Source organism: Agrococcus sp. Marseille-Q4369, assembly GCF_018308945.1.
Lineage (GTDB): Bacteria > Actinomycetota > Actinomycetes > Actinomycetales > Microbacteriaceae > Agrococcus.
Genome location: NZ_CP070501.1, coordinates 2671810 through 2727967 on the forward strand (window position 1 = coordinate 2671810; position 56158 = coordinate 2727967).

Sequence of the window (56158 nt, forward strand, 5' to 3'; positions counted from 1 at the left end):
GAGCCGCTCCTCGAGGGGCTCGAGGATGCGCTCGGGCACGTCGGCGAGGAACGCGAGCGTGAGATGCATGCGGTCCGGCCGCGTCCAGCGCAGCCCTTCGCGCACGTCGAGGAACTCGGCGAGATCCTCCCGCACGTCCTCGGGCGGCACGACCGCCGCGAACATCCGCCGACCCATCCGCCCACCGTAGGGCGCTCGGCAGAGCATCGCGTGTGCGCCGATCGGCCCCTTCAGCGGGGAGCGAGCTGCTCGCGCATCACCACGCGCGGGAACCCGCTCGAGACGGCGCCTGCGAGCACCGCGTGCGAGATGCCGCGCCCGCGGTGCCCCGGCCGCACGCGGATGCACAAGATCGACCAGACCGGCTGCTCGTCGACGTGCGGGATCTTCCGCGAGCGCTCGAACGGCAGCTGCGCGCGCGGCGCGACGGCGGCCCAGCCGACGACCTCGTCGCCGTCGTAGCCGAGCACGCCCGGCGCGATGGGCTCTCGCGTGAGCCGCTCGACGTACGCGCCGCGCTCGACGCCGTGCAGCGACGTGTTCGTCTTCGCGTCGATGCGGTGGCTGAGGCACCAGCAGACGGATGCGTCGGGCCGCTTCGGGCCGATGATGGCGGCGAGATCGTCGAAGCGGTCGTGCGTCGCGGGGTGCACGATGATCCCGCTCGTCTCCGCCCTGGCCGCGCGCGCGGCGCTCACGACCGGTGCTCCGGCGGCGCGAGCTCGTCGAGGCTCGCGAGCCGCTCCGCAGCGCGCTCCGCGCGCTCGGCCTCGGTCAGCTCCCACCACGCCGTGCCGCGCTCGCCGAGGCCCTCCTTCGCGAGCTGCACGCGATCGCGCGCGCGCCGCTCGCTCGCGTCATCCGGCCCGCTCCGCACCGCGGAGCGGGCGCGCCCGAGGTGCGAGCGCAGCCGCGTCGCGACCTCGGCGTCGAGCGACGGATCCTCAGCCCGCCACCGCCGCCCGTCGACGACGATCCAGCGGCCGTCGTCGGTGCGCTCCGGCGCCGTCACCGCCGACCGCGCCGCGAGCTCGAGCGATGCTCGATCGGGATGTGGCGAGGCTTCGTCGGCACCGGATCGAGCCCGACGCGCACGGTGAGCACGCCGTCCTCGTAGACGGCGGTGATGTCGTCGTCGTTCGCCCCCTGCGGCAGGCGCACCGCGCGGGCGAGCGCGCCATAGCGGAACTCCGAGCGCTGCTTTTCGCGCTTGTCGGGATGCCGCTCGGCGTGGATCGTCAGCGTGCCGTGCGCGACGCTCACGTCGATGTCGCGCTCGGGGTCGAGCCCCGGCAGCTCGGCATGCACGATGAACTCGTCGTCGTGCACGAGCTCCTCGACGCGGATGCCCGGGAGGGGCCCGCGGCCATCCCACCCGCCCAGCAGGGCGAACGCATCCACCCACTCCGTGAACGGCGGGAACACCGGGTACTTGCGCGCGGCTTCCGTGCTCATGGCTGCTCCCTCCGTCGCGTCGGTCGCGTGCCTCGTGTCTACTCCGCTTCTGTCGCGGTCTCAATGGGGGCGGATGCGGCGGGTCACGCCACGGTGGCGCCTCGAGGTGCGCGCGTGGTTCGATCGAGCCATGAGCGACAGCGAATCCCGAGTGGTGAGTGCGAGCCGCGTGATCGCTGCCCCCGCCGACGTCATCTTCGAGGAGATCGCCGACCCGTCGCGGCAGCCCGCGTGGGACGGCAACGACAACCTCGGGTCGGCCGCCGAGGGGCAGCGGGTGCGCGCCGTGGGCGAGGTGTTCTCGATGACGCTCGGCAGCGGCGCGGTGCGCGAGAACCACGTGGTCGAGTTCGAGGAGGGCCGCCGCATCGCGTGGAAGCCCGCCGAGGAGGGCAAGCCGCCGATCGGGCAGCTGTGGCGATGGGAGCTCGAGCCTGCCGACGGCGGCACGCGCGTCACCCACACCTACGACTGGACGCAGCTGCACGACGAGTCGCGCCTCGACCGCGCGCGGCGCACGCGCGAGGAGCAGCTGCTCGCCTCGATCGATCGCCTGCAGGCGCTGCTCGAGGGTTGACCTCCGGGCGACCCCGCCCGCTGCCCTTCGATGCGGTGTGCGCCCAGCGCGGCGCTTGCCGAGTTCTCCACAGCCCCCTCGATCCTCGAACAGAGGTTCGAGCCGCTCGGTAGAATCGGGGGACAGCGACGGCGTCGGTGCTGTCGTGTTGGAGGGTCGTGATGGACGGGCAGCAGCGGCAGGGCAGGTCGCCCGAGGCTGCTGGTCTGCGCGAGCGGCTGGCCGCGGTGCAGGCGGATGTCGAGGAGATCCTGGCCGCGTTCGATGGTCTGGGCGATGTCGAGCGGTGGGATGCGTTCGCTGCCGTCGGGGAGCTGGCCCGGCTGGCCGATGGGGCGCTGGTGCGGATGGCGGGGGTGGTGGAGCGGTCGGTGCCGGCGATGGATGCGCCGAACCAGGCGCGCACGTTCGGGTACCACTCGACGAGGACCGCGCTGCGGCACGAGGCGGGAGTCTCGGCCTCGCGGGCGAAGGCGATCCTGCAGCTCGCCCGCGTCTCGACCCCGCGGGTGGGTCCGACCGGACTGCCGCTCGAGCCGCTCTACCCGCACGTCGCGGGCGCGCTGGAGGACGGGTCGATCGCGATCGACCAGGGCCGGGTGATCGTGGAGGTGCTGGAGTCCGCTGGCGGCCGCGCCGACCCCGACGCGCGGCTGGCCGCGGAGGAGGATCTCGTGGGTGCGGCGGTGGGGGAGCAGCGTCCGGGCGAGCGCGGCTACGACGACGCGGTCCCGACCCCGCCGGAGCTGCTGGCGGTCACGGCGCGGCAGTGGCTCTCGGCGCTCGACCCGGACGGGGCGGAGCCGCGGGAGGAGGCGCAGGTCGCCGAGCGGGAGTTCACGCTCGCGCAGTGCGCGGACGGGGTCTTCCGCGGCCGGGTGGCGTTCCCGCCGGTGGAGGGGGCGGAGGTGATGGCGGTGCTGGCCGCCTACGACTCGCCGCGCACCGGGGACGGGTTCGAGAACCCCGACGCGCCGGCCGATGATGAGCGAACCGACGCGCAGCGGCACGCGGACGTGCTGGTGGGCCTGTTCCGCGCCCACGCCCGCTCCGGCGAGCCGCCCCGGCCCGGCGGCGACGCGCCGACGCTGCTGGTCGCGATCACCCAGGCGGAGCTCGACAAGCACGCCGAGGGGCGGCCGGCGACGTGCGACATCGTCGAGACCGGCGAGACCGTCCCGGCAGGCCTCGCGGCCCGGATCGTGTGCGACGGGTTCGTGCAGGCCGCGCTCGTCGACGGCGACGGCCACGTCCTCAAGCTCGGCCGCCGCAAGCGGCTGTTCTCCCTCTGGCAGCGGATCGCGATCATGCTCCGCGACCGCCACTGCCAAGGCCCCGACTGCCGCATCCCCGCCACCTGGGGCGACGTGCACCACGTCATGCGCTGGGCCGACGGCGGCCCGACCGACACCGACAACGGCATCCTGCTATGCCCCACGTGCCATCGCGAGGTCCACAGCGGCAGACTCCGCATCGACAAGATCGGCACGCGCTGGCGCGTCACCCGCATCCTCCTGCCACCCATCCGCAGACCCAGACGACCCAAGCGCGGCCCCATCTCGACGCGGCTCGGCGCAGCCGTCACGCGATTCAGCGGGTCATCCGAGCGGATCCGGGGCTCGACCTAGTAGGATGGTGGACGGCGACAGCGCCGGTCACCGCCGGAGCCGCGAAGCGGCCCCGCCCGTGCACCGCAGCCGCAGCCGCCGGCTCGATGAGTCACGCACCGATCTGTCGGTGCTCGTCGAAGCCCGTCAATCCGGGGCCCGCACCGCCGGCCCCGCCTCGAACGGAGGACACGTGGCAGACGCCGCAACCATCGATGCGACCGAGACGGACGCATCCCCAGACCTCGACGCGCTGGTCGTCGACGAGGCGGCCGCCGAGCGGCCCGCCACCCGAGAGCGCGACGCGCTCATCCCGCAGCTCGCCCGCGCCGTGCGGCAGGTCGAGGCGGGCGTCAAGCGCGGCTCCGCCTCGCGCTCGACGCGCGTGAAGCTGCAGGTCGTCGCGATGCTCGCGCGCGAGGAGCGCGCCCGCGTGCGCGCCGACAAGAACCTCACCGACGCGCAGCGCGCCGAGGACCTCAAGCGCCTCGACGGCATCGCCGTCATCCTCGCGAAGGCCGCGAGCCGCGAGCCCACGCTGCTGCCGCTGCTCGGCGACGGGGCCCCGATCACCGACGCCGTGCGCGAGCGCAAGCGCGAGATGCTGCAGGCGGCGGGCATCGAGGAGGCTCCCGAGCCGCAGTCGGCTCCCGAGCCCGAGAGCACCGAGCCGCAGGCGCCGCAAGTCGTGCCGCCGTCGGTGCGCCGCGTGGCGCTCGCCAACCCCTTCCTCGAGCCCGACCTCACGCACGTGCGGCGCAAGCCCGAGCGCGACCGCCTCGCGGGCTTCGACCTGCTCTCGCCGCTCTACCTCTCGTTCGAGGTCGCGGCCGACGGCCGACCGGCGTGCATGCCGCTGCCCGAGCCGAAGCGGCACATCGCACCGGGCGGCAAGGAGCTCATGCACCACCAGGCCGAGCTCGTGCAGGCCGCTCGCGACGGGCACCGCACGTTCCTGCTCGCCGACGAGCCGGGCCTCGGCAAGACGGCGCAAGCGCTGCTCGCGGCTCAGGCTGCCGACGCGTTCCCCCTCCTCGTCGTCGCGCCGAGCGTCGTGAAGATCAACTGGGCGCGCGAGACGGAGCGCTGGCTGCCCGGCCGCCGCGCCGCGGTGCTGCAGGGCGACGGCGACACGCTCGACGCGTTCGCCGACGTCGTCATCGTCAACTACGAGGTGCTCGACCGCCACATCGGCTGGCTCGAGACGTTCGGCTTCCGCGGCATGGTCGTGGACGAGGCGCACTTCATCAAGAACACGCGCTCGAAGCGATCGCGCCACGTGCTGCAGATCGCCGCGGCCCTGCGCGAGCGCATCGGCAACCCGCTGCTCATGGCGCTCACCGGCACCCCGCTCATCAACGACATCGAGGACTTCGGGGCCATCTGGCGCTTCCTCGGCTGGATCGACCACAAGGAGCCGAACGCCGAGCTCACCGACGACCTCGAGGAGATCGGGCTCACGCCGATGGACCGGGCGTTCTATCCGGCCGCCCGGCGCGCCGTGATCGACATGGGCATCGTGCGGCGACGCAAGATCGACGTCGCCTCCGACATCCCCGCCCGTCGCATCGCCGACATCCCCGTCGAGCTCGACGAGGCATCCGTGCGCTCCATCCGCACCGCCGAGCGCGAGCTCGTCGAGCGCATGCTGCGCCGCTACGACGCCGCGATGGAGCAGCGCTCCGTCGACGCGCGCGACGACAGCCGGGTCGACGACGAGCTCGTGCGGCGCATCGCCCGCAGCGAGGTCGAGTCGCAAGAGGGCGGCTCGGGCGAGAACGTCTTCGCGCTCGCGCGCCGCATCGGCCGCGCGAAGGCGCCGCTCGCCGCTGATTACGCGGCACAGCTCGCGCACTCGGTCGGCAAGGTCGTCTTCTTCGCGAAGCACATCGACGTGCTCGACACCGCCGAGCAGACGCTCGCGAAGGCCGGCATCAAGACCGTCTCGATCCGCGGCGACCAGTCGCCCACGCAGCGGCAGGCCGCGATCGACGCGTTCACGAACGACGAGTCGGTGCAGGTCATCGTCTGCTCGCTCATGGCTGCGGGCGTCGGCGTCAACCTGCAGGCCGCGGCCGACATGGTGCTCGCCGAGCTCTCGTGGACCGACGCCGAGCAGACGCAGGCGATCGACCGCATCCACCGCATCGGCCAGTCGATGCCGGTGACCGTGTGGCGCATCCTCGCGGCGCAGACGATCGACACGCGCATCGCCGAGCTGCTCGACACGAAGGCGGGCATGGTCGGTCGTGCGATCGACGGCGCCGTCGGCGACGAGCCGACGAGCACCGACCTGCGCCTCGAGGCGGTCGCGGGCATGCTGCACGACGCGGTCGCCGCGCGCATCGGGCGCTGACCGGAGGGTGGTCGACGCGATCTTCAGCGAGCCGCGCCTCGCGGCCGTCTACGACGCGCTCGACCCCGACCGCTCCGACCTCGAGGTCTACGAGCGGATCGTCGTCGACGAGCTCGGCGCCCGATCGGTGCTCGACATCGGCTGCGGCACCGGCACCTTCGCGCTCATGCTCGCCGCGAGGGGGCTCGCGGTGACGGGCGTCGACCCCGCGAGCGCGTCGATCGACGTCGCACGGGCGAAGCCGGGGGCGGATGCGGTGCGCTGGCTCGAAGGGACGCTCGACGCCGTCGAGGCGGATGCGTCGACGGGCTCGGGCTTCGACGTCGCGACGATGACGGCGAACGTCGCGCAGGTGTTCGTCGACGAGCGCGACTGGGCCTCGACCCTCGGCGCTGCGCGGCGGCTGCTGCGGCCGGGCGGGACGCTCGTGCTCGAGTCGCGCCTGCGGTTCCGCTCGCGGGAGGCGATCGAGTCGTCGCTCGAGACCGCTGGCTTCGAGTGCCCCGACGTGCGCGATGCGCCCGACCGCCCGGGCCGCGAGTGGGTCTTCCTCGCGCGCCGCGCCGACTGACACCGCCGCAGGGGCGACTCAGCGAGCGGGCTGGTCCTCGAGGCTCAGCTCGCGGGCGCGCTCGAGCGCCTGCAGGAAGACCTCCGGCGGCTGTGCACCCGAGAGCGCGAGGCGCATGTCGAAGACGAAGAACGGCACGCCGTTCACGCCGATCTCCCTCGCCTGCTGGATGTCGGCGCGCACCGCCGGCAGGTGGCGCTCGTCGGCGAGCGCCGCCCGGATCTCCTCCGCGTCGAGCCCCGCGGCGGTGCCGATCCCGACGAGCGCCTCGACGTCGCCGATGTCGATGCCGCGCTCGAAGTGGGCCGACAGCAGGCCGTCCTTCACCGCATCCGCCGTCTTCGCGTCCTTCGCCTTCGCCAGGTGCAGCAGCTGGTGCGCACGCAGGCTGTTGGCGACGACGAGCGCGTCGAAGTCGTACTGCAGGCCCTCGCCGGCGGCCTGCTCGGCGACGTGCCCGATCATCTGCCGCACCTGCTCGACCGGCATGCCCTTCACGCGCGAGAGGTACTCGACCTCGCCGCCGTCGTAGCGCTCGGGGAGCGTCGGGTCGAGCTGGTACGAGTGCGACGTGACCTCGACCTCGTCGCCGTGCTCCCAGGCGCCGAGCGCCCGCTCGAACCGCCGCTTGCCGATGAAGCACCACGGGCACGCCACGTCTGACCAGATGTCTACCTGCATGCTCGGGTCAACGCCCGTCCCGCCCGGCTATTCCGCGCGGACCTACGCGGGCAGCTCGTCGATGAGCGCGTCGGCCTCCGGGTCGTCCCAGTCGTCGAGGTCGTAGTCGTCGTCATCGTCGTCCGCGGCGGCGGTCGTCGCGACCGGGTCGTCCTCGACCGCGGCGTCATCGTCGCCGAGCCACGCGTCGGCGGCCGCCTCGAGGTCGTCATCCTCGTCGTCGTCGAGGTCGTCGTCGTCGCGCTCGTCGTCCTCCGCGAGCTCGTCGCGCAGCCACTGCGCGAGCTCGCCGTCGGCCTCCGCGTCGACCATCTCCTCGACGCTCTCCTCGTCGAGCGGCAGGATCGCCGCGACCCGGTCGCCGTCGCGCGCGACGATCGTGTCGGGCTCGCCGTCCTCACCGGGCACTCGCTCGACCGACTCGTGCCAGCCCGCGAGGATGTCCTCGACGTGCGCCGCGAGCCGTTCGCGGTCCTCGTGCCACTCGTTCATCGCGCCTCCTCCGGCTCGTCCTGCCGATGCGTGGGCCTCCCAGTCTGCACCCGGCGCAAGCGACGCGCCTGCAGGAAGTAGTCGATCCCCGCGACGAGGTGCAGCCCGACGCCGACGAGCATGAGCGTCATGCCGAGCGCCGTCACCGCCGGCAGCACGGTGTGCCCGAGCAGCACGACGACGATCGCGGTCAGCAGCACCGCCGTGCGCACCTTCCCGAGCCACGAGACGTGGATGCTGCCGTCGCGCGCGGCCTTGCCGGCGGAGACGACCGACAGCACGTCGACGACGAAGATGACGACGAGGATCCACCAGTCGACCGCGCCGCCGATCGCGAGCGCGAGCGTCACCCCGACGATGCCGATGCGGTCGGCGATCGGGTCCATGACCTCGCCGAGCCGCGACGTCTGGTCGAGCACGCGCGCGAGCACGCCGTCGATCCAGTCGGTCGCCGCCCACACCGCGAGCAGCACGACCGGCAGCCACGACCCCGGCGCGCCGTCGATGATGAGCCAGCAGACCGGCACGAGCAGCAGCAGCCGGGCGACGGTGAAGACGTTCGGCACCGTGAGCACGCGCGTGAAGTACGGGTCGGCCGGATCGCGGTCACGAGCCGAGACGAGGCGCATGCCCTCTTGATAGCACAGCGCCCCCGGCCCGGTCAGGTCGCGCGTGCGTCCCACCGGCGGGTCGCGAAGCCCACCGCGATGCCCACGAGCGCGCCGACGACCGACTCGACGAGCGATGAACGAGCCGAGCTCGACCGCGGCGATCAGGACGCGCGCGGCGGTCGACGACGAGAGGAACGTGCGTCGGAACTCTGCGCTCGCGCGGGTCGAGCGGGACATCCCCTTGACCGTCGTCTCGGCCGTGGCTACCGTGAACGCCGTTCGCGCGTCGCGCGCGCGGATGATGCGGAGCGGTCATGGCAGTGCAGATGGTCTTCCCCAACTACTCGGTCGCCGATGTGCGCGTCGCGACCGCCTTCTACGAGGCGCTCGGGTTCACGAGGAACCCCGACTTCAGCGACGAGACGACGAGCTGCATGGTCGTCAGCGAGCAGGTCTCGATCATGCTGCTCGAGGAGCGCCGCTTCGACGAGTTCCTCGTCGGCGACCAGCGGCGTGCGGAGCGGGGCTCGCTCGAGAACCTGCTCGCGATGCTGCTCGGCAGCCGCGACGAGGTCGACGCGTTCGGTGCCGCGGGCACGGCTGCAGGGGGTAGGCTCTCCAAGCCCATCGAGGAGAGCGAGGGGGGCATGTACGGCGGTCAGCTCACCGACCCCGACGGCCACATCATCGACTTCTTCCACATGGAGGCGCCGGCGGCCTGACTCGCCGCGGCAGCCGCCCACCCTTCTGATCGCAGCGATGCGGATCCGCCGATCGTGCGGGTCCGCGCGATGCCGCCCGAGAGAGCACATGCCGACCGACACCCAGTCCACTCCCGCCCGGGCCGACGCATCCACCAGGCTCCCCGCCGGCGGCGCGATCGTCATCGCGACGCTGCTCGTCTCGGCGTTCGTCGTCATCCTCAACGAGACGGCGATGAACGTCGCCATCTCGACGCTCGTCGCCGACCCCGTGCTCGGCATCGACGAGCGCGCGGCGCAGTGGCTCACGACCGCGTTCCTGCTCACGATGGCGATCGTCATCCCGACGACCGGCTGGCTCATGGCGCGCTTCAGCACGCGCTCGCTCTACCTCGTCGCGATGGGCGCGTTCGTCGTCGGCACGCTCCTCGCGGGCGTCGCGCCGTCGTTCCCGCTGCTGCTGCTCGGCCGCGTCGTGCAGGCATCCGGCACCGCCGTGGTGTTCCCGCTCCTCATGACGACGGTCATGCGCCTCGTGCCGCCCGCGCGCCGAGGCGCCTTCATGGGCACGATCTCCCTCGTCATGTCGGTCGCACCCGCGCTCGGCCCGACCGTCTCGGGCGCGATCCTGCAGTTCGCGTCGTGGCGCTGGATCTTCCTCGGCGTCGCGCCGCTCGCGATCGCGATGCTCCTCACGGGCGCCCGCACGCTCCGCGGGGGCGACGTGCAGCAGCCACCGCGGCTCGACGTCGTCTCGATCCCGCTCGCGGGGCTCGGGTTCGGCGGCCTCGTCTACGGGCTCTCGCTCATCGGCGCGGAGGGGCTGCCCGCGTGGCAGCTGCCCACGGCGCTCGCGATCGGCGCGCTCGGCCTCGTCGCGTTCGTGCTGCGGCAGGTGCGGCTCCAGCGCACCGACGACGCGCTGCTCGACCTGCGCACGTTCCGGCACCCGCTGTTCACGGCCGCCGTGACCGTCATGATGATCGCGATGGCGGCGATGTTCGGCACGCTCATCCTGCTGCCGCTCATCCTGCAGGACTCGCTCGGCCTCGAGCCGCTGCAGGTCGGGCTCATCACGCTCCCGGGTGCGCTCCTCACGGGTCTGCTCGGACCGGTCGTCGGTCGGCTCTACGACCGGTGGGGGCCGCGCCCGCTCGTGATCCCCGGCGCGCTCGTCGTGCTCGCGGCGCTCGTGCTCTACACGCAGCTCGCCACGACGACGCCGTGGTGGATGGTGCTCCTCATGCAGATGGTGCTGAGCCTCGGCTTCGCGCTCACCTTCCCGCCGCTGTTCACGGTGTCGCTCGGCGCGCTCCCGAAGCACCTGTACGGCCACGGCTCGGCGGTGCTCAGCACCGTGCAGCAGGTCGCCGGCGCCGCCGGCACGGCCGCGTTCGTCACCATCATGGCGACGCGGCAGGCGCAGCTCGTCGAGACGGGCGTGCCTTCGGGCGACGCGCTGCTCGACGGCGCTCGCATCGCGTTCATGGGCGCGGCGGCGCTCTGGGTGCTCGGAGTCATCGCGACGCTGCGCCTGCGGAAGCCCGCCGACGACGTGCCCGACGAGCCCGAGCACCGAGAGGTGGCAGAGGAGCCCGCCGCAGGTGCGGCCGGCTCGCCCGGGGCTAGGCCTGCGCCCGCGGCGCCTGCCCCATGACGCGCACCGCCTCGGCGGCGTGCTCGTTCGTGACCTGCACGCCGTAGCGGGCGGCCTGCAGGGCGCGGATCGAGGAGAAGTCGCGCTTCCCGCCCGTCATCGCGTGCTGCACGACGCCGGCGATCATGCCGAACGCGGCGCCCATGAGCACGGCCCAGATGACCCATGCCCACGAGTTCACGATGATGAGCCCGAAGAGCAGACCGACGAAGAGGCCGAACCACGCGCCGCCGAGCGCGCCGGAGAGGGCGGCCCGGCCGTAGGTCATGCGGCCGAGCACCTGCTCGACCGTCGTGAGCCCCGTGCCGATGATGCGCACGTGCTCGACGGGGAACCTCGCGTCGCTCAGCCGGTCGACGAGCGCTTGCGCCTCCTCGTACGTGTCGAACTCGGCGATCGTCGTGGACGGCGGGGTCGGCGCGGTCCGATCCGGCATCGCGCGGTCGGGCATCGGGCCCTGGATGTTCGACATGGTGCCTCCTCCCGGCCCGGGACGGGCCCTCCGACGCATCATCGCACCCGATCCTGGACGATCGCGGGACGGCCGATAGGTTCTCCTCGTGGATGACATCCTCCGCTTCGCGGGCAGCTACTGGTGGCTGATCTTCATCGTCGGCCCGATCGTCGGCGGCTGGATCGGGGCCGCCGCGAAGTACAGCGAGCGGCGCCGACGCGACCGCATCGAGCTCGAGCGCATCCGCCGTGCCCCGGTCCAGGCCGTGCCGCCCGCGCCGGAGCAGGGCAAGGGCAAGGGCAAGGGCGCGACCGACGACCGGCTGGAGCGGGAGGACCGCGACCGGCAGATCCAGCGGATCATCGCCGACCACGCCGAGGCCGATCGGCGCTGGCTCGACTTCGAGCTCGACGTCGCGAAGCTCATCGACTACCCGCTCATGACCGACATGCGCGAGCCGCTCACGCAGACCTTCCACCGCGCCAAGCGCGTCGCGGACGGGCTCAAGCCGAGCGAGCCGGAGGAGCTGCGCCCGCCGGGCGCGCTCGAGCGCTACCGCGAAGCGGTGCGCGACTTCGAGGTCGCGTTCGAGGCGGCGCTGCGCGAGGCGAAGCGGCGCGCGCAGTCGGGCTTCACCGACGCCGAGCGCGGCCGCCTGCAGTCGGCGCAGCGGCTCATGGCGCTCGCCGAGAACGAGGCGTCGACGGCCGCGGAGCGCCAGTCGGCCTATCGGCAGGCGCGGCGCGAGCTCGACGGGCTCATCGCGCTGCCGGAGGCGACGACGCACGACATCGAGCGCAGGATCGCGGGGGAGCTGCTGCCGTAGCCGGCCCTCAGCGCCGATCCTCCGGCGCCGGCGCGTGCAGGGCCGACCCGCCCGGGGCGGGCTCGAACCCCGAGATCGCCGCCACCGCATCCGCCACCGAGTCGACGAGGGCGATGCCCGCCTCGCCCGGCTTGCCGCGCATGACCGCCTGCAGGAGCGGCCACGCGGGCATCGTCTCGGTCCAGTAGCGCTCGCCGAGCAGCACGAGCGGCGCCCACGCGCCGTCCTCGGCGTAGGAGTTCTCGCACGCGTCCTGGAAGATCTCCTGGACCGTGCCGCCCGCGCCGGGCAGCACGACGATGCCGGCGCTCGCGACGCGCAGCAGGATCGACTCGCGCACCGAGTTCTGGAAGTACTTCGCGATCGCGGTGGCGAACGAGTTGGGCGGCTCGTGCCCGTAGTGCCACGTCGGGACGCCGAGCGAGACGCCGTCGCCGATGCGGGCTGCGACCCGCCGAGCCGAGGCGATCCACTCGGGGATCGCGCCGTGGAAGGCGGGCGCCGCGGCGAGCTCGTCGATCGCCGCGTCGAGCTGGTCGGGCGAGAGCGCGACCGCCCGAGCGCCGAGGTTCGCCGCCTCCATCGCGCCAGGTCCGCCGCCCGTCGCGACGACGCGGCCGGCGCGCGCGAGCCCGTGGCCGAGGTGCGCCGCCTGCCGGTACGCATCCGAGTCGCGCGTGAGGGCGTGACCGCCCATGACGCCGACGATGCGCTTGCCGCGCACCCAGTCGGCGAGCGCGTCGTCGATCGAGTGGTCGTGCAGCGCCGCCGCGAGCGTGTCGGCGATGTCGTGCTGCCGGGTGCGCGACCACGCGTAGACGCGCGCGTCGAAGGTCGCGGGGTAGCCCTCGTCGAAGCCCTGCACGAGGTCGTCGGGGGAGTAGAGCGTCGAGCGGTAGGCGTTGAAGGGCGTGTCGGGCACGTCGTCGAAGACCAGCGCGCCCTCGGCGACGAGCCGCTCCCTCGCGCCCGGCGGCAGCTCGCAGCCGAGCAGCAGCGCACCCGCGCCGTCGAGCCGCTCGAGCGCATCGCCGCGCTCGGTCAGGTCGACGTCCTGCAGGCGCCAGTCCTCCATGCTCGTCGCGCGGCGCGCGAAATGGTCGAACGCGGCGAGCGACGAGATGTCGATGCGCCGCCCGTGCTGCGGGCGCTCGTCGAAGTCGGGCACGCCCGGGAGCCTACCCAGCGCGGAGCGCGGCCCCCTGGGTGCGGTCGGGGGAGTCGCTCCCGGCCACCTCGATGCGGCTGCCGCCGCCCGGCACGGGCACGACGCGGATGCGCCACGGGATGCGCTCCTGCATCTGCTGCACGTGGCTGATGACGCCGACGCTGCGGCCGCCCGCGCGCAGCCCGTCGAGCGTCGAGAGCGCCGCCTCGAGCGAGTCCTGGTCGAGCGAGCCGAACCCCTCGTCGACGAAGAGCGTCTCGAGCGAGATGCCGCCCGCCTCGGCCTGCACGACGTCGGCGAGGCCGAGCGCGAGCGCGAGCGACGCGAGGAACGTCTCGCCGCCCGAGAGCGACTTCGTCGTGCGCGCCCGCCCGGTGTGCGCGTCGAGCACCTGGATGCCGAGGCCGCTCGCCTTGCCGCGATAGGCGGTGCCCTCGTCGTGCAGGAGCGCGAAGCGCCCCTCGGTCATCGCGCCGAGCCGCAGGTTCGCCGCCTCGATGATCGTGCCGAGCCGCGCGGCGAGCACGTAGGTCTCGATGTCCTGCCGCAGTTCGTTGCGGCCGTCGAGCGCGTCGGCGAGGGCGCGCACGGTCGCGGCGTGCTCGGCGCCGTCGGCGAGCGAGCGGATGGCCTCCCGCGCGTCGTCGAGGTCGGTCGCGGCGTGATCGAGCCGGGTCTGGGCCGTCGCCTCCGCGCGAGCGGCGAGGGCGGACGCCGCCTCGGCCTCGGCGAGCGCGGCATCGAGCGGCGCGACGTCGTCGGCCGACTCGGGCAGCCCCTGCAGCTCGGGCTGCGCGAGCACGCCGCGCGCACTCGCGAGCTCGTCGTCGTGCGCTCGGATGCGCTCGCGGAGCTCGAGCCGCTCGGCGGGCTCGAGCCGCATGGCCGCGAGCGCCTCGCGGTCGGGCAGGCCGAGTCGCTCGAGCGCGGCGCGCCCTTCGGCGGCGGCCTCGGCCTGCTCGGCTCCGGCCCGCGCGCGCTCGGCGTCGGCCTCGAGCCACTGCTCGAGCGCGTCGCGGCGCGTCGAGGCGGACTGCAGCATCGACCGCCCGTCGGGGTGGCCGCCGAGCGCCTCCCGGACCCTCGCGAGCGCGTCGGCGAGTCGGGTCGCGGCCGAGGCGGCGGCGGCGCGCCGCTCGCCGACCACGCGATCGAGCTCGGCGATGCGCGCGTCGAGCTCGCGCGAGCGATCGTCGTGCTGCTCGATCTCGCCGCCGAGCCGCTCCCGCTCGGCGGCGGCGTCGAGGCACGCGCGCTGCGCGTCGCGCGCCGCCTCGAGGGCCGCGGCGAGCGCAACGCGATCCGCGATGCCGGCGACCGCCTCGAGCGACGCACGCTCGCGCTCGACTGCGGCGAGCGCCTCGTTCGCCGCCGAGGCGGCCGCGAGGGCAGCTTCGCTCGCCGCGAGCGCGTCGGCGACGTCGTCGGCGGTGACGATGTCGCCGCCCGGCGCGTGCGGGCTCGGGTGCTCGATCGCGCCGCACACGGGGCACGGCTCACCGGCGACGAGCGCGCCGGCGAGCTCTCCCGCCATCCCGGCGACGCGCGCCGCCTGGAGGCGCTGGAGCGCGTCGGCAGCGGCGTGCTGGGCGGCCGCGGTGCGGCCGGCCGCCGCCGACGCCTCGCGCTCGCGCTCGCGCAGCCGATCGGCGCGGTCGCGGGCCTCGAGCCGAGCCTCGGCCGCCTCGACGGCGGCGCGCGCCGGCTCGGCGCCCGCGGCGCGCGTCGAGGCGTCCTCCCTCGCCCGCACGAGCGCGTCGCGCGCCTCGGGCTGCCCGGCGCGCTCGCGCCTCGCCGCCTCGACCGCCTCCTCGGCGGTGCGCGCGTCGCGCTCGGCATCCGCGGCGGCCCGCTCGAGCTGGGGCAGCTCGCGCTCGAAGCGCGACGTCTCGCTCGCGCGGGCGACATCGTCGAGCGCGGCCTCGCGCTCGCGCTCGACCGCTGCGCGCTCGGGCTCGAGGGCCTCGGGCAGCACCGCGGTCGCCGCCTCGAGCGCAGCGCGCGTCCAGCGGTCGACCTCGGCCGCGGCGTCGGCGGCGCGATCGGCGTCGGCGAGCCGCTCGCGATCCGCCGCGACGGCGTCCTCCGCCGCCCGGAGCGCGGCGAGGGCGGCGAGCGCACCGTCGCGGCGCGCGACGCGATCGGCGAGCGCGCGGGCGGCGTCGCGCGCGGCGCGCGCTTCGCGCTCCGCCTCCGCGGCGGCCATCGCTGCCGCAGCGGCGTCGCGGAGCCGCTCCGTCAGGACGTCCTCGAGCGCGGCGAGGGAACGCTCGTCGGCGGCCCCGCCGTCGAGCGCGCTCGCGGCCGCCGCGCCACCGTCGTCGTCGGCCGGGCCGATGAGCGCGCGGACGCGCGCCACCCGGTCGTCCCGCCGCTGCTCGAGCTCTGCGCGCCGAGCGCCGACGGCCTTCGCGTCGGCGAGCGCGAGCTCGCGGAGCCGCCGCATGCTGCCCGTGCCGAAGAGCCGCTCGAGCAGTGCCTTGCGCTCGTCGCTCGAGGCGCCGAGGAACTCGGCGAAGCCGCCTTGCGCGAGGAGCGTCACCTGCAGGAACTCGTCCTTCGTGAGCCCCACGAGGCGCGCGACCTCGTGCCCGACCTCCTTCGCGGTCGTCGCGATCGCGTCCCAGCCCGACGGCGTGCGCTCGAGCAGCGTCGCTCGGGCCTTCTCGCGCGTCGTGCCGCTGCCTCGCTGCTTCGGGCGCTCGTGCTCGGGCGAGCGGCGCACGCGCAGCAGCCGGCCGCCGAGCTGCACGTCGAGCTCGACCCACGTCGCCTCGTCGGGGCCGGCGAGGTCGCTGCGGAGGTGCGCCCGCTCGTCGTAGCGGGGAGCGGAGCCGTAGAGGGCGAAGCACACCGCGTCGAGGATGGTCGACTTGCCCGCGCCCGTCGGCCCCGCGATGAGGTAGACGCCGTCGGCCTCGAACGAGGCGAAGTCGATCTCGAAGCGCCCGCGGTAGGGGCCGAAGCCCGCGAGCTCGAGCCGCAGGAGCCTCACCGCGCCGACTCCTCGGCTGCGGCGCGCTCGAGCAGCTCGCGCACGAGCGCCGCCTCCGCCTCGCTCGCCGCAGCGCCGGCGCGCACGTGGGCGAGGAAGTCGTCGACGACCTCGGATTCGCTGCGCCGCGCGAGCCGCTCGCGCAGCTGCTGCGCGGGCGTCGTGCCGCCGCCGATCCACGTGACCTCCGCCGCGTGCGGCCACCGCTCCTGCAGCCGGCGCATCGCGTCGAGGGGTCGCACGCGATCGGTGAGTCGCACGCGCAACCAGTCGTCCGCCGTGCCGTCGAGGGAGGCATCCGCGAGGAGCGAGGCGAGCTCGCCCTCCACGGTCGTGAGCGCCCGCGGCACCGGCAGGCTCACCCACTCGGCGCTCGCGAGCCCCTCGGCGCCGAGCTCGACGAGCCAGCCGCCGCGCTCGGGCGAGCGCTCGCGGAACGAGTAGTGCAGCGGCGCGCCCGAGTAGCGCACCGAGGGCGAGAGCTCCTGCCGCGAGTGCAGGTGACCGAGCGCGACGTAGTCGACGCCGTCGAAGACGGACGCGGGCACGACGTCGAGGCCGCCGGCCGTGATGTCGCGCGGCGCGTCGTCGAGCCGCACTGCCTCGTCGAGTCGCACCGCGTCGTCGGCGACGCCGGCCGCGAAGCAGTGCGCGAGCACGACCGAGCGCGCCGGGACGTCGAGGAGCGACGCGCGCACCGCATCCATCGCCCATCGCATCGCGTCGGCCTGCGTCGCGATGCCCGTCTCCGGCAGCGCAGCCCGGAGCGCGACCGGCTCGAGGTAGGGCACGGCGAAGACGTGCACGGGGCCGTGCTCGTCGGCGAGCTCGATGCGCCACGACGCGGGCTCGAGCGCCGCGGTGCTGAGGTGCAGCCCGCCCGCGCGCGCGAAGGCCGCGTTCGCGCCGAGCCTCGCGGGGGAGTCGTGGTTGCCGCTCGAGAGCACGATCTCGGCACCCGCGTCGCGGATCGCGGCGAGCGCGCGCGAGAGCGCCTCGACGTGCCGGCCGGCCGGCATGGCCGAGTCGAAGACGTCGCCAGCGACGAGCACGACGTCGACCTCGCGCTCGCGCACGATCCCCGCGAGCGCGCCGAGCGCGTCCTCGAGCGCCTCGAGCGTGTCGGCGCCGTGGAACGTGCGGCCGACGTGCCAGTCGGAGGTGTGCAGGAGGCGCATTCTCCCACGGTAGATCGAGCGACCCACGTGCGGCGGAGGCCCGCCGCGCCGGTAGGGTTGATGCAAGCCCCTGCCCGACCTCGAGAGGGACTCCACCACGTGCTGCTGACTGTGACGACGCTCGCCGTCCTCGGCGTCGTCTCCAGCGCGCTCAGCGGCCGCATGGGACGATTCGTCTTCCTGCTGCCCGCCGCGGCGAGCCTCGTCGCGGCGGTGTGGTTCGCGCTGCAGGCGCCGCTCGTGGCCGCGGGGCGGGTGCTGCAGGAGCGGATCGAGTGGATGCCGTCCCTCGGCATCGCGGTCGACCTGCGGCTCGGTGCGCTCCAGTGGCTGCTCTCGATGGTCGTGCTCGGCGTCGGCGGGCTCATCTTCGTCTACTGCGCGTGGTACTTCGACTCCGAGACCCTCGCGGCCCGCACGGTCGGCCTGCTGACGGCGTTCGCCGCCTCGATGCTCCTCCTCGTGCTCTCCGACGATCTCATCGTGCTGACCGTCGGCTGGGAGCTCACGACGCTGTTCAGCTACCTCCTCGTCGGGCTCAACCACCGCTCGGCGAGCAACCGGCGGGCGGCGCAGACGGCGCTCATCGTCACGACGGTCGGCGGGCTCACGATGCTCGTCGGCGTGCTGCTGCTCGAGGCCGAGACCGGCACCTACTCGCTCAGCGCGATCGTGGCCGACCCGCCGAGCTCGGCGGCCGCGGCGTGGGCCGCGGGCTGCCTCGTCGTCGGGGCGCTGTCGAAGTCGGCCATCGTGCCGTTCCAGTACTGGCTGCCCGGCGCGATGGCCGCGCCCACCCCCGTCTCGGCGTTCCTCCACGCCGCCGCGATGGTGAAGGCGGGCATCTTCCTCATGGCCGCGTTCACCCCGGCGTTCGTCGACCTGCCGTGGTGGCGCTGGACGCTCGTCGGCCTCGGCATCGTGACGATGCTGCTCGGCGCGGTGCGGGCGATGCGGCAGCTCGACATCAAGGTGCTGCTCGCGCACGGCACCGTGAGCCAGCTCGGCCTGCTCATGACGGTCATCGGGATCGGCACCCAGGGCGCGATGCAAGCGGGCCTCACGCTGCTCGTCGCGCACGCGATCTTCAAAGCGGGGCTCTTCATGGTCGTCGGCGCGGTCGACCGCGCGACGGGCACGAGGGACCTGCGCGAGCTCGGCGGCCTCGCGCGGCGGATGCCGATCGTCACCGGGGCCGCGATCCTCGCCGCCGCGTCGATGGCGGGGCTCCCGCCCGCGCTCGGCTTCCTCGCGAAGGAGGCGGCGCTCGACGCGGTGATCGCCGGCGCGAGCGAGGAGCTCGTCGCGCTCGGCTGGCTTGCGTTCATCGCGATCGCGCTCGGCGCCGCCATCACCGTGACGTACTCCCTGCGCCTCATCATGGGCACGTTCTTCGGTCCTCAGACGGTCGAGGTCAAGCGGCGCACGGGCGCGCTCGCCGTCGCACCCGTCATCCTCGCCGCCGCCGGTCTGCTGCTCGGCTTCGCCGGAAACCTCATCACAGAGCTGCTGCGGCCGCACGTATCGACGGTCCCCGCCGGCGAGTCCGCGCCGCTCCTCGCCCTGTGGCACGGCTTCACGCCCGCGCTCGCCGCGTCGATGATCGCGTGGGCGGTCGGCACGGTCATCCACCTGCGGGTCGGCAGCGCCAGGCGCGCTCCGCACGGGCAGGACGTGTTCGAGCGCGGCTACCACGCGGGCATGCGCGCCCTCGATCGCCTCGCGGTCGAGGTGACCGGCCGCATCCAGACCGGTTCGCTCCCGCTGCACCTCACGACGATCCTGCTCGTCGTGGTGGTGCTCCCGGGCGGCGCGCTCGTCATGGCGGGCGCCGTCTCCGGCGACATCCGGCTGTACGACTCCGTCGGCCAGGTCGGCGCGGCCGCGCTCATCTCGATCGCGGCGCTGCTCGTCACGACCGCGCGCGGTCGGCTCAAGGCCTTCATGCTCGTCTCGGTCGTCGGCTACGGCGTCGGCCTGCTCTTCCTGCTGCACGGCGCGCCCGACCTCGCGCTCACGCAGGTGCTGACCGAGACGGTCTTCCTCATCGTGCTCGTGCTCGTGCTGCGCCGCCTGCCGAAGTACTTCACCGACCGTCCGCTGCGCGCCGCCCGCTATCCGCGCGCGCTGCTCGCGATCCTCGTCGGCGCGTTCGCGACGCTCGCCTCGCTCGCCGCGCTCCAGGCGCGCACTGCTGAGCCCATCTCGGAGGGCTTCTACCGCTGGGCCTACGAGTTCGGCCACGGCGAGAACATCGTCAACGTCACGCTCGTCGACATCCGCGCGTGGGACACGCTCGGCGAGGTGTCGGTGCTGCTCGCCGCCGCGACGGGCGTCGCGAGCCTCATCTTCGTGCGCCGCCCGGTCGCGGGTCTCGGCGTGCTGCGGCAGAACGACCCCGCGACGCGGCGCGGCAACTGGCTGCGCGGCGCGTTCACCGACGAGCACATGGCCTCGCCCGTGCTCGAGATGATGACGCGCCTGCTGTTCCCGATCATGATGCTCGTCTCGATCTACCTGCTCGCGGTCGGGCACAACGAGCCGGGTGGCGGCTTCGCCGGTGGCCTCGTCGCGGGCATCGCGCTCGCGGTGCGCTACCTCGCGGGTGGCCGCGACGAGCTCACGGAGGCCGCGCCGTTCGACGCGGGCAAGCTGCTCGGCGCGGGCATCGTCGTCGCGGTGCTCGGCGTCGTCTGGCCTGTCTTCGTCGGCGGCCGCATCGGCGAGTCGTACGCGATCGAGTGGGTCATGCCGCTGCTCGGCGAGCAGAAGCTCGTCACGACCCTGTTCTTCGACATCGGCGTCTGGCTCATCGTCATCGGCGCGATGCTCGACTTCGTCCGCTCGCTCGGCGCCGGCATCGACCTGCACGCCGAGCAGAACGCGGCGCCCCGACCCGCGTGGCGCTCCGACCGCTCGCTGCCCGGCAAGGAGGTGCGCCGGTGACCCCGTCCCTCGCCCTCGCCGTGGCCGGCGGCGTGCTCATCGCGACCGGCACGTACCTGCTGCTCGAGCGCAGCCTCATGCGCATCCTCGCGGGCGTCATGCTCGCGGGCAACGGCGTCAACCTGCTCTTCCTCGTCGCGGCGGGACCGGCGGGCCTCGGACCCATCGTCGGCACGCCCGAGGACGAGATCTCCGATCCCCTCCCGCAGGCCATGGTGCTCACCGCGATCGTCATCTCGCTCGCGACGAGCGCGTTCCTGCTGGCCATGTCGTACCGCTCCTTCCAGCTCGAGGGCCATGACGAGGTCGCCGACGACGTCGAGGACGCCATCGTGCGGCGTCGCGCCGAGGCCGACCTCTCGAGCGAGGCATACGTCGAGCTCACGCCCGAGGAGCAGCCCGACACCGAGTCCGGCGGCCGCTCCGGGAGGGCCGACGACTGATGGACCTCGCGAACCTCGTCCCCGTCCCCGTGCTCCTGCCGCTCCTCGCGGCCGGCGTCACGCTCGCGCTCGCGCGCCACCCCGCGTGGCAGCGCATCGTCTCGGGCACGACGCTCGGCATCGTCGCGGTGCTCGCGCTCGTCCTGTGCCTCGCGGCCGACGCCCAGGGCCCGATCGTGCTGTGGGTCGGCGCGTGGCCGGAGGGGCTCGGCATCGTGCTCGTCGCCGACCGGCTCTCGGCGCTCCTCGTGCTCGTCTCGAGCATCGTCACGGCGATCGTCGTGATCTTCCCCTCGCGACGCGACATCGCCGACAGCGCCGACGGGGCGCCGGTGTCGGTCTTCCACCCGACGTTCCTCGTGCTGACGGCCGGCGTCGCGAATGCGTTCCTCGCGGGCGACCTCTTCAACCTCTTCGTCGGCTTCGAGATGCTGCTGTTCTCGTCGTACGTGCTCATCATGCTCGGCGCGACGAAGGAGCGCGTGCGCGCGGGCAGCACGTACGTCGTCGTGAGCGTCGCGTCGTCGACGCTGTTCCTCCTCGCGCTCGCGCTCGTCTACGGCGCGACCGGCACGGTGAGCTTCGCGCAGCTGCCCGAGCGCTTCGCGGCCCTCGACCCCGCGCTGCAGCTCACGATCCAGCTGCTGCTGCTCGTGGTCTTCGGCATCAAGGCGGCGGTTTTCCCGCTCCAGGCGTGGCTTCCCGACTCGTACCCGACCGCGCCCGCGAGCGTCACGGCGGTCTTCGCGGGGCTCCTCACGAAGGTCGGCGTCTACGCGATCATCCGGCTGCAGACGCTGCTCTTCCCCGACAGCCCGCTCACCGACCTGCTGCTCGTCGTCGCGATCCTGACGCTCGTGCTCGGCATCCTCGGCGCGCTCGCGCAGGGCGAGATCAAGCGACTCCTGTCGTTCACGCTCGTGAGCCACATCGGCTACATGCTGCTCGGCGTCGCGCTGGGCACCGAGCAGGGCATCGCCGGCTCGATCTTCTACATCGTGCACCACATCCTCGTGCAGACGGCGCTGTTCATCGTCGTCGGCCTCATCGAGCGCATCGGAGGGTCGACGAGCCTGTCGAGGCTCGGCGGCCTCGCATCGGTGCCGCTGCTCGCGGCGCTCTACCTGCTGCCGGCCCTCAACCTCGGCGGCATCCCGCCGTTCTCCGGCTTCCTCGGCAAGGTGGCGCTGCTCGACGCCGCGCTCGACGCGCCGTCGCCGCTCGCGATCGCCGCCGTCGTCGCGGGCATCGCGACGAGCCTCCTGACGCTCATCGCCGTGATCCGGGTGTGGCAGCGCGCGTTCTGGCAGGACCGCGGCGAGGACGACGACCGCGTGCACTCGCTGCGCGTGCTGCCGCGGGTCTGGATCTTCGCGGCGTCGACCCTCGTCGGCATCACGGTCGCGCTCACCGCCCTCGCCGGACCGCTCTCCGACTACGCCGCGCGCGCATCCGTCGACATCGAGGGCGGCGCCTACCACGACGCGGTCGAGGAGGCGATGCCGTGAACCGCCCAGCTCTGCGCTACCGCTTCTCGCTCCCGACGACGATCGGCCTCGCCGTCATCTGGATGCTGCTGTGGGGCCAGCTCTCGATCGGCGCGGCCCTGTGGGGGCTCCTCATCGCGCTCGCGATCCAGCTGATCTTCCCGCTGCCCGACGTCCCCGAGCTCGACTCGTTCCGGCCGCTCGGCTTCCTCCGGCTCGTGCTCGTGACGCTCCGCGGGCTCATCGTCTCGTCGTTCCAGGTCGCGGTGAAGGTGCTCGCGTTCTGGCGACCGACGCGCAACGCCATCATCCGGGTGCCGCTGCGCAGCGACTCGATCTTCATCACCGTCATCACCGCGGAGCTCGTCACGCTCGTGCCCGGATCCGTCGCGGTCGACGCGGGGGAGGGCTGGCTGCTCGTGCACGTCTTCGACGCGCAGGACGAGGCCGCGATCGACAAGGCGCGCGCGAACGTGCTCTCGACCGAGGCGACGGTGCTGCGCGCGTTCGGCACCCCCGAGGACCGCGCGCTGCTGGAGGAGGACTGATGGAGGTCGTGCTCGCCATCGCCGGCGTCATGCTCGTCGTCTCGGCGGCGCTCGCGCTCGTGCGCATCGTGCGCGGACCCGGCCCGAGCGACCGGGTCGTGGCGACCGACGTGCTCATCACGACCGTCGCGGGCGGCCTCGCCGTCGAGGCGGCCATCAACCACCAGCCGTTCACCATCCCGGTGATCCTCGTGCTCTCGATGCTCGCGTTCGCGGGCACCGTCTCGATGGCGCGCTTCGTGGCCGGCCGAGAGGACGTCGTCGGCCCCGCGCCCGCGCGCGAGCCGGGCACCGGCATCGAGGGCGACGGGCCCGTCGGCGGGGAGGACCGCGAGTGACCCTCGAATCCGTGCTCGACGTCGTCGGTGCCGTGCTCATCCTCATCGGCGCGTTCTTCACGCTCACCGCGGCCATCGGCATCCTGCGGCTGCCGGACGTGCTCAACCGGATGCACGCCGCGTCGAAGCCGCAGACGCTCGGCTTCCTGCTGCTGTGCGTCGGGCTCTCGCTCGTGCTGCGCGACGGCAGCGCGACCGCGATGCTCGCGGTCGCCGCGTGCCTGCAGCTCGTCACCTCGCCCGTCGCGACGCAGATGATGGCGAAGGCGGCGCACCGCTCGCGGCAGTACCGCGCCGACCTCGTGGTCGACGACCGCGAGCGGGAGCGCATCGACGACGACGCCGATCGCGCGGGGCTCGACCCCGACGAGGCGGATCCCGACGCCGGACGCCCGAGCGGGTAGGATCGCAGGCAGAACGCATAGCCGGCCGCTGCACACCCGTGCGGGAGAGCCCCTCCGGGGGCACCGAAGGAGCAAGCCTCCCCGCCAAACTCTCAGGTCCTCGAACCGCACGGGCAGGCCGCTCTGGAGCGATCGGCGACGATCGCGACAGTGGGGGAGTCCAGACACGGGAGGACTCATGACCGCAGACGCTCCGCAGCCGGCTTCGCCGCTCCTGCACGTGCACGAGGAGGCGGGTGCGCAGCTCATCGACTTCGCCGGCTGGCAGATGCCCGTGCGCTACGGCTCCGACCTCGCCGAGCACCAGGCGGTGCGCGAGCGCGCGGGGCTCTTCGACCTCAGCCACATGGCCGAGCTGCGCGTGAGCGGGCCCGACGCGGGCGCCTTCCTCGACCACGCGCTCGCCGGCCGCATCTCGTCGATCGAGCCGTGGCAGGCCAAGTACTCGCTCCTGCTCGCCGAGCACGGCGGCATCGTCGACGACCTCATCGTCTACCGCGTCGACGAGTCGGGCGCGGCGCCCGAGTACCTCGTGGTGGCGAACGCGTCGAACCGACAGGCGGCGCTCGCGGCGCTCGAGGCGCGCGTCGCGGGCTTCGACGCGAGCGTCGTCGACGAGACCGAGCAGACCGGGCTCGTCGCCGTGCAAGGGCCCGCCGCCGCGGCGATCGTCGGTGCGATCGGGCTCGAGTCCGAGCCGCTCGAGGCCCTGCGCTACTACCGCGCGCTGCCGGCGGTGTTCGAGGGCGAGGACGTGCTCGTCGCCCGCACGGGCTACACCGGCGAGGACGGCTTCGAGCTCTACATCGCCGCGCACGCGACGGAGTCGCTGTGGCGCGCCGTCGTGGTCGCGGGAGCGGAGCACGGCCTCGCGCTGTGCGGGCTCGCCGCACGCGACACGCTCCGCCTCGAGGCGGGCATGCCGCTCTACGGCAACGAGCTCTCGCTCGACGTGCTGCCCGCGCAAGTGGGGCTCGCCCGGGTCGTGGCGCTCAAGGCGAAGGGCGACTTCGTCGGCCGAGCGGCGGTCGAGGCCGGCCCCGCCGACGACGCGCCCGTGCTCGTCGCGCTCACAGCGGAGGGCCGCCGCGCTCCGCGCGCCGGCTACCCCGTGCTCGACGGCGACCGGCAGGTCGGCCGAGTCACGAGTGGCGCGCTGTCGCCCACCCTCGGCCATCCGATCGCGATGGCCCTCGTCGAGCCCGGCTCCGCCGGCTCCGACGCCCTCACCGTCGACGTCCGCGGCACGCAGCTGCCCGCGACCGTCACCCAGCTGCCGTTCTACAAGCGAGAGGCCTGAACCATGAGCGAGACCAAGTACACCGCCGACCACGAGTGGATCCGCATCGAGGGCGACGTCGCCACGATCGGCATCACCGACTACGCCCAGTCGGCGCTCGGCGACGTCGTGTTCGTCGACCTGCCGGGCGTCGGCCGCTCGTTCGCGGCAGGCGAGGCGATCGGTGAGATCGAGTCGACGAAGTCGGTCGGCGAGCTCATCGTGCCCGCCGCCGGCGAGGTCGTCGAGGTCAACGACGAGGTCGCGGGCGACCCGACGCTCGTCAACTCCGCCGCGGAGGGCGCCGGCTGGCTCGTCAAGGTGCGCTTCACCGAGGAGCCCGAGCTGCTCGACGAGGCCGCCTACCGAGAGCTCACCGCCTGATGCGCCCCTTCGTCGACCGCCACATCGGCACCGATGCGGCGGCGCAGGAGCGCATGCTCGGCGCCGTCGGCTTCGACTCGCTCGAGGCGCTCATGGACGCCGCGGTCCCCGCGGGCATCCGCTCGGCCGGCACCGGCATCGGCGAGGCGGCGACCGAGACGCAGGCGCTCGCCGAGCTGCGCGCGCTCGCGTCGCGCAATCGCGTGCGCCACTCGGCGATCGGCCTCGGCTACGCCGGCACGGTCACGCCCGCGCCGATCAAGCGCCTCATCCTCGAGAACCCCTCGTGGTACACGGCCTACACGCCCTACCAGCCCGAGATCAGCCAGGGCCGCCTCGAGGCGCTCATCAACTTCCAGACGATGGTCGCCGACCTCGCGGGGCTCGACGTCGCCAACGCGTCGATGCTCGACGAGGGCACCGCGGTCGTCGAGGCGATGCTGCTCGCGCGCCGCGCCTCGAAGTCGCCGTCCTCCGTCTTCGTCGTCGACACCGACCTGCTGCCGCAGTCGCGGGCGCTGCTGCGCCACCGCGCCCATCGCACGGGCATCGAGCTCGTCGAGCTGCCGCTCGCCACGATCGACCCGGCCGACCTCCCCGACTCCTTCGGGGTCGTCGCGCAGCTGCCGGGCGCATCCGGCCTGGTCTGGGACGCGCGCGGCATCTTCGCGGCCTCGACCGCGATGGGCGGCGTGCCGGTCGCCGCGGCCGACCTGCTCGCGCTCGCGCTCATCGAGGCGCCGGGCCACCAGGGCGCGCGCATCGTCGTCGGCTCCTCGCAGCGCTTCGGCGTGCCGATGGGCTTCGGCGGCCCGCACGCGGGCTTCATGGCCGTCGCCGAGCAGCTCACTCGCCAGATGCCCGGCCGCCTCGTCGGCGTCTCGGTCGACGCCGAGGGCTACCCCGCCTACCGGCTCACGCTCCAGACCCGCGAGCAGCACATCCGCCGCGAGAAGGCCACGAGCAACATCTGCACCGCACAGGTCCTGCTCGCCGTCATGGCGTCGATGTACGGCGTCTACCACGGGCCCGACGGCATCACCGCGATCGCCGAGGGCGTCCACGCGGTCGCGACGCGCTTCGCCCGCGCGGCGCGAGAGGCGGGCATCGAGCTCGTCCACGAGCACTTCTTCGACACCGTGCGGATGCGCGTTCCCGGCCGGGCGCGCGAGCTCCAGGCGAGCGCGGCCGACGCGGGCATCCTCGTGCACGTCGTCGACGACGACACCCTGCACGTCGCGTTCGACGAGACGTGGGCCGAGCTCGGCACGGGGGTGCGCCTCGACGCGCTGCTGCCCGCGCTCGGGCTCGCCGACGCGGGCCCCGCCGATGCACGCACGGGGGATCGGGCGATCCCGGCGACGCTCGCGCGCGAGAGCGAGTTCATGACGCACGAGGTCTTCCACGCGCACCGCTCCGAGACGCAGCTCATGCGCTACGCGAAGCGGCTCTCCGACCGCGACTACGCGCTCGACCGGGGCATGATCCCGCTCGGCTCGTGCACGATGAAGCTCAACGCCGCCGCCGAGATGGAGGCCATCACGTGGCCCGAGTTCTCGCAGCCGCACCCGTACGGCCCGCTCGAGGACGCCGAGGGCTCGCTCGCCCTCATCGACCAGCTCGGCGAGTGGCTCGCGCGCATCACCGGCTACGACACCGTCTCGCTGCAGCCCAATTCGGGCGCGCAGGGCGAGCTCGCGGGCCTCATGGCCATCCGCGGCTGGCACGACTCGCGCGGCGACGGCCACCGCGACGTCGTGCTCATCCCCGCTTCGGCGCACGGCACGAACGCGGCGAGCGCCGTGCTCGCCGGCATGCGCGTCGTCGTGGTCGCCACGCGCGGGAACGGCGATGTCGACGTCGACGACCTCGAGGCCAAGATCGGCACGCACGCGGGGCAGCTCGCCGCGCTCATGATCACCTACCCGTCGACGCACGGCGTCTACGAGTCCGAGATCCGCCGCATCACCGACCTCGTCCACGAGGCCGGCGGCCAGGTCTACATCGACGGCGCGAACCTCAACGCGCTGCTCGGCCACGCGACCTTCGGCGACATGGGCGGCGACGTCTCGCACCTCAACCTGCACAAGACGTTCTGCATCCCGCACGGCGGCGGCGGGCCGGGCGTCGGCCCGGTCGCGGCGAAGGCGCACCTCGCGCCGTTCCTGCCGCGCGACCCGCGGGAGCAGGCGCAGGAGATCGACGGCGTGCGCATCGGCGCCAACCCGATCTCGGCCGCGCCGTGGGGCTCTGCGTCGATCCTGCCGATCTCGTGGGCGTACGTGCGCATGATGGGGCTCGAGGGCCTCACGAAGGCCACCGCGAGCGCCGTGCTCGCCGCGAACTACATCGCGACGCGCCTGCGCGAGCACTACCCGGTGCTCTACACGGGTGAGCACGGCCTCGTCGCGCACGAGTGCATCCTCGACCTCCGCCCGCTCAAGGAGGCGACCGGCGTCACGAACGACGACGTCGCGAAGCGGCTCGTCGACTTCGGCTTCCACGCGCCGACGATGTCGTTCCCCGTCGCGGGCACGCTCATGGTCGAGCCGACGGAGTCGGAGGACCTCGCCGAGCTCGACCGCTTCGTCGACGCGATGATCGCGATCAAGGCCGAGGCCGAGGCGATCGGCCGGGGCGAGGTGCCGCTCGACGAGAGCGCCCTGCGCCGCGCGCCGCACACGCCCGGCTCGATCGTGCACGGCGAGTGGGATCGCCCCTACTCGCGCGAGCAGGCCGTCTTCCCGGTGCCGGGCATCGAGCGGGCGAAGTACTGGCCGCCCGTCGCGCGCGTCGACCAGGCGTACGGCGACCGCAACATCGTCTGCAGCTGCCCGCCGGTGGAGGCCTTCGCCTGATGCCGCAGCGCGGTCGTCGCCCCATAGCCGCCCGGACCGTCGTCGCGACGGCCGTGGCGGCGATCGCCGCGCTCGCGCTCAGCGCGTGCGGTCCCGACGTCACGCCGCGCGTGCAGCCCGGCACGAGCGTCGAGGTCGCCTGGAGCGGCGAGCTCACCGACGCGAACGCCGCGAGCACGACGGGCGCGACCGAGGGCAACCGCGACGTCGCGGCGATGACGCGCGGCGCGTTCTTCGTCGTGGATGCCGACGGCGAGCACCGCGCCGATCCCTCGTTCGGCACCGCGACGGTCGTCGAGGGCGCGGGCTTCGCGGTGCGCTACGACCTGGCCGACGGCGTGCGGTGGTCCGACGGCGTGCCGCTCGACGCCGCCGACCTCATGCTCGCGTGGGCGGCGGCCTCGAACGCCCTCTCGACCGACGACCTCGACGTCGAGGGGCGACGCGCTCCCGACGGCTCGATCGAGCTCGGCGCGAGCGAGGTGTGGTTCGACGTCGCGGACGCCGGCGGCATGGCGCTCGCGACCGAGCGGCCCGCGCGCGACGACTGGTCGCGGTCGATCGACGTCGCCTTCGAGCAGCCCGTGCCCGACTGGCGCACCGCGCTCGAGGTCGCGGTGCCCGCGCACGTGCTCGGGCAGCGCGTCTTCGGCGTGCGCGACCCGATGGAGGCGAAGCAGCGCGTGCTCGACGCGATCGACCGCGCCGATCCGCTCGCGCTCGCGCCGCTCGCGGCCGCGTGGAGCTCCGCGTTCGCGATCGACCCGGCCGCCTCGGATGCCGACCTGCTCGTCTCGTCGGGGGCGTACCGCGTCGACCGGGTGCGCGACGGACGAGTCGAGCTCGTCGCGAACGACCGCTACGTCGGCGCGCAGGGCGCCGCGATCGAGCGCGTCGCGCTGCGGTCGGTCGCCGACGACGCGGCCGCGCTCGCCGCTCTCTCGGCCGGCGAGGTCGACGTCGCGACCGTCGTGCCGACCGAGGCCGACCGCACCGCGGTGCGCGACCTCGACCGCGACGGCGCGACCCTCGCCGAGCACGGCGACGGGAGCCGCTGGGAGCTCACGCTCCGCACCGACCGCGCGCCGCTGCAGTCGACCGCGGGCCGCGCATCCCTCCTCCACTCGATCGACCGCCGCGGCGTCGCCGAGGCGGCGCTCGGCGAGCGCGCCGCCGAGGCGAGCGGCGTCGACGCGCTGCTGTTCCTGCCCGGCACTCGCCTCCACGACTACGCGCTCGAGGACGCCGGCTTCCCGCAGGCCTTCGGCGGCCGCGACCTCGACGCCGCGATCGCGGAGCGCGAGTCGATGGGCATCGCCGCCGGCACGCCGATCTGCGTGCGGTACGACCGGGCGGATGCGTTCGCGGCGGCCGCGCTGCCCGCGCTCGCCGCGCAAGCGGCCGAGGCGGGCTGGGCCGTCGTCGACTGCGGCGTCGACGACCTCGCCGCGGGGCTCGAGGAGCAGGACTGGAGCGCCGTGCTGCACCGCGTCGAGGCGCCGCGGGACGCGGCCTCGGTCGTCGAGCGGTGGCGGGGCGGCGGGCTCACCGCGCTCGCCGACCCGGAGCGCGAGCTGCTGCTCGACGAGGCGCTCGCGACCGGCGACCCCGAGGCGCTCGAGGAGACGCTGCTCGCGATCGAGGCCTCGCTCGTCGCCGATGCGCTCGCGCTGCCGCTCATCGAGCCCTCGATGCTCACCGTGAGCGCCGCCGAGGTGCAGGGCGTCTCGCCGAGGCCCGGTCCCGCATCCCTCACGTGGAACGCGTGGGAGTGGGGCATCGACCAGGGTGGGGCCCCCTGACGGGTCAGCTCGCGAAGAGCCCAGGCAGCGCCGCGTACGCCCACGGGTAGCCGACGAAGACGGCGACGTCGATGAGCGTGTGCGCGACGATGAGGGGCACGAGCCTGCCCGTGCGCGCGTAGAGCCAGCCGAACAGCAGCCCCATCGCGACGTTGCCCACCATCCCGGGCACGCCCTGGTAGAGGTGGTAGACGCCGCGCAGCAGCGCCGCCGCGACGATGATCGGCCACGTGCCCCAACCGAGGCGCCGCAGTCGCTCGAAGAGGTAGCCGACGACGATGACCTCCTCGGTGAGCCCCGCGCGCAGCGCCGACAGCAGCAGCACCGGCACCGTGAACCAGTGCGCGTCGAGCGGCGACGGCACGACGTCGACCGAGAGCCCGAGCTGCCGGCCGGCGAGGTAGAGCGCGAGCCCCGGCACGCCGATGACGGCGACGAGCGCGACCCCCGAGAGTGCGTCGCGCGCGGGCCTCGAGCAGTCGATGCCGAGCGCGCCGAGGCGGGGTGGGCGCGCGCGCCACAGCAGCCAGCACACGAGCGCGACCGGCACGAGGTCGAGCACGATGCCGGTGAGCTGGTACGAGAGGTCGAGCCACGCCCGGTCGGAGCGCGCCGGGTTGAGCGCGACCGACTGCTCGCCGATCGGCGCCTCGCGCGTCGACACGTCGGCGAACTGCAGCACCGACCACAGCGCGCTGCCGCCGAGCGAGAGCAGCAGCACGATCGCGAGCTCCCACTGCAGCCGCCGCCTCGAGGGCGCGTCGGGGCGGATGGGCTCGGTCACCTCCTCAGCGTACGGTCGGCACGAACCGGGCGTGCGCGCGCCGCTCGCGCACGATGCGAGCGCGCACGGCACCGCTCGCGCGAGGATCACGATTCTGCGTCGAGTTGGTAACGATCCGGCGTTCGGCGCCGGCGCGGGCTTGAGCGGGGCCTAAGGTGGGACTCATCCAGAGCACTGCGGCTTCCTGGCCGCGCGCTCACCTTGCACAGGAGGAACATTGAGGATCAAGCGATTCGCTGCGGGCGGCGTGCTGCTCGCAACGGGAGCACTCGTCCTCTCCGCTTGCACGCCTGCACAGGCGCCAGGAGCGGAGATCGTCGAGGGCACCTCGATCACCGTCGCGTGGAACCAGCCGTTCTACTCGGCCAACGGCAACACGTCGTTCGGCAACGCGACGGCGAACAACAACATCAACTACATGACCTACTCGGGGTTCAACTACTACGACAACACCCCGGAGCTGCAGCGCGACGAGTCGTTCGGCACCTACGAGCTGGTCTCCGAGGACCCGCTGCAGGTGCAGTACACGATCAACGAGGACGTGCAGTGGAGCGACGAGGTCCCGGTCGACGCCGCGGACATGATGCTCAACTGGGCCGCCCTCTCGGGCGCGTTCAACACGGCCGACTTCGACCCGGCCGAGTTCCAGGACCCGGAGACCGGCGCGTTCACGACCGAGTTCCCCGAGGGCACGGTCTTCTTCGACTCGGGCGCCACGCCTGACTCGGGCGTCGGCCTCGTCCGCGAGGCGCCGGAGGTCAACGAGGACGGCCGCGGCATCCTCATGACGTACTCCGACTTCTACGTCGACTGGGAGCTCGCGTTCCAGGCGGGCCTACCGGCTCACGTCATCGCGCAGCGCGCCCTCGGCATCGAGGACGCCATGGAGGCCAAGCAGGCCGTCCTCGACGCGATCGCGAACGAGGACACCGAGGTCATCGGCCAGCTCGCCGCAGAGTGGAACAACGGCTTCAACTTCACGGAGATGCCGTCCGACACGTCGGTGCTCACCGCCAACGGCCCGTACCAGATCACCGACTTCGTCGCCGACCAGTACATCACCCTGCAGGCGAACGAGAACTACGTCGGCGACCACCAGCCGCAGGTCGAGACCATCACGGTCCGCTTCATCACCGACGCCATGGCGGCGGTGACGGCGCTCCAGAACGGCGACGTCGACATCATCCAGCCGCAGGCGACGCCTGACGTCCGCGCTGCCCTCGAGGGCACCGATGGCATCACGGTCAACTACGGCGAGGGCGCGACGTACGAGCACGTCGACCTCCAGTTCGACCAGTCGAAGAACCCGGGCGTCTTCTCGACGCTCGAGGCTCGCCAGTCGTTCCTCATGACGATCCCGCGCCAGGAGATCGTCGACCGCCTCATCAAGCCCCTCAACCCCGAGGCCACGGTCCGCAACTCCGCGGTCTTCGTCCCGGGCGCGAACGGCTACGACGAGTCGGTCGAGGAGTCGGGCATCCTCGACATGTACGCCGAGGTCGACATCGAGCAGGCCACGGCGCTGCGCGAGCAGGCCGGTCTCGCCGAGGGCACGGAGGTCTGCCTCCTGTTCGCCTCGACGAACCCGCGCCGCGTGTCGGAGTTCGAGCTCATCCGCGAGTCGGCCGCTCAGGCCGGCTGGTCGGTCACCGACTGCTCGTCGCCCGAGTGGGGCGGACTCCTCGGTGCTCCGGGCGTCTACGACGCCTCGCTGTTCGGCTGGCAGTCGACGTCGCTCGGCGTCGCCTCGGTCGGCCCGAACTTCGAGACGGGCGGCATCAACAACATGTCGTTCTACTCGAACGAGGAGATGGACGCCGTCGTCCAGGAGCTCAACGTGACCGTCGACGAGGAGCGCCAGCTGGAGCTGCTCAAGGAGATCGACCGCATCCTCGTCGAGGACGCGTTCGGCATCACCATCTTCCAGTTCCCCGAGGTCACCGCGTTCTCCGACCGCGTCTCGGGCATCGACTCGTCGCCGCTCGCGCCGACGGTCTTCTGGAACGTGTGGGACTGGACCCCGACCGAGACGAACGTCTCGGAGGGCTGATCCCCCCGACCGCCGGGGGTCGCATCCACTGCTAGTGTGATGTGGCCTTCAGGCAGAGAGGCGCCGGGCCGCCTGGCCCGGCGCCTCTCGCATGAAGTCTTCCGACGCGCTCGATCAGCGTGAGCGGACCCATCCCGAACCGGAAACCAAGGAGGCGAACCGGTGGCGACATTCATCGTCAGGCGCCTGATCGCAGCGGTGCTCATCCTGCTCGCCGCGACCTTCCTCATGTACAACATGGTCGCCCTCTCGGGAGACCCGCTCGAGGATCTGCGCGGAGTCCAGACGCCCAACACGGCGCAGCTCATCGAAGCCCGCATCCGCCTGCTGCACCTCGACGTGCCGCCGCCGCTGCGCTACTTCATCTGGCTCGGCGGCATCGCCGGCTGCTTCATCGGCCAGTGCGACTTCGGCATGACCATCCAGCAGCAGCCCGTGCTCGACGTGCTCCTCAACTCGATGGACCAGACGCTCCGCCTCGTCACGGTCGCGACGCTCGTCGCCATCATCCTCGGCATCATCATCGGCATCACGACGGCACTGCGCCAGTACTCGGCCTACGACTACGGCGTGACGTTCGTCTCCTTCCTCTTCTACTCGCTGCCGATCTTCTGGTTCGCGGTGCTGCTCAAGCAGTTCCTCGCCATCGGCGCGAACGACTGGCTGCAGCGGGGCGGGCAGATCCACTGGTGGGTCATCGCCCTCGTGGCGCTCGCATCCGGACTGTTCTGGATGTCGGTGCTCGGGGGAGACGTGAAGCGCAAGCTCATCACGTTCGGGCTCGCCGCCGCGTCCGGCGGCCTGCTGCTCTGGTACATGAGCGTCTCGGGCTGGTTCCTCAACCCGCGCTTCATCGTCTTCGGCCTCGACTTCTCGCTGCTCGCGATCGCGGTGCTCTTCCTCACGGTCGCGCTGCTCGTCACGGCGATCCTCACCGGCCTCAAGAACCGCCGCTCGCTCTTCATCGCGCTCGGCATGGCGGCGCTCGGCATCGCGCTCTACTACCCGGTGAACTTCTACCTGTTCAACCCGCAGGTCGTGCCGATGAACGCGTGGATCATGATCGCGAGCTTCCTCGTGGTGATCCTCTTCGGCGTCGCGGTCGGCCACCTCTTCGGCGGCGACAACAAGGCCGCGAACCGCAAGATCGCGGCGTGGACCGGGTTCCTCGTCTTCGCGATCATGGTGGTCGACCGCCACATGCAGCTGTGGCAGGCCTACTCGCAGTCGGGCTTCATCCGCGGCCGGCCGATCGCGACGATCGGTGCGTCGAACCCCGGGTTCGCGCAGTCGTCGTTCTTCGTGCAGGGCGTCGACGCGTTCACGCACCTGCTGCTGCCGTCGATCGCGCTCATGGTCATCTCGTTCGCCGGCTACACGCGCTACACCCGCGCGAGCCTGCTCGAGGTCATGAACCAGGACTACATCCGCACGGCTCGCGCGAAGGGCCTCACAGAGCGCACCGTCATCGTGCGGCACGCGTTCCGGAACGCGCTCATCCCGATCACGACGATCGTCGCGTTCGACATCGCCGGCATCATCGGCGGCGCGGTCATCACCGAGCGCGTGTTCGGCTGGACCGGCATGGGATCGATGTTCCAGAACGGCCTCGACCGCGTCGACCCGAACCCCGTCATGGCGTTCTTCCTCGTCACCGGCGCGCTCGCGCTCCTGTTCAACCTGCTGGCCGACATCGCCTATGCGGCCCTCGACCCCCGGATCCGGGTGAGCTGATGACCACGAACATCCCGCAGACCAACGAGCCCCACATCACCGACGCCGAGGCGAACCTCGAGCTCAAGGAGGTGGAGGGCCTCAGCCAGGGCCAGATCGTCCGGAAGCGGTTCTTCCGCCACGTCGGCGCCGTCGTGTCGATGGTCGTGCTCGCCCTCATCGTCCTCCTCGCCTTCACGTCGGTGGGCCTGTCGTTCGGCGGCGTCCGGGTGCCCGGCTGGTGGCAGTGGGACTGGACCCAGAACCCGCGCCCCATCGACGGCGGCGTGCCGTCGTGGGAGCACCCGTTCGGGCAGGACTCGATCGGCAAGGACCTGTTCGCGCTCGTCATGCGCGGCACGCAGCAGTCGCTCATGATCATGGTGCTCGTCGGCCTCATCGGCTCGACGATCGGCATCGTGATCGGCGCGCTCTCGGGCTTCTTCCGCGGCTGGGTCGACGCCGTGCTCATGCGCTTCACCGACGTCATCATCACGATCCCGTTCATCGTGATCGGCGCCGTCATCGGCTCGACCTTCGGCAAGCTCGGCGCGTTCATCCTCGCGCTCGTGCTCGGCCTGTTCTCGTGGACGGGCCTCGCGCGACTCGTGCGAGGCGAGTTCCTCACGCTCCGCGAGCGCGAGTTCGTCGACGCGGCGCGCGTCGCGGGTGCCTCGAACGGCCGCATCATCTTCAAGCACATCCTGCCGAACGCGATGGGCGTCATCATCGTCAACACGACGCTGCTCATGGCGGGCGCGATCCTCGCCGAGACGGCGCTGTCGTACCTCGGCTACGGCGTGCAGGCGCCCGACACGTCGCTCGGGCTCATCATCAGCCAGAACCAGGAGGCGTTCCAGACGCGGCCGTGGCTGTTCTGGTGGCCCGGCATCTTCATCATCACGATCGCGCTGTGCATCAACTTCATCGGCGACGGCTTGCGCGACGCGTTCGACCCGCGCCAGAAGCGCATGCCGTCCGAGCGCGCGATGCGCAAGTCCGACACGGCCGCGGCCGACGCGGCGGCGCTGCGCGGTGCCGAGGCCGAGGACGCGATGAGCGCCACGGCGAGCGTCGGCCAAGCGCAGGCGCCGGGGCCCGACGCCCGCGCGCCGCGCGTCGAGGGCGACACGGCGGGCGACAATCCCGACCGCGATCGGGACTGACGTGCGGTCAGCGCAGCAGCAGCCCCGCGGCCGCGAGGAGGGCCGGCACCGCGACGACCGCGATCGCCGGCGCGCTCCACGAGCGCGTCGCGCGGGCCGAGTCGTCGAGCAGGCCCTCGTCGCGCAGCTCCTCCCAGTGGGCACGCGTGACGTGCGCGGCGGCGCCCGAGACGCTGTGCACGGAGTCGCCGGGGCGGATGCCCCCGCCGACGGTGCTCGACTCGCGCGCGAGGCGGATGTCCTCGCGCGTGATGCGGGCGATGCCGTAGCGGCTCGGCGCGGGCGCCGCCCACGCGGTGACGGTGCCGCGCTCGAGCGTGAGCTCGAGCGCCCACTTCGTGTCGATGCGCTTCACGGCGCCCCACGGCACGTCCCAGTCGGTGAAGGGGTTGCGGATCGCGACGCCCTGCCCGTCGATCACGACGCGCGGCCGCCACATGAACGCCCACGTGACGGCTGCGCCGAGCAGCGGCCACGGGAGCACCCAGAGGCTCGACGCCGGATCGTCGGCGAGCATGACGCTCACGAGCGCGAGCGCCATGAGGATCCCGATCACCACCGTGATCACCCTGCCGAAGGACGATCGGAACACCGCTCGTTGATAGGCCATCCACTCAGTTTCGCAGACCACCACTGCTTCCCTGACTACGCAGGAGAGGAGCTCCCGTGACCGATACGGCAGCCGCCCCCGTCGCCGAGCGCGAGGTCATCCTCGAGGCCAGCGGCCTCAACGTCGACTTCTGGGTCGACGGCACGTTCTACCCGGCCGTCAAGGACGCCGACTTCCACGTGCGCGCGGGCGAGGTGCTCGCGATCGTGGGCGAGTCCGGCTCGGGCAAGTCGACGACCGCGATGGCGCTCATCAGCCTGCTGCCGCCCAACGCGCGCGTGCGCGGCTCGGTCAAGCTCAAGGGCCGCGAGATCCTCGGCATCCCGGTGCGCGAGATGCGCCACATCCGAGGCAACGAGATCGCGGTGATCTTCCAGGAGCCGATGACGGCGCTCAACCCCGTCTACACGATCGGCTTCCAGATCGTCGAGGCGCTGCGCAGCCACTTCGACCTCACGCCCGACGCGGCGAGGGAGCGCGCGATCGAGCTCATCGCGAAGGTCGAGATCCCCGACCCGCCGACCGCGTTCAACAAGTACCCGCACCAGCTCTCCGGCGGGCAGCGCCAGCGCGCGATGATCGCGCAGTCGCTCGCGTGCGACCCGTCGCTGCTCATCGCCGACGAGCCGACGACCGCCCTCGACGTGACGGTGCAGGCCGAGGTGCTCGACCTCATGCGCAAGCTGAAGGACGAGCTGAACTCCGCCGTCATCCTCATCACGCACGACATGGGCGTCGTCGCCGACCTCTCCGACCGCATCATCGTCATGCGCAACGGCGAGATGGTCGATCGCGGCACGGCGCTCGACGTCTTCCAGCGCCCCTCGCACGAGTACACGAAGGAGCTGCTCGCCGCCGTCCCGTACCTCGGCGTGCACGAGGACCAGACGGGCCGCGCGTTCGAGGCCTCGAAGGTCTCCGATTCCGTCGAGCCCATCCTGAAGTTCACGGACGTCGTGATCGAGTACCCGAAGCGCGGTCGCGTGCCGGCGTTCCGGGCGGCGGAGGACATCAACCTCGCGGTCTACCCGGGCGAGATCGTCGGGCTCGTGGGGGAGTCGGGCTCGGGCAAGACGACGCTCGGCCGCGCCGCGATCGGCCTGCTGCCCATCACGTCGGGCACGCTGAGCGTCGCGGGCCTCGACATCTCGGCGGCGTCGATGAAGGACCTGCGGCCGCTGCGCGAGAAGACGGGCATCGTCTTCCAGGACCCGTCGTCGTCGCTCAACCCGCGCATGCCGATCGGCGAGTCGATCGGCGAGCCGATCCTGCTCTCGCGCCGCGCGGCGAAGGACCCGATCGAGGCGAAGGCCCTCGACAAGCGCGTGCAGGAGCTGCTCGAGTCGGTCGAGCTGCCCGCGTCGTACCGCAACCGCTACCCGCACGAGCTCTCGGGCGGCCAGAAGCAGCGCGTCGGCATCGCCCGCGCGCTCGCGCTCGCCCCGGAGGTGCTGATCGCCGACGAGCCGACGAGCGCGCTCGACGTGTCGGTGCAGGCGCGCTTCCTCGAGCTGCTCACGCACATCCAGCAGCAGCTGCAGTTCGCGTGCCTCTTCATCAGCCACGACCTCGCCGTCGTCGACTCGCTCGCCCATCGCATCGCGGTGATGCGGAAGGGCCGCATCGTCGAGGAGGGCACGCGCGACGAGATCCTGCGCGCGCCGAAGGAGGCGTACACGCAGCGCCTCATCTCGGCCGTGCCCCTGCCCGACCCGATCGCACAGCGGGAGCGCCGGGAGGCGCGCCGGGCGAGCTGAGCCCGCTCGACGAGGAACGGCCGCGACCGCCCGCTAGACTGGGCGGCCGCGGCCGTTCGTCGCGCACTCCAGACACACCGGAAGGCACCTGCATGCCGATCGCCGCGCGATCAGACCTCCGCAACGTGGCGATCGTCGCCCACGTCGACCACGGAAAGACCACCCTCGTCGACGCGATGCTCACGCAGACCGGCTCGTTCGGCGCCCACGACACGCATGACGAGCGTGCGATGGACTCGAATGAGCTCGAGCGCGAGAAGGGCATCACGATCCTCGCGAAGAACACCGCGATCCGCTACGCCGGCGCGCACGCCGCCGACGGGCCGGTGACGATCAACGTCATCGACACCCCGGGCCACGCCGACTTCGGCGGTGAGGTCGAGCGCGGGCTCTCCATGGTCGACGGCGTCGTGCTCCTCGTCGACGCCTCCGAGGGCCCGCTGCCGCAGACGCGCTTCGTGCTGCGCAAGGCGCTCGAGGCGAAGCTGCCGGTCATCCTGCTCGTCAACAAGACCGACCGCTCCGACGCGCGCATCGACGCGGTCGTGGGGGAGAGCCAGGACCTGCTGCTCGGCCTCGCGTCCGACCTCGCGGACGACGTGCCCGACCTCGACCTCGACGCGGTGCTCGACGTGCCCGTCGTCTACGCGTCCGGCAAGGCGGGCCGCGCGTCGACCGTCAAGCCCGCGAACGGCGAGCTGCCGGGCAGCGAGGACCTCGAGCCGCTGTTCGAGGCGATCCTGCAGCACATCCCGGCGCCGACGTACGACGACGAGGCACCGCTGCAGGCGCACGTGACGAACCTCGACGCATCCCCCTTCCTCGGCCGCATCGCGCTGCTGCGCGTCAAGGCGGGAACGATCCGCAAGGGCCAGACGGTCGCGTGGGTGCGCCACGACGGCGAGGTCTCGAACGTGCGCATCACCGAGCTGCTCGAGACGAAGGCGCTCGACCGCGTGCCGACCGAGAGCGCGGGCCCCGGCGACATCGTCGCGGTCGCGGGCATCCCCGAGATCACGATCGGCGAGACGCTCGCCGACCCCGACGACGTGCGGCCGCTCCCGGCGATCACCGTCGACGAGCCCGCGATCTCGATGACGATCGGCACGAACACGTCGCCGCTCGCCGGCAAGGTCAAGGGCGCGAAGCTCACCGCCCGCATGGTGAAGGACCGCCTCGACCGCGAGCTCATCGGCAACGTGTCGCTGCGGGTCGTCGACATCGGACGCCCGGACGCGTGGGAGGTGCAGGGCCGCGGCGAGCTCGCGCTCGCCATCCTCGTCGAGCAGATGCGCCGCGAGGGCTACGAGCTCACGGTCGGCAAGCCGCAGGTCGTCACGAAGAAGATCGACGGCGTGCTGCATGAGCCCTTCGAGCACCTGACGATCGACGTGCCCGAGGAGCACCTCGGCGCCGTGACCCAGCTGCTCGCGAGCCGCAAGGGCATCATGGACGGGATGACGAACCACGGCACCGGCTGGGTGCGCATGGAGTTCGTCGTGCCGAGCCGCGGCCTCATCGGCTTCCGCACCGAGTTCATGACCATCACTCGCGGCACGGGCATCGCGAACGCGATCTCGCACGGCTGGCAGCCGTGGGCGGGCGCGATCACGACCCGCAACAACGGCGCGCTCGTCGCCGACCGCTCGGGCTCGGCGACGCCGAACGCGATCATGGCGCTCCAGGAGCGCGGCACGTTCTTCATCAAGCCCGGCGACGACGTCTACGAGGGCATGGTCGTGGGCGAGAACTCGCGCGCCGACGACATGGACGTCAACATCACCAAGGAGAAGAAGCTCAACAACATCCGGTCGTCGACCGGTGAGGAGCTCGAGCGCCTGACGCCGCCGCGGCAGCTCTCGCTCGAGGAGAGCCTCGAGTGGGCACGCGACGACGAGTGCGTCGAGGTGACGCCGCAGCACGTGCGCATCCGCAAGGTCACGCTCGACGCGACGACCCGCGGCCGCGAGGCGTCGCGCCTCAAGAAGCAGGGCTGACCGAGCCTCGAGCGGACCCCTCCTGCCCCCCGGGTGGGAGGGGTCCCGCTGCGTCACCGAGCGTCACACTCGGGCGTCGCGCGAGCCCGCGCACCTAGCGTTGCCGCATGACGCATCCCGATCGACTCCGCATCGTCGCCGTGAGCGGCAGCCTGTACCGGCCCTCGTCGACGACCGCGCTCGTCGCGGCGCTCGCCGACGCGGTCGCTCGGCGGCAGGGCGCCGAGATCGAGGTCATCGAGCTCGCCGAGGTGGGACCCTCGCTCGCGGGAGTGCTCGACCGCGCCGCGCTGCCGGCGTCCGCCGAGCGGGCGATCCGGGCGATCGAGGGCGCCGACCTGCTGATCGCGGGCAGCCCCGTCTACCGCGCGAGCTTCACCGGGCTCTTCAAGCACCTCTTCGACTTCGTCGACCAGCGGGCGCTCACCGACGTGCCCGTGCTGCTCGCCGCGACCGGCGGCTCGCCCCGGCACGCGCTCACGATCGAGCACCAGCTGCGGCCGCTGTTCGCCTTCTTCCAGGCGCTCACGCTGCCCGTGGGCGTGTACGCCGCGAGCGAGGACTTCGCGCACGGGCGCGTGCGCTGCCCCGCCGTGCTCGAGCGCATCGAGGCGGCGGCCGACCGCGCGCTGCCCTATCTCGGCAGGGTTCCCGCGCCCGTGCGACCGGCGACGTCCTAGCCGCGGCGCGAGCGCCGGCCGGGGAGCGCGCTGGCCGGGAGGGCGCCGGCGAAGTGCTTGGATGGACGGAATGGACCCCCGCCTCGAGCGCGTGCTCTTCGTGCACGCGCATCCCGATGACGAGACGCTCTCGACCGGCGCCGCGATCGCCACCGTCGCCGCGGGCGGCGGCACCTCGATCGTCGCGACCTTCACGCTCGGCGAGCGGGGCGAGTCGCGCCCCGACAGCCGCGCAGAGGTCGAGGAGGTGGGTGTCGGCGAGGTGCGCAGGCGCGAGCTCGAGCAGGCGCTGCGCGCCCTCGGCGCCCGCGGCCGCCGCATCCACGGCTGGGACGACTCGGGCATGTCGTGGCTCGCGACCGGCCGCGCGACTGCCGCGCCCGACGCGCCCGAGACGGCGATGAGCCGCGCCGACCTCGACGACCTCGCGGATGCCCTCGGCGCCGTCATCGAGGAGGTCGATCCGACGGCGATCGTCACGTACGACGCCGATGGCGGCTACGGCCACCCCGACCACGTCGCCGCGCACCGCGCATCCGTCATCGCCGCGCGCCGGTACGACCTGCCGCTCTACGTGCGCACCGACCGCCCGGCCGACGTCGCCTTCGAGCTCGCGCCGGTGCGCGATCGCGTCGCCGAGGCGCTCGCCGCGCACCGCTCGCAGCTCGTGCTCATCGACGACGAGGTCGAGCACGTCGGCGGCCAGCGCCGCCCGCTCGACGCGGTCGAGCACTACCGGCTCATCGAGACGCGACCCGAGCGCCGCACGCGCTGGAGCCTGCGCGTCGCCGGCTTCCTCGCGGGCGTCGTCGTCGGCGTCGTCGGCACCTTCTCGCACCAGCAGGTGCCGTTCGGCATCGTGCTCTCGCTGCTCGCGGCAGTCGGGCTCATCGCGGGCGTGCGCGCCGCCTCGGGCTCGCGGCAGCTGACCATCGCGACCGTCGTCGGGCTCGTCGGCGTCGTCGCGCTCGTCGCGATCGACCCGCTCGGCCGCGGCGCGTGGGGCACGGAGCGGGCGCTCATCCCCGCGAACCTCGCCGGCTGGCTGTGGACGCTCGTGCCGGCGGCCGCGTCGTTCGTCGCGCTCGCGTGGCCTGACGCGGAGGCGATGCGGCGGATTAGGATGGCTGGACGGGCGCAGCCCGATCGGTCGTCGACGGAAGGGGAACAGCCATGACCTACGTGATCGCGCTCCCGTGCGTCGACGTCAAGGACCGCGCGTGCGTCGACGAGTGCCCCGTCGACTGCATCTACGAGGGGGAGCGGATGCTCTACATCCACCCCGACGAGTGCGTCGACTGCGGCGCGTGCGAGCCCGTGTGCCCGGTCGAGGCGATCTTCTACGAGGACGACACGCCGGAGGAGTGGGCCGAGTACTACGAGGCCAACGTGCACTTCTTCGACGAGATCGGCTCGCCCGGCGGTGCCGCGAAGGTCGGCGTCATCAAGCACGACCACCCGATCGTCGCCGCCCTGCCGCCCCAGAGCGTCTGACGCGTCGGATGCGGCTGCCCGAGTTCCCCTGGGACACGCTCGCCGGCGCGAAGGCGATCGCCGCCGCGCACCCGCGCGGCCTCGTCGACCTGAGCGTCGGCTCGCCCGTCGACCCCACGCCCGAGCTGCTGCAGCGCGCGCTCCGCGAGGCGACCGACGCGCACGGCTACCCGACGAACTGGGGCACGCCCGAGGTGCGCCGAGCGATCGTCGAGTGGTTCGAGCGGGTCCGCGGCGTGCCGGGCCTCGCCGAGGAGGGCGTGCTCGTCACCGTCGGCTCGAAGGAGCTCGTCGCGGGCCTGCCGCAGCAGCTCGGCCTCGGCGCCGGCGACGCGGTCGTGCACCCGCGCGTCGCCTACCCGACCTACGACATCGGCGCGCGGATGGCGGGCTCGACGCCCGTGCCCGCCGACGACCCCGACGACTGGCCCGCCGAGACGCGGCTCGTATGGGTCAACTCGCCGTCGAACCCGACCGGAGCGGTGCTCGGCACCGATGCGCTTCGGCGCATCGTGGTCGCCGCTCGCGAGCGGGGGATCGTGGTCGCGAGCGACGAGTGCTACGCGCGGCTCCCGTGGGAGGTCGACGAGGCGCCCTCGATCCTCGACCCGCGCGTCACGGGCGGCGACCTCACGGGCCTGCTCGCGGTCTACTCGCTCAGCAAGCAGTCGAACCTCGCGGGCTACCGCGCCGCGTTCGTCGCGGGCGACGTGCCGCTCGTGCAGCGCGTGCTCGCGGTGCGGAAGCACCTCGGCCTCATGGCGCCGACCCCCGTGCAGCACGCGCTCGCCGTCGCGCTCGGTGACGAGGCCCACGTCGACGAGCAGCGCGAGCGCTACCGCGCCCGCCGCGCACAGCTGCTGCCGGCGCTCGAGGCGCACGGCTTCGACGTCGCCTCCGAGGCGGGGCTCTACCTCTGGGCCACGGACGGGACGGATGCGCTCGCCCAGGTCGACGCGCTCGCGCGGCTCGGGATCCTGGTGGCGCCGGGCACCTTCTACGGCGACCCGAGCCGCGTGCGGCTCGCGCTCACCGCGCCCGACGAGCGCATCGCCGAGGCCGCGGCGCGGCTGCGCGGCTGAGGCTCCGCACCGAGGAGGGGCACGGCTCCGCGCCGGGTAGGCTGTCATGGTGACTGAGAACGCCGCGCTCGATCCTGCCCGCTCCGCGGACGCATCCGCACCGCGCACCGTGACGCTGCAGCACGCCGGCGGCACGACGCCGCTCGAGGTGCTCGAGGCCTCCGACGGCCGCTCGGCGATCGACGTCGCGAAGCTCACGAAGGAGACGGGCCTCACGGCGCTCGACTACGGCTTCGTCAACACCGCCGCGACCCGCTCGTCGATCACCTACATCGACGGCGACGAGGGCATCCTGCGCTACCGCGGCTACCCGATCGAGGAGCTTGCGGAGCAGAAGACGTTCCTCGACGTCGCGCACCTGCTCATCTACGGCGAGCTGCCGACCGAGGACGAGCTCGCGAGCTTCGACCACAGCGTGCGCCGCCACACGCTGCTGCACGAGGATCTGCGGCGCTTCTTCGACGCGCTGCCGCGCGACGCGCACCCGATGAGCGCGCTCTCGAGCGCCGTCTCGGCACTCTCGACGTACTACGAGGCCGACCACGACCCGCGCGACCCGGCCAAGGTCGACAAGCAGACCATCCGCCTGCTCGCGAAGATGCCGGTCATCGCCGCCTACGCGCACAAGAAGTCGATCGGGCAGGCGTTCCTCTACCCCGACAACTCGATGAGCTTCGTCGAGAACTACCTCAAGCTCAACTTCGGCATCCAGGCCGAGCCCTACGTGCAGAACCCGGTGATGGTGCGCGCGCTCGAGCGGCTCCTCATCCTGCACGCCGACCACGAGCAGAACGCGTCGACGTCGACCGTGCGACTCGTGGGATCGACGGAGGCGAACCTGTTCGCGTCCGTCTCGGCAGGCATCCACGCCCTCTCCGGTCCGCTGCACGGCGGCGCGAACGAGGCGGTGCTGCAGATGCTGCGCGGCATCCGCGACTCGGGCGAGGGCGTCGAGCGCTTCGTCGAGCGCGTCAAGCGCAAGGAGCAGGGCGTCAAGCTCATGGGCTTCGGGCACCGCGTCTACAAGAACTACGACCCGCGCGCGAAGCTCGTGAAGCAGTCGGCCGAGGAGGTGCTCGCCCAGCTCGGCGTGCGCGACCCGCTGCTCGACATCGCGCAGGAGCTCGAGCAGGTCGCGCTCGCCGACGACTACTTCAAGGAGCGCAAGCTCTACCCGAACGTCGACTTCTACACCGGCGTCATCTACAAGGCGATGGGCTTCCCCGAGCGCATGTTCACGGTGCTGTTCGCGATCGGACGGCTGCCCGGCTGGATCGCCCACTGGCGCGAGATGATGCTCGACCCGCAGACGAAGATCGGGCGCCCGCAGCAGCTCTACGTCGGCCCCGTCGAGCGCCACATCTAGACCCCGACCCCGCCGCCTGCGCGGCACGAGCACGGAGCTCCCATGACCAGCACCACGCAGGCGTCGCCCAAGGGCGCGCTCGACCGATTCTTCAAGATCTCCGAGCGCGGCTCGAGCGTCGCGCAAGAGCTGCGCGGCGGCCTCGTGACGTTCTTCGCGATGGCCTACATCATCGTGCTGAACCCGCTCATCATCGGCGGCTTCGCGCCGGAGCAGGCCGCGACCGACGTCGAGGGCGGATGGCTCCCCAACGGCCAGGTGGCGGCGGTCACGGCGCTCGTCGGCGGGCTCATGACGCTCGCGATGGGGCTCATCGCGAACGTGCCGTTCGGCCTCGCCGCGGGTCTCGGCATCAACTCGTTCCTCGCGTTCGGCCTCGTCGGCGAGCTCACGTGGCCCGAGGCCATGGGCCTCGTGCTCATCAACGGCCTCATCATCGTCGTGCTCGCCGCGACGGGGCTGCGGCGGATGATCTTCGACGCCGTGCCTGCGCCGCTCAAGAGCGCGATCGCGGTCGGCATCGGCCTCTTCATCGCCTTCATCGGCTTCGTCGACTCGGGCTTCGTGCGCTCGACCGGTGCGGCGTCGCCGCCCGTCGAGCTCGGCGACGGCGGCTCGGTCACGTCGCTGCCGACCGCGACCTTCGTCATCGGCGTCGTGCTCATGGGCATCCTGCTCGCCCGGCGCGTCAAGGGCGCGCTGCTCATCGGCATCGTCGCGACGACCGCGATCGCGATCGTGCTCGAGTCGATCTTCCGCGTCGGCCCCTCGCTCGGCGCGAACCCGGACGCGTGGAACCTCAACGCGCCCGCGCTGCCGACGAGCATCGTCGCGCTGCCCGACCTCTCGCTCATCGGCCAGGTCTCGTTCGGCTCGTTCGAGCGCATCGGGCTGCTCGCGACGACGATGTTCATCTTCACGCTCGTGTTCATGAACTTCTTCGACGCGATGGGCACCATGACGGGGCTCGCGCGCCAAGCGGGCATCGCGACGCCCGACGGCCAGTTCCCGGGCCTCAAGCGCGCGCTCATCGTCGAGGGCTTCGGCGCCGTCGCGGGCGGCGGGGCGAGCGCCTCCTCCAACACCGTCTTCGTCGACTCGGCCGCGGGCGTCGGCGAGGGCGCCCGCACGGGGCTCGCGTCGGTCGTCACGGGGCTGCTCTTCCTCGCCGCGATGTTCCTCACGCCGCTCACGCAGATCGTGCCGCTCGAGGTCGCCGCGGCGACGCTCGTCGTCGTCGGTGCGATGATGATGAGCCAGATCACCGACATCGACTTCACCGACTTCCGAGTGGCGCTGCCGGCGTTCCTGACGATCGTCGTGATGCCGCTCACCTACAACATCGCGAACGGCATCGGCGTCGGCTTCATCGCCTGGGTGCTCATCAACGCCGTCTCGGGCCGCGTGAAGCAGATCTCGCCGCTGCTCTGGATCGTCGCGGCGCTCTTCGTCGTCTTCTTCGTGCGCGGCCCGCTGCAGGCGCTCATCGGCTGACCAGCGGGGGAGCGCGCTCAGCGCTCCTTCGCCACGTGCGCGAGCACCTCGGGGCCGCGTCGGTCGAGCGTCGCGCCGCCGACCCGGATCCCGAACCACGCGCCGAGGGCGCCGACGACGAGCCCTGCCGCGAGGCTGAGCCAGCCGAGCCACGGGATCCAGATCGCCGCGATCGCGAGCCCGATCGCTGGCGCGCCGATCGTGCCGAGCACGGGGAGCGTGAGCGCGAGCCCCGCGAGCGACTGCACGCCGCCGGAGGAGCCGCGGCCGAGCGGGTTCGCGCCTGGCGCGGGCGCCTCGCCCGGCAGCAGGGCGCCGAGCCACAGCAGCACGCCCGCGACGAGCAGGAAGGTGCCGACGCTCGCGCCGACGCTCCCGGGCAGCAGCTCCCAGCGCCCGCTCGCCCAGGTCGCGAGCACGGCGGTGACGACGAGCGCGGGCAGGTAGACGATCGAGATGCCGAGCAGCCTCCCGGCGCGATCCGCGGCGCCGCGCACACCGGTGAGCAGGTGCCAGGCGAAGCCGCTGTTGTCGTAGGCGACGTCGATCTGCACGATCGCGGCCGCGACGATCGCCATGAGCAGCGGCAGGAACGCGAGGCCGTCGGCGGGGATGCCGTCGCCCTGCACCTCGACCCGCACGAGCCCCGCGAGGTGCACGCCGCCGATGATGACGGGGATCATGAGGGTCGCGATGACGTTCATGAGGTGCCGCACGTCGCGGCGGCGGTAGCGGATGCTGCGCGCGGCGATCGCACCGGTCGGGGTCGCGGGCAGCAGCCGGTCGAGCACGCGGCCCTCGCGCACGCGGCCGCCGCCGCGCAGCACGATCGGGTTCGTGAGCCGCTCGCCGAGCAGGCGACCCCAGCCCCACCACGCGAGCGCGATCGTCGCGAGGGCGATCGCGAGTTTCGCGGCCGACTCGAGCCACGCCCCCTCGGCGACGGCGCGCGGGAGGTCGAACGCGGCGCCGAGCGGGGTCCACGCGAGCACGGAGACGGCCGTGCGGATCGCGCCGGGGACGTCGGCGAGCGCCCCGAGCCCGCTCGCGAAGAGCTGGATGCCGAACGCGGCGAACAGGATCACGAGCAGCAGCAGGATCGCCATCGCGTCGCGGGCGCGCTTGCTCGCGAGCTGGCGCGCGAGCAGGTCGGCGCTCGCGCGCGCGAGCAGCAGCACCGTCGCGACGCCGATCGGGAGCGCGAGCACGGCCGCGACGAGCGCGACGGGGGAGGTGGACCAGACGATGAGCCACAGCGCGAGCGCGAGCGCCGCGACGACGCTCCAGGGCTCGAGCACCTGCGCGGCGAGCAGGCCGGCGCGCAGCTGCCGCGCGCGCAGCGGCAGGAGGCTGAAGCGCTCGGGCGCGAGCGGGTCGCTCGTGCCGACGAGCACGGCGATCGCGGTGAGCACGACGATGAGCGCCGCGCCGCCGAGCACGGCGAGCGATGCGCCGACCTCGGGCGCGAGCGCGCGCACGGCGATCGCGGCGAGCGCGGTGCCGCCGAGCAGCGACAGCCCGCCGAGCACGCTCATGACGAGCGCGACGATCGCCCACGGGCTCTGCTTGAGGGTGCCGAGCAGCAGCCGGAACCGGAGCGCTACGAAGTGCGCAGCCATGCGAGCGACTCGCCTCCTTGCGCCTGCTGGCCGACCATCTGCACGAAGCGCTCCTGCAGGCTCGCGCCCGCGCGCACCTCGTCGAGCGTCCCGGCGGCGATGAGCCGGCCGTCGGCCACGACCGCGACCCGGTCGCACAGCGACTCGACGAGCTCCATTACGTGGCTCGAGAGCACGACGGTGCCGCCGGAGGCGACGAAGCCGCGCAGGATCGCGCGGATCGCCTCGCCCGAGACGGGGTCGACGGCCTCGAAGGGCTCGTCGAGCACGAGCAGTCGAGGCGCGTGGATGAGCGCGCTCGCGAGCGCGATCTTCTTGCGCATGCCGGCGGAGTAGTCGGCGACGAGCGTGCCGCCCGTGTCGGCGAGGCCGAGCGCCTCGAGCAGCGACGCGGAGCGGTGCGCGACCTCCTCCTCGGGCAGCGAGCGCAGCAGGCCGTTGTAGCGCAGCAGCTCGGCGCCCGTGAGGCGATCGAAGAGGTGGACGCCGTCGGGCAGCACGCCCATGCGCGCCTTCGCCGCGGCGGGATCGCGCCACACGTCGTGCCCGAGCACGGCCGCGGTGCCGTGGTCCGGGCGCAGCAGGCCCGTCGCCATCGAGAGCGTCGTCGTCTTGCCCGCGCCGTTGGGGCCGACGAGACCGAGCATCGAGCCCTGCGGCACGGTGAGCGTGAGCCCGTCGACGGCGATCTTCGGCCCGAAGCGCTTCGCGAGCTGCTCGAGGTGCAGGGCCGGCGGGGCGTGCTGGGCGTCGGACGGCGTCGGATGCGTCATGGTCGCAAGCCTCTCAGGTGCGGCCCGCCCTGCGCGTCCCTCGAGCGGCTGATCCTGCGGGTTCCCTCAGTCGGCGGAGCGGCGAGCTCGCGGCCGCGCTCAGTGCAGGGCTGCGTTGAGCTCGATGCCGCGGCCATCGCGCGCGACCGCCTCGACGGCGCCCGTGAGCGAGTTGCGGCGGAACAGCAGGTTCGGGCGGCCCGAGAGCTCGGAGGCCTTGACCGCCTCGCCGCCCGGCACGAGCGTCACCTTCGTGCCGGCGGTGACGTAGAGCCCGGCCTCGACGACGGAGTCGTCGCCGACCGAGATGCCGACGCCCGAGTTCGCGCCGAGCAGCACGCGCTCGCCGATCACGATCCGCGCCGTGCCGCCGCCCGAGAGCGTGCCCATGATCGAGGCGCCGCCGCCGACGTCGGTGCCGTCGCCGACGACGACGCCCTGCGAGATGCGGCCCTCGACCATCGAGGCGCCGAGCGTGCCGGCGTTGAAGTTCACGAAGCCCTCGTGCATGACGACGGTGCCGGGCGCGAGGTGCGCCCCGAGGCGGATGCGCGCGGCGTCGCCGATGCGGACGCCCGAGGGCACGACGTAGTCCGTCATGCGCGGGAACCGGTCGACGAGCTGCACCTGGATGCCGGCGCGCTGCAGCTCGACGCGGTGGCTCGCGGCCCACTCGGGGTCGACGGGGCCAGCGCTCGTCCACGCGACGATCGGGAGCGTGCCGAAGAGCCCGTCGAGGTCGATCGAGTTGGGCCGCACGAGCCGGTGGCTCAAGAGGTGCAGGCGGAGGTAGGCGTCCTCGACCGACGACGGCGACGCATCCAGGTCGATCTCCACGAGCCGCGGCTCGAGCTCGACGCCGCGCTCCGGCACGGGGCCCGCGTGGCGCGCGAGGCTCTCCGGCGCGGCGCTCCCGTCGGCGGCGCCGAGCGCCGGGGCGGGGAACCAGGCGTCGAGCGGCCGCCCCTCGAAGAGGGTGACGAGCGCGTGTCCGTGTGCGAGGCGGGCCATGCTCCAAGTCTAGGCTTGGCGCCATGGCCGCCCCCTCCCTCGACCTGACCGCGACGAGCCTCGACCTCACGCGGGCGCTGTGCGACATCGACTCCGTCTCGGGCAACGAGACGCCGCTCGCCGACGCGATCGAGGCGGCCGTGCGCGCGCACCCGCACCTCGACGTCACGCGCGTGGGCGACACCGTCGTCGCGCGCACCGAGCTCGGCCGAGAGCGCCGCGTCGTGATCGCCGGCCACATCGACACCGTGCCGGTCAACGGCAACCTGCCGACGCGCGACGCGGTCGTCGACGGCGAGCCGCACCTGTGGGGCCGCGGCACAGTCGACATGAAGGCGGGCGTCGCGGTGCAGCTCAAGCTCGCCGCCGAGCTCGTCGACCCGGCCGTCGACCTCACCTGGATCTGGTACGACCACGAGGAGGTCAGCGCCGAGCTCAACGGCCTGCGGCTGCTCGCCGCCGCCCGGCCCGAGCTCATGCAGGGCGACTTCGCGATCCTCGGCGAGCCCTCCAACGGCACGATCGAGGGCGGCTGCAACGGCACGCTGCGCGTCGAGGTGCGCACGCGCGGCGTGCGCGCGCACTCCGCGCGGGCGTGGGCGGGCCACAACGCCATCCACGACGCCGCCGAGGTGCTGCAGCGGCTGCGCGACAACCAGCCGGGCGAGGTCGAGGTCGACGGGCTCGCCTACCGCGAGGGGCTCAACGCCGTCATGATCTCGGGCGGCGTCGCGGGCAACGTCATCCCCGACGAGTGCGTCGTGGCGGTGAACTACCGCTTCGCGCCGTCGCGCTCGCTCGAGGAGGCGACCGCGCGGATGACGGAGCTCTTCGAGGGCTTCGAGGTCGAGGTCGTCGACGCGGCCGCGGGCGCGCGGCCCGGCCTCGACGCCCCGCTCGCGCAGGAGTTCATCGCCGCCGTGGGCGCCCTGCCCACCCCGAAGTACGGCTGGACCGACGTCGCGCGGTTCTCGAGCCTCGGCATCCCCGCCGTCAACTTCGGCCCGGGCGACCCGACGAAGGCGCACGCCGACGACGAGTCGGTGCCGGTCGCGCAGATCGAGCACGTCGAGCAGAGCCTCCGGGCGTGGCTCTCGCGCCGCTGACCGATCGGGCGCGCGTCGCCGAGCGCTGGTGGCTGTGGCCGCTCGCGCTCTGGGCCGTGTCGCGGCTCGTGTCGACCGCGTTCCTCGGTGCCTTCGCGGGCGTGCAGGAGCGCAGCCACTGGACGCCCGCGCAACCCGACCTGCTCGACTACTCGACGATGTGGGACGCCCACTGGTACTACATCGTCGCGGTCTCCGGCTATCCCGTCGAGCTCCCGCGGGGCGACGACGGCCACGTGGGCGAGAACGCCTGGGCCTTCATGCCCGTCTACCCCATGCTCGCCCGCGTGCTCATGCTGACGGGGCTGCCGTGGGAGGGTGCCGCGGTGCTGCTCTCGGTCGGCGCATCCGCCGCCTTCTCGCTCGTCGCCTACCGGCTCTTCCAGGACCTCGCGCCCGGCCGCGAGCGGTTCGCGCTCGCGCTCGTGCTGCTCTCGCCCGTCGCGCCCGTGCTGCAGCTCGGCTACGCCGAGTCGCTGTTCCTGCTGCTGCTCGCGGGTGCGCTGCTCGCGTGGCGGCGCCGCGCGTGGGAGTGGCTGTGGGTGCTCATCCCGATCATGTCGCTCACGCGCCCCGGTGGGCTCGCCTTCGCGCTCGCGCTCGGGCTGTGGTTCCTCGTGCGCTGGTCCCGCGATCGCGACGGCTTCCCGGCCGGGGAGCGGTGGATGCTCGTGGGGCTCGGGGCGTGGAGCGCGCTGTGGGGCTTCGGCTGGCTCATCGCGTGCACGATCGTGACGGGGAGCCTGGACTCCTACCTCGAGACGGAGCTCTCGTGGCGCTCCGCCTACATCGGCAGGCAGGAGCTCGTGCCGTTCACGCCGTGGCCGATCGGGCTCGAGTGGTGGTTCGGCGGGTGGTGGCCCGTGTGGCTCGTCGGCATCGTCGGTGCAGCGGTGGCGCTGCTCGCCGGGCCGTGGGCGAGGGCCGTGGCGCTCGAGGGGCGCCTCTGGACGATCGCCTACTTCGCCTACCTCGCGGCGGTCTGGTTCCCGCAGTCGTCGACGTGGCGGCTGCTCATGCCCGCGTTCCCGGCCGCGCTCATCCTCGCGGCCGTCCGCCCGGCGTGGGCGCGCGGCCTCATGCTCGCCGCCTCGATCGCGCTGCAGCCGGTCTGGATCTGGTGCTGCTGGCACCACGTCGCGCCGGACTGGACGGTGCCCTAGCGGCGCGGTGCTCTACCACATCGCGTGGAGCGATGCTTGAGCGCGCCGAGAGTGAAACCTGTCACCTGGCCGTGAGAAGATGGTGGTACGAGAACCGAAGGGGGAGCCGTATGGCCGCCATGAAACCACGCACCGGAGATGGACCGCTCGAGGCCGTCAAGGAGGGCAGGCTCATCGTCGTCCGCGTGCCGCTCGAGGGCGGGGGTCGCCTGGTCGTCTCCGTGAACGACGAAGAGGCCGCGGCGCTGCACAAGGCGCTGGGTGAGGTCGTCGTCTCGGCGTGACGGCTGCGCGCTGCTGAAAGCACTCAGCGAGAGGGCCGATCCATAGGCGGGTCGGCCCTCTTCGCATCTCTGGGTCAGGCGGCGGCCGGCTCCGGTAGCCGCACGATCTGCAGCAGCCCGTCACCCACGGGCGACACCGCGGCGCGCACCGCATCGCTCGACGAGAGCGCCTTGAGCAGCGCGCGCAGGTCGGAGACCGCCTCGTCGCGCTGCGCGGGGTCGGCGACCTTGCCGCCGAGCAGCGCGTGGGCGACGAGCACCGAGCCGCCGACGCGCACGAGCGAGAGCGCGTGCTCGACGTACTCCATGAGCCCCGCCGGGTCGGCGTCGATGAGCACGATGTCGTAGCTCGCCTCGTTCATGCGGGGGAGCACGTCGCGCGCGCGGCCGGTGATGAGGCGCGCGCGGGTGACGGGGATGCCGGCCTGCGTGAACGCCGAGCGCGCGTGCTGCTGGTGGTCGAGCTCGGTGTCGATCGAGGTGAGCGTCGCACCCGGGGCGCCGCGCATCAGCCACAGGCCGCTCACGCCCGCGCCGGTGCCGACCTCGAGGATCGCGCTCGCTTGCGTCGAGGCGGCGATCGCGGCGAGCTGCGCGCCGACGGCGGGCGCGATGGGCGCGACGCCGAGCTCGACCGAGGCGTCTCGCGCCGCGGTGAGCACCTCGTCCTCGCTCGCGAGGTCGTCGAGGTACTTGGCGATGAGCGATGAAGTCTGCACGGTTCCTCCGCCCGTGAGCCTACCGACCGGGGCGCGTCCGCCGGCCGCAGGCTCGCCGATGCGGCTCGACTACCCTGGGAGGGTGTCCCTCGCAGGCATCACGCTCGACAAGCTGGTGATCATCGCCCTGCTCGCGGCCTTCCTCATCGGCCCCGAGCGGCTGCCCGTGCTCGCCGAGAAGCTCGGCGCGCTCGTGCGGGGGCTGCGCGACCTCGCGGGCGGCGCGAAGGAGCGGATGCGCGAGGAGATCGGGCCCGAGTTCGACGAGGTCGACTGGCAGAAGCTCGACCCGCGCCAGTACGATCCGCGGCGGATCGTGATGGACGCGCTCAAGGAGCCGGCGGCGGCGCCCCCGGAGGACTTCGCGAGCGCTGCGGCGAAGGCCTCGGTCGCGACCGTCTCGGGCCTCCCGCAGCGCCAGCGCGGCCCGATGCGCTTCGACGACGAGGCGACCTGACCCGCGCCTCCTGCCCGCAGAGTGCCGGCACTCTGCGCTTTCCGCGCCCCTCGAGCGCAGAGTGCCGGAACTCTGCGCTTTCCGCGCGCCCCTCGAGCGCAGAGTGTCGGCACTCTGCGCGACGGCTGCGCGGCCGCCGGGCGGATGCGTCAGGCGGGGGAGACGGGCAGGCCGCGGCCGGCGAGCGGGCGGGTGCCGCGCAGCGCCTCGGCGAGCGCGATGATCGCGGCCGCCGCGGGGTCGGTCGGCTCCGCCGCGACGACCGGCGCGCCGGCGTCGCCGCCCTCTCGGAGCGCGACGGAGAGCGGCACGCGCGCGAGCACGGGCACGCCGAGCCGGCGCGCCGCCTCATCGCCGCCGCCGGCGCCGAAGAGCTCGAGGATCGAGCCGTCGGGCTGCGCGAGCCCCGCCATGTTCTCGACCACCCCGAGCACGCGCTGCCCGGTCTGGCGCGCGACCTCGCCGGCGCGCTCGGCGACCTCGGCGGCGGCGCGCTGCGGCGTCGTCACGACGAGCACCTCGGCGTGCGGCAGCAGCTGCCCGAGGGAGATCGCGACGTCGCCCGTGCCGGGCGGCATGTCGATGAGCAGCACGTCGAGGTCGCCCCACCACACGTCGCTCAGGAACTGCGCGAGCGTGCGGTGCAGCATCGGACCGCGCCACGAGACGGAGCGGTTGCCCTCGACGAACATGCCGATCGAGATGAGCCGCACGCCGTGCGCCTCCGGCGGCATCATCATGTCGCCGACGCGCGTCGGCCGGTCGGCGGAGCCCAGCAGCGCCGGGATCGAGTAGCCGTGCACGTCGGCGTCGATCACGCCGACCGCGAGCCCGCGCGCGGCGAGCGCGACGGCGAGGTTCGCGGTGACGGTCGACTTGCCCACTCCGCCCTTGCCGCTCGCGACCGCGATGATGCGCGTGAGCGTGTCGGGGCCGAACTGCTGCGGGCGCGAGCCGCGCAGCCGCTCGACGAGCGCCTGCCTCGTCGCGGGCGACATGACGCCGACCTCGATCTCCACGCGCTCGACGCCCGCGACCGACGCCGCCGCCTGTCGCACATCCGCCTGGATCCGGTCGGCGGCCGGGCACGCCGCCACCGTGAGCTCGAGGCGGATGCGTGCCGTCCCGTCGTCGAGGGACGCGGCGGGGATCATGTCGAGCTCGACGAGCGGTCGCCGGATCTCGGGGTCGACGACCGTGCCGAGCGCGCGCTCGAGCCGGGGGTCGATCACTGCGCTCGGCGCTCGACGCCGCCCTGGCGCTCGTCGAGCTCGTCGACGAACGACTTGAGCTCCGCGCGGATGAACTCGCGCGTCGCCATGTCGCGCATCGCCATGCGCAGCGCCACGACCTCGCGCGCGAGGTACTCGGTGTCGTTGAGGTTGCGCTCGGCGCGCAAGCGGTCCTGCTCGATCTGCACGCGGTCGCGGTCGTCCTGCCGGTTCTGGGCGAGCAGCAGCAGCGGCGCGGCGTAGGAGGCCTGCAGGCTCAGCACGAGCGTGAGGAGCGGGAAGCCCTGGTCCTGCGGGTCGAACTGCGCCTCCGGCGGCATGATCGAGTTGTAGCCGAGCCAGAAGGTGACGAAGATCGTCATCCCGACGAGGAAGGCGGGCGTGCCCATCGCGCGCGCGAACGACTCGGTGAAGCGGCCGAAGCGGTCCTTCGACTCCGGCATCCGCAGCCAGCGGCGGCGCGCCTTCGGGCGCGCGAACTGCTCGTCGCGCTCAGCCACGCGGCGCCTCCTCCTGCGCGCGCCAGTCCTCCGGCAGCAGGTGGTCGAGCACGTCGTCGATCGTGACGACGCCGACGAGCCGGCCGGCGGGGTCGACGACGGGCACCGAGACGAGGTTGTAGGCGGCGAGCTCGCGCGTCACCTCGGCGGCGGAGGCCGAGGCGAGCACGGGCTCGATCTGGTCGTCGAGCAGCGTGCCGACGCGCTCGTTCGGCGGGTAGCGCAGCAGCCGCTGGAAGTGCACCATGCCGAGGAACCGGCCGGTGGGCGCCTCGTACGGCGGGAGCGTGACGCAGATCGCGGCGGCGAGCGCTGGCGCGACCTCGTGCCGGCGGATGAGCGCGAGCGCCTCGGCGACGGTCGCGTCGCTCGCGACGATGATCGGCTCGGTCGTCATGAGGCCGCCCGCGGTGTCGGCGCCGAACGCGAGCAGCATGCGCACGTCCTCGGCCTCGTCGGGATCCATGAGCTCGAGCAGCGTCTCGCCGCGCTCGGGCGTCATGTGGGCGATGAGGTCGGCGGCGTCGTCGGGCTCCATCTGGTCGAGCACGTCGGCGACCCGATCGTCCTCGAGCGCCGCGAGGATCTCGACCTGCCGGTCCTCGTGCATCTCCTCGAGGATGTCGGCGAGCCGGTCGTCCGAGAGGTCCTCCGCGACCTCGATCATGCGCTGCTGCGGCAGGTCGAGCATGGCGGACGCGGCGTCGGCGGCGGGCAGGTCGTCGAGCGACGCGACGAGGTGGTCGGTGTCGTGCTCGGCGTCGACCGCGGCCTGCACGTCGCCCCAGCGGGCGAGCAGCGTCGGTCCCTTCCCGAACGGGGAGGTCTTGGGCTTCCGCAGGAAGAGCTCGTCGACCTCCCACTCGCCCGGCCCGCGCTCCGAGATCGAGAGGTCCTCGAGCACGGCTGCCGTGCCGTCGCGGAGCGTCACCTGACGGCCGAGCACATCGGCGAGCAGCAGCCGCTCGCTGCCGCGCTGGCTGAAGCGGCGATCGCTGATCGCGCTCGCGATGAGCTGCCCGCCACCGATCGACAGCACCCGCCCGATCGAGAGGAACACGCGCTGCCTGCCGCGGTCCTCGACCACGAGCCCGACGACGCGCGGAGGCGCGTCGCGGCGCGGCACGGTGACGACGTCGCGCACCTTGCCCATGCGCTCGCCGGCAGCGTCGAACACGCCTGCGCCGGCCAGGCGGGCGACGAAGACGGTGGCTGCGCTCATGACGTCCAACGTACCGCGCGGCCCCCGCGCGGCGGGCGTGACGCCCTCAGCGAACCGGCCC

Annotated in this window: 52 protein-coding genes and 1 riboswitch (1 of these 53 cut by a window edge); of the genes, 32 read left to right on the forward strand and 20 right to left on the reverse strand. The window is 73.0% G+C overall.

Annotated elements, in window-relative coordinates:
* The 4 genes in view from thpR to JSQ78_RS13435 are tightly spaced (at most 53 nt apart) and all read right to left on the reverse strand, a layout consistent with a single transcriptional unit that may run on beyond the window.
* Nucleotides 1-177: the 5' portion of an RNA 2',3'-cyclic phosphodiesterase gene (thpR, locus tag JSQ78_RS13420; protein WP_211448285.1), read on the reverse strand. Its footprint begins 375 nt before the window's first position; only the first 177 of its 552 coding nucleotides appear in the window; the start codon lies at nucleotides 175-177; the stop codon falls past the left edge of the window.
* A gap of 53 nt (nucleotides 178-230) precedes the next feature.
* On the reverse strand, nucleotides 231-698 hold the full coding sequence (locus JSQ78_RS13425) for a GNAT family N-acetyltransferase (RefSeq protein WP_349305121.1): 468 nt from the start codon (nucleotides 696-698) through the stop codon (nucleotides 231-233).
* On the reverse strand, nucleotides 695-1012 hold the full coding sequence (locus JSQ78_RS13430) for a biopolymer transporter Tol (protein ID WP_211448287.1): 318 nt from the start codon (nucleotides 1010-1012) through the stop codon (nucleotides 695-697). Before JSQ78_RS13430 ends, JSQ78_RS13425 begins: the two co-directional genes overlap by 4 nt.
* Entirely contained in the window at nucleotides 1009-1455 is a 447-nt protein-coding gene (locus JSQ78_RS13435; protein WP_211448289.1) for an Hsp20/alpha crystallin family protein, read from the reverse strand. Before JSQ78_RS13435 ends, JSQ78_RS13430 begins: the two co-directional genes overlap by 4 nt.
* Before the next feature lie 130 nt (nucleotides 1456-1585).
* On the opposite strand from JSQ78_RS13435, the gene JSQ78_RS13440 reads away from it, so the two are divergent.
* From JSQ78_RS13440 to JSQ78_RS13455, 4 genes are all read left to right on the forward strand, one after another.
* Nucleotides 1586-2032, forward strand: a complete 447-nt coding sequence (locus tag JSQ78_RS13440; protein ID WP_211448291.1) for an SRPBCC family protein — start codon at nucleotides 1586-1588, stop codon at nucleotides 2030-2032.
* Nucleotides 2033-2193: 161 nt separating this feature from the next.
* Nucleotides 2194-3660: an HNH endonuclease signature motif containing protein gene (locus JSQ78_RS13445; protein ID WP_211448292.1), complete on the forward strand. Its 1467-nt coding sequence runs from the start codon at nucleotides 2194-2196 to the stop codon at nucleotides 3658-3660.
* Between the two features lie 289 nt (nucleotides 3661-3949).
* Nucleotides 3950-5995, forward strand: coding sequence for a DEAD/DEAH box helicase (locus tag JSQ78_RS13450; RefSeq protein WP_502756154.1), 2046 nt, complete (start codon nucleotides 3950-3952; stop codon nucleotides 5993-5995).
* 7 nt (nucleotides 5996-6002) lie between these two features.
* Complete coding sequence (locus JSQ78_RS13455) at nucleotides 6003-6566, forward strand: class I SAM-dependent DNA methyltransferase (RefSeq protein ID WP_211448296.1); 564 nt, start codon at nucleotides 6003-6005, stop codon at nucleotides 6564-6566.
* An 18-nt stretch (nucleotides 6567-6584) separates the two neighbouring features.
* Here JSQ78_RS13455 and JSQ78_RS13460 read toward each other — a convergent pair whose 3' ends face one another.
* The 3 genes from JSQ78_RS13460 to JSQ78_RS13470 form a co-directional block, all read right to left on the reverse strand.
* Entirely contained in the window at nucleotides 6585-7223 is a 639-nt protein-coding gene (locus JSQ78_RS13460; protein WP_249295729.1) for a DsbA family oxidoreductase, read from the reverse strand.
* A gap of 66 nt (nucleotides 7224-7289) precedes the next feature.
* Complete coding sequence (locus tag JSQ78_RS13465) at nucleotides 7290-7739, reverse strand: hypothetical protein (RefSeq protein WP_211448300.1); 450 nt, start codon at nucleotides 7737-7739, stop codon at nucleotides 7290-7292.
* A complete protein-coding gene (locus tag JSQ78_RS13470; protein ID WP_211448302.1) occupies nucleotides 7736-8368 on the reverse strand; it encodes a CDP-alcohol phosphatidyltransferase family protein in 633 nt (210 codons plus the stop codon). Before JSQ78_RS13470 ends, JSQ78_RS13465 begins: the two co-directional genes overlap by 4 nt.
* Before the next feature lie 296 nt (nucleotides 8369-8664).
* Here JSQ78_RS13470 and JSQ78_RS13475 point away from each other — a divergent pair, with 296 nt between their 5' ends.
* Nucleotides 8665-9072, forward strand: coding sequence for a VOC family protein (locus JSQ78_RS13475; RefSeq protein WP_211448304.1), 408 nt, complete (start codon nucleotides 8665-8667; stop codon nucleotides 9070-9072).
* Between the two features lie 88 nt (nucleotides 9073-9160).
* Nucleotides 9161-10708 (forward strand): MDR family MFS transporter, encoded by a 1548-nt coding sequence (locus tag JSQ78_RS13480; protein WP_211448305.1) that lies wholly within the window; start codon nucleotides 9161-9163, stop codon nucleotides 10706-10708.
* Here the strand turns inward: JSQ78_RS13480 and JSQ78_RS13485 are convergent.
* Nucleotides 10677-11180 carry a YflT domain-containing protein gene (locus tag JSQ78_RS13485; protein ID WP_249295731.1) on the reverse strand — a complete coding sequence of 168 codons (504 nt, stop codon included), beginning with the start codon at nucleotides 11178-11180 and terminating at the stop codon, nucleotides 10677-10679. The genes JSQ78_RS13480 and JSQ78_RS13485 overlap by 32 nt on opposite strands.
* Before the next feature lie 88 nt (nucleotides 11181-11268).
* Between JSQ78_RS13485 and JSQ78_RS13490 the strand changes: the two genes are divergently transcribed.
* A complete protein-coding gene (locus JSQ78_RS13490; RefSeq protein WP_211448307.1) occupies nucleotides 11269-11988 on the forward strand; it encodes a hypothetical protein in 720 nt (239 codons plus the stop codon).
* Nucleotides 11989-11995: 7 nt separating this feature from the next.
* Here the strand turns inward: JSQ78_RS13490 and JSQ78_RS13495 are convergent, their stop codons facing one another.
* From JSQ78_RS13495 to JSQ78_RS13505, 3 genes are read right to left on the reverse strand one after another with little or no spacing between them, the layout of a single operon-like run.
* On the reverse strand, nucleotides 11996-13156 hold the full coding sequence (locus tag JSQ78_RS13495) for an LOG family protein (protein ID WP_249295733.1): 1161 nt from the start codon (nucleotides 13154-13156) through the stop codon (nucleotides 11996-11998).
* Nucleotides 13157-13166: 10 nt separating this feature from the next.
* Complete coding sequence (locus JSQ78_RS13500; protein ID WP_211448309.1) at nucleotides 13167-16151, reverse strand: AAA family ATPase; 2985 nt, start codon at nucleotides 16149-16151, stop codon at nucleotides 13167-13169.
* Nucleotides 16148-17329 (reverse strand): exonuclease SbcCD subunit D, encoded by a 1182-nt coding sequence (locus JSQ78_RS13505; RefSeq protein ID WP_211448311.1) that lies wholly within the window; start codon nucleotides 17327-17329, stop codon nucleotides 16148-16150. The genes JSQ78_RS13500 and JSQ78_RS13505 overlap by 4 nt, the downstream gene beginning before the upstream one ends.
* Nucleotides 17330-17428: 99 nt before the next feature.
* Here JSQ78_RS13505 and JSQ78_RS13510 point away from each other — a divergent pair, with 99 nt between their 5' ends.
* The 10 genes from JSQ78_RS13510 to JSQ78_RS13555 all read left to right on the forward strand — a co-directional run bounded on the left by JSQ78_RS13510 (nucleotide 17429) and on the right by JSQ78_RS13555 (nucleotide 29818).
* Nucleotides 17429-20275: a Na+/H+ antiporter subunit A gene (locus JSQ78_RS13510; RefSeq protein WP_211448312.1), complete on the forward strand. Its 2847-nt coding sequence runs from the start codon at nucleotides 17429-17431 to the stop codon at nucleotides 20273-20275.
* A complete protein-coding gene (locus JSQ78_RS13515; RefSeq protein WP_211448314.1) occupies nucleotides 20272-20718 on the forward strand; it encodes a Na(+)/H(+) antiporter subunit C in 447 nt (148 codons plus the stop codon). Before JSQ78_RS13510 ends, JSQ78_RS13515 begins: the two co-directional genes overlap by 4 nt.
* Nucleotides 20718-22226 (forward strand): Na+/H+ antiporter subunit D, encoded by a 1509-nt coding sequence (locus JSQ78_RS13520; RefSeq protein WP_211448316.1) that lies wholly within the window; start codon nucleotides 20718-20720, stop codon nucleotides 22224-22226. The genes JSQ78_RS13515 and JSQ78_RS13520 overlap by 1 nt, the downstream gene beginning before the upstream one ends.
* Entirely contained in the window at nucleotides 22223-22753 is a 531-nt protein-coding gene (locus JSQ78_RS13525; RefSeq protein WP_211448318.1) for a Na+/H+ antiporter subunit E, read from the forward strand. Before JSQ78_RS13520 ends, JSQ78_RS13525 begins: the two co-directional genes overlap by 4 nt.
* Nucleotides 22753-23091, forward strand: coding sequence for an MrpF/PhaF family protein (locus JSQ78_RS13530; protein ID WP_211448319.1), 339 nt, complete (start codon nucleotides 22753-22755; stop codon nucleotides 23089-23091). Before JSQ78_RS13525 ends, JSQ78_RS13530 begins: the two co-directional genes overlap by 1 nt.
* Nucleotides 23088-23495, forward strand: a complete 408-nt coding sequence (gene mnhG, locus JSQ78_RS13535) for a monovalent cation/H(+) antiporter subunit G (RefSeq protein WP_211448320.1) — start codon at nucleotides 23088-23090, stop codon at nucleotides 23493-23495. Before JSQ78_RS13530 ends, mnhG begins: the two co-directional genes overlap by 4 nt.
* 31 nt (nucleotides 23496-23526) lie before the next feature.
* A riboswitch (glycine riboswitch) is annotated at nucleotides 23527-23613 on the forward strand.
* Nucleotides 23614-23673: 60 nt separating this feature from the next.
* Entirely contained in the window at nucleotides 23674-24795 is a 1122-nt protein-coding gene (gene gcvT, locus JSQ78_RS13540; protein ID WP_211448321.1) for a glycine cleavage system aminomethyltransferase GcvT, read from the forward strand.
* A 3-nt stretch (nucleotides 24796-24798) separates the two neighbouring features.
* Nucleotides 24799-25158: a glycine cleavage system protein GcvH gene (gene gcvH, locus JSQ78_RS13545; protein ID WP_021010136.1), complete on the forward strand. Its 360-nt coding sequence runs from the start codon at nucleotides 24799-24801 to the stop codon at nucleotides 25156-25158.
* A complete protein-coding gene (gene gcvP / locus JSQ78_RS13550) occupies nucleotides 25158-28016 on the forward strand; it encodes an aminomethyl-transferring glycine dehydrogenase (protein WP_211448322.1) in 2859 nt (952 codons plus the stop codon). The genes gcvH and gcvP overlap by 1 nt, the downstream gene beginning before the upstream one ends.
* A gap of 53 nt (nucleotides 28017-28069) precedes the next feature.
* Entirely contained in the window at nucleotides 28070-29818 is a 1749-nt protein-coding gene (locus tag JSQ78_RS13555; RefSeq protein ID WP_211448323.1) for an ABC transporter substrate-binding protein, read from the forward strand.
* Between the two features lie 4 nt (nucleotides 29819-29822).
* Here JSQ78_RS13555 and JSQ78_RS13560 read toward each other — a convergent pair whose 3' ends face one another.
* Complete coding sequence (locus JSQ78_RS13560) at nucleotides 29823-30602, reverse strand: CPBP family intramembrane glutamic endopeptidase (RefSeq protein WP_211448324.1); 780 nt, start codon at nucleotides 30600-30602, stop codon at nucleotides 29823-29825.
* Between the two features lie 217 nt (nucleotides 30603-30819).
* On the opposite strand from JSQ78_RS13560, the gene JSQ78_RS13565 reads away from it, so the two are divergent.
* From JSQ78_RS13565 to JSQ78_RS13575, 3 genes are all read left to right on the forward strand, one after another.
* Nucleotides 30820-32652: an ABC transporter family substrate-binding protein gene (locus tag JSQ78_RS13565; protein WP_249295734.1), complete on the forward strand. Its 1833-nt coding sequence runs from the start codon at nucleotides 30820-30822 to the stop codon at nucleotides 32650-32652.
* 162 nt (nucleotides 32653-32814) lie between these two features.
* Nucleotides 32815-34386 carry an ABC transporter permease gene (locus JSQ78_RS13570; RefSeq protein ID WP_211448325.1) on the forward strand — a complete coding sequence of 524 codons (1572 nt, stop codon included), beginning with the start codon at nucleotides 32815-32817 and terminating at the stop codon, nucleotides 34384-34386.
* Nucleotides 34386-35531 carry an ABC transporter permease gene (locus tag JSQ78_RS13575; protein WP_211448327.1) on the forward strand — a complete coding sequence of 382 codons (1146 nt, stop codon included), beginning with the start codon at nucleotides 34386-34388 and terminating at the stop codon, nucleotides 35529-35531. The genes JSQ78_RS13570 and JSQ78_RS13575 overlap by 1 nt, the downstream gene beginning before the upstream one ends.
* Nucleotides 35532-35538: 7 nt before the next feature.
* Here JSQ78_RS13575 and JSQ78_RS13580 read toward each other — a convergent pair whose 3' ends face one another.
* Nucleotides 35539-36123 carry a PH domain-containing protein gene (locus tag JSQ78_RS13580; protein ID WP_211448328.1) on the reverse strand — a complete coding sequence of 195 codons (585 nt, stop codon included), beginning with the start codon at nucleotides 36121-36123 and terminating at the stop codon, nucleotides 35539-35541.
* Nucleotides 36124-36197: 74 nt separating this feature from the next.
* Here JSQ78_RS13580 and JSQ78_RS13585 point away from each other — a divergent pair, with 74 nt between their 5' ends.
* The 8 genes from JSQ78_RS13585 to JSQ78_RS13620 all read left to right on the forward strand — a co-directional run bounded on the left by JSQ78_RS13585 (nucleotide 36198) and on the right by JSQ78_RS13620 (nucleotide 46011).
* Nucleotides 36198-37898, forward strand: coding sequence for an ABC transporter ATP-binding protein (locus JSQ78_RS13585; RefSeq protein ID WP_249295736.1), 1701 nt, complete (start codon nucleotides 36198-36200; stop codon nucleotides 37896-37898).
* A 92-nt stretch (nucleotides 37899-37990) separates the two neighbouring features.
* Nucleotides 37991-39895 (forward strand): translational GTPase TypA, encoded by a 1905-nt coding sequence (typA, locus tag JSQ78_RS13590; RefSeq protein ID WP_211448330.1) that lies wholly within the window; start codon nucleotides 37991-37993, stop codon nucleotides 39893-39895.
* Nucleotides 39896-40002: 107 nt separating this feature from the next.
* Nucleotides 40003-40575 carry an FMN reductase gene (gene msuE / locus JSQ78_RS13595; protein ID WP_211448332.1) on the forward strand — a complete coding sequence of 191 codons (573 nt, stop codon included), beginning with the start codon at nucleotides 40003-40005 and terminating at the stop codon, nucleotides 40573-40575.
* Nucleotides 40576-40645: 70 nt separating this feature from the next.
* On the forward strand, nucleotides 40646-41752 hold the full coding sequence (locus tag JSQ78_RS13600) for a PIG-L family deacetylase (protein WP_211448334.1): 1107 nt from the start codon (nucleotides 40646-40648) through the stop codon (nucleotides 41750-41752).
* The gene (gene fdxA / locus JSQ78_RS13605; protein ID WP_021010148.1) at nucleotides 41749-42069 is read left to right on the forward strand and encodes a ferredoxin; all 321 of its coding nucleotides are present in this window, start codon (nucleotides 41749-41751) and stop codon (nucleotides 42067-42069) included. Before JSQ78_RS13600 ends, fdxA begins: the two co-directional genes overlap by 4 nt.
* Nucleotides 42070-42077: 8 nt before the next feature.
* The gene (gene dapC / locus JSQ78_RS13610; RefSeq protein WP_211448336.1) at nucleotides 42078-43151 is read left to right on the forward strand and encodes a succinyldiaminopimelate transaminase; all 1074 of its coding nucleotides are present in this window, start codon (nucleotides 42078-42080) and stop codon (nucleotides 43149-43151) included.
* Nucleotides 43152-43299: 148 nt separating this feature from the next.
* Complete coding sequence (locus JSQ78_RS13615) at nucleotides 43300-44517, forward strand: citrate synthase (RefSeq protein ID WP_502756155.1); 1218 nt, start codon at nucleotides 43300-43302, stop codon at nucleotides 44515-44517.
* 42 nt (nucleotides 44518-44559) lie between these two features.
* Nucleotides 44560-46011 (forward strand): NCS2 family permease, encoded by a 1452-nt coding sequence (locus tag JSQ78_RS13620; RefSeq protein WP_211448340.1) that lies wholly within the window; start codon nucleotides 44560-44562, stop codon nucleotides 46009-46011.
* A 17-nt stretch (nucleotides 46012-46028) separates the two neighbouring features.
* Here JSQ78_RS13620 and JSQ78_RS13625 read toward each other — a convergent pair whose 3' ends face one another.
* The 3 genes from JSQ78_RS13625 to dapD all read right to left on the reverse strand — a co-directional run bounded on the left by JSQ78_RS13625 (nucleotide 46029) and on the right by dapD (nucleotide 49414).
* Complete coding sequence (locus JSQ78_RS13625; RefSeq protein WP_211448341.1) at nucleotides 46029-47630, reverse strand: hypothetical protein; 1602 nt, start codon at nucleotides 47628-47630, stop codon at nucleotides 46029-46031.
* On the reverse strand, nucleotides 47612-48403 hold the full coding sequence (locus JSQ78_RS13630) for an ABC transporter ATP-binding protein (protein ID WP_211448343.1): 792 nt from the start codon (nucleotides 48401-48403) through the stop codon (nucleotides 47612-47614). The genes JSQ78_RS13625 and JSQ78_RS13630 overlap by 19 nt, the downstream gene beginning before the upstream one ends.
* A 99-nt stretch (nucleotides 48404-48502) precedes the next feature.
* Nucleotides 48503-49414, reverse strand: a complete 912-nt coding sequence (gene dapD, locus JSQ78_RS13635; RefSeq protein WP_211448345.1) for a 2,3,4,5-tetrahydropyridine-2,6-dicarboxylate N-succinyltransferase — start codon at nucleotides 49412-49414, stop codon at nucleotides 48503-48505.
* A gap of 23 nt (nucleotides 49415-49437) precedes the next feature.
* Between dapD and dapE the strand changes: the two genes are divergently transcribed.
* The 3 genes from dapE (at nucleotide 49438) to JSQ78_RS13650 (ending at nucleotide 51967) form a co-directional block, all read left to right on the forward strand.
* Nucleotides 49438-50520, forward strand: a complete 1083-nt coding sequence (dapE, locus tag JSQ78_RS13640) for a succinyl-diaminopimelate desuccinylase (protein WP_211448347.1) — start codon at nucleotides 49438-49440, stop codon at nucleotides 50518-50520.
* Nucleotides 50502-51683 carry a putative hexosyltransferase gene (locus JSQ78_RS13645; protein ID WP_211448350.1) on the forward strand — a complete coding sequence of 394 codons (1182 nt, stop codon included), beginning with the start codon at nucleotides 50502-50504 and terminating at the stop codon, nucleotides 51681-51683. The genes dapE and JSQ78_RS13645 overlap by 19 nt, the downstream gene beginning before the upstream one ends.
* A gap of 110 nt (nucleotides 51684-51793) precedes the next feature.
* Nucleotides 51794-51967 (forward strand): DUF3117 domain-containing protein, encoded by a 174-nt coding sequence (locus tag JSQ78_RS13650; RefSeq protein WP_211448352.1) that lies wholly within the window; start codon nucleotides 51794-51796, stop codon nucleotides 51965-51967.
* Between the two features lie 74 nt (nucleotides 51968-52041).
* Here the strand turns inward: JSQ78_RS13650 and JSQ78_RS13655 are convergent, their stop codons facing one another.
* Nucleotides 52042-52686 (reverse strand): O-methyltransferase, encoded by a 645-nt coding sequence (locus JSQ78_RS13655; protein ID WP_211448354.1) that lies wholly within the window; start codon nucleotides 52684-52686, stop codon nucleotides 52042-52044.
* A gap of 82 nt (nucleotides 52687-52768) precedes the next feature.
* On the opposite strand from JSQ78_RS13655, the gene JSQ78_RS13660 reads away from it, so the two are divergent.
* Complete coding sequence (locus tag JSQ78_RS13660) at nucleotides 52769-53143, forward strand: twin-arginine translocase TatA/TatE family subunit (protein ID WP_211448356.1); 375 nt, start codon at nucleotides 52769-52771, stop codon at nucleotides 53141-53143.
* Between the two features lie 149 nt (nucleotides 53144-53292).
* Here the strand turns inward: JSQ78_RS13660 and JSQ78_RS13665 are convergent, their stop codons facing one another.
* The 3 genes from JSQ78_RS13665 to JSQ78_RS13675 are packed head-to-tail and all read right to left on the reverse strand — an operon-like array spanning nucleotide 53293 to nucleotide 56097.
* Complete coding sequence (locus JSQ78_RS13665; protein ID WP_211448359.1) at nucleotides 53293-54375, reverse strand: Mrp/NBP35 family ATP-binding protein; 1083 nt, start codon at nucleotides 54373-54375, stop codon at nucleotides 53293-53295.
* Nucleotides 54372-54818 carry a DUF1003 domain-containing protein gene (locus tag JSQ78_RS13670; protein ID WP_211450661.1) on the reverse strand — a complete coding sequence of 149 codons (447 nt, stop codon included), beginning with the start codon at nucleotides 54816-54818 and terminating at the stop codon, nucleotides 54372-54374. The genes JSQ78_RS13665 and JSQ78_RS13670 overlap by 4 nt, the downstream gene beginning before the upstream one ends.
* Before the next feature lie 49 nt (nucleotides 54819-54867).
* Nucleotides 54868-56097 carry a magnesium transporter MgtE N-terminal domain-containing protein gene (locus JSQ78_RS13675; RefSeq protein ID WP_211448361.1) on the reverse strand — a complete coding sequence of 410 codons (1230 nt, stop codon included), beginning with the start codon at nucleotides 56095-56097 and terminating at the stop codon, nucleotides 54868-54870.
* Nucleotides 56098-56158 lie beyond the last annotated feature (61 nt).

Excerpts from the sequence above, each read along its gene's own strand:
- dapE (WP_211448347.1), top strand. The coding sequence starts at position 49,438 with ATGGCCGCCCCCTCCCTCGACCTGACCGCGACGAGCCTCGACCTCACG.
- gcvH (WP_021010136.1), top strand. The coding sequence starts at position 24,799 with ATGAGCGAGACCAAGTACACCGCCGACCACGAGTGGATCCGCATCGAG.
- JSQ78_RS13620 (WP_211448340.1), top strand. The coding sequence starts at position 44,560 with ATGACCAGCACCACGCAGGCGTCGCCCAAGGGCGCGCTCGACCGATTC.
- typA (WP_211448330.1), top strand. The coding sequence starts at position 37,991 with ATGCCGATCGCCGCGCGATCAGACCTCCGCAACGTGGCGATCGTCGCC.
- JSQ78_RS13650 (WP_211448352.1), top strand. The coding sequence starts at position 51,794 with ATGGCCGCCATGAAACCACGCACCGGAGATGGACCGCTCGAGGCCGTC.
- JSQ78_RS13675 (WP_211448361.1), bottom strand. The coding sequence starts at position 56,097 with ATGAGCGCAGCCACCGTCTTCGTCGCCCGCCTGGCCGGCGCAGGCGTG.
- JSQ78_RS13435 (WP_211448289.1), bottom strand. The coding sequence starts at position 1,455 with ATGAGCACGGAAGCCGCGCGCAAGTACCCGGTGTTCCCGCCGTTCACG.
- JSQ78_RS13600 (WP_211448334.1), top strand. The coding sequence starts at position 40,646 with ATGGACCCCCGCCTCGAGCGCGTGCTCTTCGTGCACGCGCATCCCGAT.
- JSQ78_RS13505 (WP_211448311.1), bottom strand. The coding sequence starts at position 17,329 with ATGCGCCTCCTGCACACCTCCGACTGGCACGTCGGCCGCACGTTCCAC.
- JSQ78_RS13470 (WP_211448302.1), bottom strand. The coding sequence starts at position 8,368 with ATGCGCCTCGTCTCGGCTCGTGACCGCGATCCGGCCGACCCGTACTTC.
- gcvP (WP_211448322.1), top strand. The coding sequence starts at position 25,158 with ATGCGCCCCTTCGTCGACCGCCACATCGGCACCGATGCGGCGGCGCAG.
- JSQ78_RS13480 (WP_211448305.1), top strand. The coding sequence starts at position 9,161 with ATGCCGACCGACACCCAGTCCACTCCCGCCCGGGCCGACGCATCCACC.
- JSQ78_RS13625 (WP_211448341.1), bottom strand. The coding sequence starts at position 47,630 with ATGGCTGCGCACTTCGTAGCGCTCCGGTTCCGGCTGCTGCTCGGCACC.
- JSQ78_RS13485 (WP_249295731.1), bottom strand. The coding sequence starts at position 11,180 with ATGTCGAACATCCAGGGCCCGATGCCCGACCGCGCGATGCCGGATCGG.
- JSQ78_RS13445 (WP_211448292.1), top strand. The coding sequence starts at position 2,194 with ATGGACGGGCAGCAGCGGCAGGGCAGGTCGCCCGAGGCTGCTGGTCTG.
- dapC (WP_211448336.1), top strand. The coding sequence starts at position 42,078 with ATGCGGCTGCCCGAGTTCCCCTGGGACACGCTCGCCGGCGCGAAGGCG.
- JSQ78_RS13440 (WP_211448291.1), top strand. The coding sequence starts at position 1,586 with ATGAGCGACAGCGAATCCCGAGTGGTGAGTGCGAGCCGCGTGATCGCT.
- msuE (WP_211448332.1), top strand. The coding sequence starts at position 40,003 with ATGACGCATCCCGATCGACTCCGCATCGTCGCCGTGAGCGGCAGCCTG.
- JSQ78_RS13520 (WP_211448316.1), top strand. The coding sequence starts at position 20,718 with ATGGACCTCGCGAACCTCGTCCCCGTCCCCGTGCTCCTGCCGCTCCTC.
- JSQ78_RS13630 (WP_211448343.1), bottom strand. The coding sequence starts at position 48,403 with ATGACGCATCCGACGCCGTCCGACGCCCAGCACGCCCCGCCGGCCCTG.
- JSQ78_RS13465 (WP_211448300.1), bottom strand. The coding sequence starts at position 7,739 with ATGAACGAGTGGCACGAGGACCGCGAACGGCTCGCGGCGCACGTCGAG.
- JSQ78_RS13530 (WP_211448319.1), top strand. The coding sequence starts at position 22,753 with ATGGAGGTCGTGCTCGCCATCGCCGGCGTCATGCTCGTCGTCTCGGCG.
- gcvT (WP_211448321.1), top strand. The coding sequence starts at position 23,674 with ATGACCGCAGACGCTCCGCAGCCGGCTTCGCCGCTCCTGCACGTGCAC.
- JSQ78_RS13575 (WP_211448327.1), top strand. The coding sequence starts at position 34,386 with ATGACCACGAACATCCCGCAGACCAACGAGCCCCACATCACCGACGCC.
- JSQ78_RS13475 (WP_211448304.1), top strand. The coding sequence starts at position 8,665 with ATGGCAGTGCAGATGGTCTTCCCCAACTACTCGGTCGCCGATGTGCGC.
- dapD (WP_211448345.1), bottom strand. The coding sequence starts at position 49,414 with ATGGCCCGCCTCGCACACGGACACGCGCTCGTCACCCTCTTCGAGGGG.
- fdxA (WP_021010148.1), top strand. The coding sequence starts at position 41,749 with ATGACCTACGTGATCGCGCTCCCGTGCGTCGACGTCAAGGACCGCGCG.
- JSQ78_RS13670 (WP_211450661.1), bottom strand. The coding sequence starts at position 54,818 with ATGCCGGAGTCGAAGGACCGCTTCGGCCGCTTCACCGAGTCGTTCGCG.